The sequence below is a fragment of the Leucobacter iarius genome (genome assembly GCF_039530105.1).
Classification (GTDB): Bacteria; Actinomycetota; Actinomycetes; order Actinomycetales; family Microbacteriaceae; genus Leucobacter; species Leucobacter iarius.
In genome coordinates this window covers 1421550-1477192 of record NZ_BAAAOB010000001.1, presented here as the reverse complement: position 1 = coordinate 1477192, position 55643 = coordinate 1421550, and the positions used below count along the sequence as shown (strand labels likewise).

Annotated in this window: 51 protein-coding genes (2 of these 51 cut by a window edge); 23 read left to right on the top strand and 28 right to left on the bottom strand. The window is 71.4% G+C overall.

Annotated elements, in window-relative coordinates:
* The 3 genes in view from prpB to ABD169_RS06505 are tightly spaced (each overlapping or abutting the next) and all read right to left on the bottom strand, a layout consistent with a single transcriptional unit that may run on beyond the window.
* Positions 1-541, bottom strand: partial view of a methylisocitrate lyase gene (gene prpB / locus ABD169_RS06515; RefSeq protein ID WP_344030768.1) — the 5' portion only. The gene continues 371 nt to the left of window position 1, outside the view; the window shows 541 of its 912 coding nt (coding positions 1-541); the start codon lies at positions 539-541; its stop codon lies off the left edge, out of view.
* Complete coding sequence (locus tag ABD169_RS06510) at positions 541-2079, bottom strand: MmgE/PrpD family protein (protein ID WP_344030766.1); 1539 nt, start codon at positions 2077-2079, stop codon at positions 541-543. Before ABD169_RS06510 ends, prpB begins: the two co-directional genes overlap by 1 nt.
* A complete protein-coding gene (locus ABD169_RS06505) occupies positions 2076-2774 on the bottom strand; it encodes a GntR family transcriptional regulator (RefSeq protein ID WP_344030764.1) in 699 nt (232 codons plus the stop codon). The genes ABD169_RS06510 and ABD169_RS06505 overlap by 4 nt, the downstream gene beginning before the upstream one ends.
* 128 nt (positions 2775-2902) lie before the next feature.
* Between ABD169_RS06505 and ABD169_RS06500 the strand changes: the two genes are divergently transcribed.
* Positions 2903-4597 carry a thiamine pyrophosphate-binding protein gene (locus tag ABD169_RS06500; RefSeq protein WP_344030763.1) on the top strand — a complete coding sequence of 565 codons (1695 nt, stop codon included), beginning with the start codon at positions 2903-2905 and terminating at the stop codon, positions 4595-4597.
* A 57-nt stretch (positions 4598-4654) separates the two neighbouring features.
* Here the strand turns inward: ABD169_RS06500 and ABD169_RS06495 are convergent, their stop codons facing one another.
* Complete coding sequence (locus ABD169_RS06495) at positions 4655-4942, bottom strand: hypothetical protein (RefSeq protein ID WP_344030761.1); 288 nt, start codon at positions 4940-4942, stop codon at positions 4655-4657.
* A 106-nt stretch (positions 4943-5048) separates the two neighbouring features.
* On the bottom strand, positions 5049-6956 hold the full coding sequence (locus tag ABD169_RS06490) for an FAD-dependent monooxygenase (protein ID WP_344030760.1): 1908 nt from the start codon (positions 6954-6956) through the stop codon (positions 5049-5051).
* Positions 6957-7149: 193 nt separating this feature from the next.
* Between ABD169_RS06490 and ABD169_RS06485 the strand changes: the two genes are divergently transcribed.
* A complete protein-coding gene (locus ABD169_RS06485; RefSeq protein ID WP_344030758.1) occupies positions 7150-7869 on the top strand; it encodes an IclR family transcriptional regulator in 720 nt (239 codons plus the stop codon).
* Between the two features lie 47 nt (positions 7870-7916).
* On the opposite strand, the gene ABD169_RS06480 is transcribed toward ABD169_RS06485, so the two are convergent.
* The 3 genes from ABD169_RS06480 to ABD169_RS06470 form a co-directional block, all read right to left on the bottom strand.
* A complete protein-coding gene (locus ABD169_RS06480) occupies positions 7917-9290 on the bottom strand; it encodes an MFS transporter (RefSeq protein ID WP_046455235.1) in 1374 nt (457 codons plus the stop codon).
* A gap of 111 nt (positions 9291-9401) precedes the next feature.
* Entirely contained in the window at positions 9402-9866 is a 465-nt protein-coding gene (locus tag ABD169_RS06475; protein ID WP_344030755.1) for a DUF3237 domain-containing protein, read from the bottom strand.
* 14 nt (positions 9867-9880) lie between these two features.
* Positions 9881-11185 (bottom strand): flavin-dependent oxidoreductase, encoded by a 1305-nt coding sequence (locus ABD169_RS06470; RefSeq protein ID WP_344030753.1) that lies wholly within the window; start codon positions 11183-11185, stop codon positions 9881-9883.
* Positions 11186-11423: 238 nt separating this feature from the next.
* On the opposite strand from ABD169_RS06470, the gene ABD169_RS06465 reads away from it, so the two are divergent.
* The gene (locus ABD169_RS06465; protein WP_344030751.1) at positions 11424-13259 is read left to right on the top strand and encodes a thiamine pyrophosphate-binding protein; all 1836 of its coding nucleotides are present in this window, start codon (positions 11424-11426) and stop codon (positions 13257-13259) included.
* Between the two features lie 346 nt (positions 13260-13605).
* Here the strand turns inward: ABD169_RS06465 and ABD169_RS06460 are convergent, their stop codons facing one another.
* Complete coding sequence (locus ABD169_RS06460; RefSeq protein WP_344030749.1) at positions 13606-15690, bottom strand: DEAD/DEAH box helicase; 2085 nt, start codon at positions 15688-15690, stop codon at positions 13606-13608.
* Positions 15691-15779: 89 nt separating this feature from the next.
* Between ABD169_RS06460 and ABD169_RS06455 the strand changes: the two genes are divergently transcribed.
* Positions 15780-16733: an ABC transporter ATP-binding protein gene (locus tag ABD169_RS06455; RefSeq protein ID WP_344030747.1), complete on the top strand. Its 954-nt coding sequence runs from the start codon at positions 15780-15782 to the stop codon at positions 16731-16733.
* A complete protein-coding gene (locus ABD169_RS06450) occupies positions 16730-17887 on the top strand; it encodes an ABC transporter permease (protein ID WP_344030745.1) in 1158 nt (385 codons plus the stop codon). Before ABD169_RS06455 ends, ABD169_RS06450 begins: the two co-directional genes overlap by 4 nt.
* Here ABD169_RS06450 and ABD169_RS06445 read toward each other — a convergent pair.
* Complete coding sequence (locus tag ABD169_RS06445; RefSeq protein WP_344030743.1) at positions 17884-18807, bottom strand: LysR family transcriptional regulator; 924 nt, start codon at positions 18805-18807, stop codon at positions 17884-17886. The genes ABD169_RS06450 and ABD169_RS06445 overlap by 4 nt on opposite strands.
* Before the next feature lie 84 nt (positions 18808-18891).
* Here ABD169_RS06445 and ABD169_RS06440 point away from each other — a divergent pair, with 84 nt between their 5' ends.
* On the top strand, positions 18892-19932 hold the full coding sequence (locus tag ABD169_RS06440) for a YeiH family protein (protein ID WP_344030741.1): 1041 nt from the start codon (positions 18892-18894) through the stop codon (positions 19930-19932).
* 7 nt (positions 19933-19939) lie between these two features.
* On the opposite strand, the gene ABD169_RS06435 is transcribed toward ABD169_RS06440, so the two are convergent.
* The 3 genes from ABD169_RS06435 to ABD169_RS06425 are packed head-to-tail and all read right to left on the bottom strand — an operon-like array spanning position 19940 to position 23282.
* Complete coding sequence (locus tag ABD169_RS06435; RefSeq protein ID WP_344030739.1) at positions 19940-20902, bottom strand: AraC-like ligand-binding domain-containing protein; 963 nt, start codon at positions 20900-20902, stop codon at positions 19940-19942.
* A gap of 59 nt (positions 20903-20961) precedes the next feature.
* Positions 20962-22239, bottom strand: a complete 1278-nt coding sequence (locus ABD169_RS06430) for an aspartate aminotransferase family protein (protein ID WP_344030737.1) — start codon at positions 22237-22239, stop codon at positions 20962-20964.
* A gap of 44 nt (positions 22240-22283) precedes the next feature.
* Positions 22284-23282, bottom strand: coding sequence for a phosphotransferase enzyme family protein (locus tag ABD169_RS06425; RefSeq protein ID WP_344030734.1), 999 nt, complete (start codon positions 23280-23282; stop codon positions 22284-22286).
* A gap of 112 nt (positions 23283-23394) precedes the next feature.
* Here ABD169_RS06425 and ABD169_RS06420 point away from each other — a divergent pair, with 112 nt between their 5' ends.
* Entirely contained in the window at positions 23395-24012 is a 618-nt protein-coding gene (locus tag ABD169_RS06420) for a TetR/AcrR family transcriptional regulator (protein ID WP_344030731.1), read from the top strand.
* Between the two features lie 43 nt (positions 24013-24055).
* Here the strand turns inward: ABD169_RS06420 and ABD169_RS06415 are convergent, their stop codons facing one another.
* Complete coding sequence (locus ABD169_RS06415; protein WP_344030728.1) at positions 24056-24748, bottom strand: hypothetical protein; 693 nt, start codon at positions 24746-24748, stop codon at positions 24056-24058.
* A gap of 147 nt (positions 24749-24895) precedes the next feature.
* On the opposite strand from ABD169_RS06415, the gene ABD169_RS06410 reads away from it, so the two are divergent.
* The 4 genes from ABD169_RS06410 (at position 24896) to ABD169_RS06395 (ending at position 28455) form a co-directional block, all read left to right on the top strand.
* Positions 24896-26308 carry an aldehyde dehydrogenase family protein gene (locus ABD169_RS06410; RefSeq protein ID WP_344030725.1) on the top strand — a complete coding sequence of 471 codons (1413 nt, stop codon included), beginning with the start codon at positions 24896-24898 and terminating at the stop codon, positions 26306-26308.
* 208 nt (positions 26309-26516) lie between these two features.
* The gene (locus ABD169_RS06405; protein WP_344030722.1) at positions 26517-27428 is read left to right on the top strand and encodes an AraC-like ligand-binding domain-containing protein; all 912 of its coding nucleotides are present in this window, start codon (positions 26517-26519) and stop codon (positions 27426-27428) included.
* 144 nt (positions 27429-27572) lie between these two features.
* Entirely contained in the window at positions 27573-28055 is a 483-nt protein-coding gene (locus ABD169_RS06400; RefSeq protein ID WP_336653203.1) for a cupin domain-containing protein, read from the top strand.
* A 49-nt stretch (positions 28056-28104) separates the two neighbouring features.
* Positions 28105-28455, top strand: coding sequence for a nuclear transport factor 2 family protein (locus tag ABD169_RS06395; RefSeq protein ID WP_344030719.1), 351 nt, complete (start codon positions 28105-28107; stop codon positions 28453-28455).
* A 99-nt stretch (positions 28456-28554) separates the two neighbouring features.
* On the opposite strand, the gene ABD169_RS06390 is transcribed toward ABD169_RS06395, so the two are convergent.
* The 3 genes from ABD169_RS06390 to ABD169_RS06380 all read right to left on the bottom strand — a co-directional run bounded on the left by ABD169_RS06390 (position 28555) and on the right by ABD169_RS06380 (position 30809).
* A complete protein-coding gene (locus ABD169_RS06390) occupies positions 28555-29055 on the bottom strand; it encodes a hypothetical protein (protein WP_344030716.1) in 501 nt (166 codons plus the stop codon).
* 152 nt (positions 29056-29207) lie between these two features.
* Positions 29208-29675 carry a cupin domain-containing protein gene (locus tag ABD169_RS06385; protein WP_046456516.1) on the bottom strand — a complete coding sequence of 156 codons (468 nt, stop codon included), beginning with the start codon at positions 29673-29675 and terminating at the stop codon, positions 29208-29210.
* A gap of 135 nt (positions 29676-29810) precedes the next feature.
* Positions 29811-30809 (bottom strand): GNAT family N-acetyltransferase, encoded by a 999-nt coding sequence (locus ABD169_RS06380; RefSeq protein ID WP_344030713.1) that lies wholly within the window; start codon positions 30807-30809, stop codon positions 29811-29813.
* A gap of 179 nt (positions 30810-30988) precedes the next feature.
* On the opposite strand from ABD169_RS06380, the gene ABD169_RS06375 reads away from it, so the two are divergent.
* A complete protein-coding gene (locus ABD169_RS06375) occupies positions 30989-31387 on the top strand; it encodes a nuclear transport factor 2 family protein (protein ID WP_344030710.1) in 399 nt (132 codons plus the stop codon).
* Entirely contained in the window at positions 31384-32535 is a 1152-nt protein-coding gene (locus ABD169_RS06370; protein ID WP_344030707.1) for a DmpA family aminopeptidase, read from the top strand. Before ABD169_RS06375 ends, ABD169_RS06370 begins: the two co-directional genes overlap by 4 nt.
* Before the next feature lie 63 nt (positions 32536-32598).
* Here ABD169_RS06370 and ABD169_RS06365 read toward each other — a convergent pair whose 3' ends face one another.
* Genes ABD169_RS06365 through ABD169_RS06355 form a run of 3 tightly spaced genes read right to left on the bottom strand, consistent with a single transcriptional unit; the run spans position 32599 to position 36254 of the window.
* A complete protein-coding gene (locus tag ABD169_RS06365; protein WP_344030704.1) occupies positions 32599-34353 on the bottom strand; it encodes an ABC transporter ATP-binding protein in 1755 nt (584 codons plus the stop codon).
* A gap of 2 nt (positions 34354-34355) precedes the next feature.
* Positions 34356-35234, bottom strand: coding sequence for an ABC transporter permease (locus ABD169_RS06360; RefSeq protein WP_344030701.1), 879 nt, complete (start codon positions 35232-35234; stop codon positions 34356-34358).
* Positions 35235-35243: 9 nt separating this feature from the next.
* On the bottom strand, positions 35244-36254 hold the full coding sequence (locus tag ABD169_RS06355; RefSeq protein ID WP_231580897.1) for an ABC transporter permease: 1011 nt from the start codon (positions 36252-36254) through the stop codon (positions 35244-35246).
* 263 nt (positions 36255-36517) lie between these two features.
* Between ABD169_RS06355 and ABD169_RS06350 the strand changes: the two genes are divergently transcribed.
* From ABD169_RS06350 to ABD169_RS06335, 4 genes are all read left to right on the top strand, one after another.
* A complete protein-coding gene (locus ABD169_RS06350) occupies positions 36518-37390 on the top strand; it encodes a helix-turn-helix domain-containing protein (RefSeq protein ID WP_344030697.1) in 873 nt (290 codons plus the stop codon).
* Entirely contained in the window at positions 37380-39032 is a 1653-nt protein-coding gene (locus ABD169_RS06345; protein ID WP_344030694.1) for an amidohydrolase, read from the top strand. Before ABD169_RS06350 ends, ABD169_RS06345 begins: the two co-directional genes overlap by 11 nt.
* Positions 39022-40221: a multidrug effflux MFS transporter gene (locus tag ABD169_RS06340; protein WP_344030691.1), complete on the top strand. Its 1200-nt coding sequence runs from the start codon at positions 39022-39024 to the stop codon at positions 40219-40221. Before ABD169_RS06345 ends, ABD169_RS06340 begins: the two co-directional genes overlap by 11 nt.
* An 85-nt stretch (positions 40222-40306) precedes the next feature.
* Positions 40307-40762 (top strand): hypothetical protein, encoded by a 456-nt coding sequence (locus ABD169_RS06335; protein ID WP_344030688.1) that lies wholly within the window; start codon positions 40307-40309, stop codon positions 40760-40762.
* A 21-nt stretch (positions 40763-40783) separates the two neighbouring features.
* On the opposite strand, the gene ABD169_RS06330 is transcribed toward ABD169_RS06335, so the two are convergent.
* From ABD169_RS06330 to ABD169_RS06320, 3 genes are all read right to left on the bottom strand, one after another.
* The gene (locus ABD169_RS06330; protein ID WP_344030685.1) at positions 40784-41176 is read right to left on the bottom strand and encodes a hypothetical protein; all 393 of its coding nucleotides are present in this window, start codon (positions 41174-41176) and stop codon (positions 40784-40786) included.
* A 239-nt stretch (positions 41177-41415) separates the two neighbouring features.
* Positions 41416-42948, bottom strand: coding sequence for an ABC transporter substrate-binding protein (locus tag ABD169_RS06325; RefSeq protein WP_344030681.1), 1533 nt, complete (start codon positions 42946-42948; stop codon positions 41416-41418).
* A gap of 271 nt (positions 42949-43219) precedes the next feature.
* Positions 43220-43684: a hypothetical protein gene (locus ABD169_RS06320; protein WP_344030678.1), complete on the bottom strand. Its 465-nt coding sequence runs from the start codon at positions 43682-43684 to the stop codon at positions 43220-43222.
* Positions 43685-43894: 210 nt separating this feature from the next.
* Between ABD169_RS06320 and ABD169_RS06315 the strand changes: the two genes are divergently transcribed.
* Positions 43895-44491, top strand: a complete 597-nt coding sequence (locus ABD169_RS06315; protein ID WP_046456522.1) for a TetR/AcrR family transcriptional regulator — start codon at positions 43895-43897, stop codon at positions 44489-44491.
* A gap of 47 nt (positions 44492-44538) precedes the next feature.
* On the opposite strand, the gene ABD169_RS06310 is transcribed toward ABD169_RS06315, so the two are convergent.
* From ABD169_RS06310 to ABD169_RS06300, 3 genes are read right to left on the bottom strand one after another with little or no spacing between them, the layout of a single operon-like run.
* Complete coding sequence (locus ABD169_RS06310; protein WP_344030675.1) at positions 44539-45657, bottom strand: phosphotriesterase family protein; 1119 nt, start codon at positions 45655-45657, stop codon at positions 44539-44541.
* Positions 45654-46874, bottom strand: a complete 1221-nt coding sequence (locus tag ABD169_RS06305) for an amidohydrolase family protein (RefSeq protein WP_344030672.1) — start codon at positions 46872-46874, stop codon at positions 45654-45656. Before ABD169_RS06305 ends, ABD169_RS06310 begins: the two co-directional genes overlap by 4 nt.
* A gap of 2 nt (positions 46875-46876) precedes the next feature.
* Positions 46877-47851 carry a methyltransferase family protein gene (locus ABD169_RS06300; protein WP_344030669.1) on the bottom strand — a complete coding sequence of 325 codons (975 nt, stop codon included), beginning with the start codon at positions 47849-47851 and terminating at the stop codon, positions 46877-46879.
* A gap of 226 nt (positions 47852-48077) precedes the next feature.
* Between ABD169_RS06300 and ABD169_RS06295 the strand changes: the two genes are divergently transcribed.
* On the top strand, positions 48078-48815 hold the full coding sequence (locus ABD169_RS06295; RefSeq protein WP_344030666.1) for an alpha/beta fold hydrolase: 738 nt from the start codon (positions 48078-48080) through the stop codon (positions 48813-48815).
* A 76-nt stretch (positions 48816-48891) separates the two neighbouring features.
* On the opposite strand, the gene ABD169_RS06290 is transcribed toward ABD169_RS06295, so the two are convergent.
* Positions 48892-49884 carry an aldo/keto reductase gene (locus ABD169_RS06290; protein ID WP_344030663.1) on the bottom strand — a complete coding sequence of 331 codons (993 nt, stop codon included), beginning with the start codon at positions 49882-49884 and terminating at the stop codon, positions 48892-48894.
* A 148-nt stretch (positions 49885-50032) separates the two neighbouring features.
* Here ABD169_RS06290 and ABD169_RS06285 point away from each other — a divergent pair, with 148 nt between their 5' ends.
* The gene (locus ABD169_RS06285) at positions 50033-50773 is read left to right on the top strand and encodes an SDR family NAD(P)-dependent oxidoreductase (RefSeq protein WP_344030660.1); all 741 of its coding nucleotides are present in this window, start codon (positions 50033-50035) and stop codon (positions 50771-50773) included.
* A 914-nt stretch (positions 50774-51687) separates the two neighbouring features.
* Here the strand turns inward: ABD169_RS06285 and ABD169_RS06280 are convergent.
* On the bottom strand, positions 51688-53088 hold the full coding sequence (locus ABD169_RS06280; RefSeq protein ID WP_344030658.1) for an amidohydrolase: 1401 nt from the start codon (positions 53086-53088) through the stop codon (positions 51688-51690).
* Positions 53089-53223: 135 nt separating this feature from the next.
* Here ABD169_RS06280 and ABD169_RS06275 point away from each other — a divergent pair, with 135 nt between their 5' ends.
* The 3 genes in view from ABD169_RS06275 to ABD169_RS06265 are tightly spaced (at most 27 nt apart) and all read left to right on the top strand, a layout consistent with a single transcriptional unit that may run on beyond the window.
* Positions 53224-54363, top strand: a complete 1140-nt coding sequence (locus ABD169_RS06275) for a zinc-binding dehydrogenase (RefSeq protein ID WP_344030656.1) — start codon at positions 53224-53226, stop codon at positions 54361-54363.
* Positions 54364-54390: 27 nt separating this feature from the next.
* A complete protein-coding gene (locus ABD169_RS06270) occupies positions 54391-55359 on the top strand; it encodes an aldo/keto reductase (RefSeq protein ID WP_344030654.1) in 969 nt (322 codons plus the stop codon).
* A gap of 2 nt (positions 55360-55361) precedes the next feature.
* Positions 55362-55643, top strand: the 5' end (the start) of a protein-coding gene (locus ABD169_RS06265) for an alpha/beta hydrolase (RefSeq protein ID WP_344030652.1). It continues 762 nt past the right edge of the window; only the first 282 of its 1044 coding nucleotides appear in the window; its start codon is at positions 55362-55364; its stop codon lies beyond the right edge, outside the window.

Here is a 55643-nt window from a genome sequence, read left to right as displayed (position 1 = left end):
CGCGGTCGACGGCGATGTCGAGTCCCATCGGCCCGTCCGCGGTCGCCCGGATGTCGGTGCGCGCCATGATCAGGAAGTTCGGGTCCCGACGCGCATCGACCGCCGCGCGGATCCGCTTCGCCGCGGTGTCGACATCGACGACGGCCTTGCCGTCGAGGTGACCGCACCGCTTGGGGTTGATCTGATCCTCGATGTGGCAACCCGCGATCCCGGCGTTCTCGAGGCTCTGGATCGTGCGGGCGACGTTCATCGGCTCGCCGAAGCCCGTGTCGGCGTCGATGATCGCCGGCAGCTCGGTCATGCGGGCGATCTGCTCCCCGCGACCGGCGACCTCGCTCAGCGTCGTGAGCCCGATGTCGGGCAGCCCCAGGTCGGCGGCGAGCACCGCTCCCGAGATGTAGACGCCGTCGAAGCCCTTGCGTTCGATGAGCCGGGCGGAGAGCGGATTGAACGCACCCGGGAAGCGCAGCAGCTCACCGCTCGCGAGGCGTTCGCGCAGCGCCAGCCGCTTCTGCTCGGCGGTAGTCTTCGAGTACAGCATCAGAAGAGTCCCTTCGGGGCGGCGGAGAGGTCGATGACGCCCGGCGCGGCGACGATGTTGAGCTCGCGCACCTCGTCGACGGTCAGCTCGGGCAGCCGCTGCACGAGCTCGAGGAACCGCTCGATCTCCGCCGGTTCGAGCACGGGCTCGGCGAGGATCCGGAACTTCGCGATGTAGTTCTCGCGGGCGAAGGGGCGCGCACCGAGCGGGTGGGCGTCGGCGACGGCGATCTGGTCGACGATGGTCGTGCCGTCGGCCAGCGCGATCTCGACGCGACCGCCGAAGGCCTTCTCGTTGGGATCCTCGGAGTGGTAGCGACGGGTCCACTCGGGATCCTCCGCAGTGGTGATCCTGTGCCACAGCTCGACCGTGTCGGGGCGCCCCGCCCGCTCGGGCGCGTAGGAGTCGACGTGGTGCCAGCCGCCGTCCTGCAGCGCGACTGCGAAGATATACGGGATCGAGTGGTCGAGCGTCTCGCGCGAGGCCTTCGGATCGTACTTCTGCGGATCGTTCGCCCCCGAGCCGATCACGTAGTGCGTGTGGTGGCTGGTGTGCAGCACGATCGACGCGACGTTCGCGGGGTCGGCCAGCTCGGGGTGCGCGCCGTGCAGCTTGCGCGCGAGGTCGATCCAGGCCTGCGCCTGGTACTCGGCCGAGTGCTCCTTGGTGTAGCTGTCGAGGATCGCGCGCTTCGCCTCTCCCGGGGCCGGCAGCGGCACGTCGTACGACGCGTTCGGACCGTCGAGCATCCAGGCGATGACGCCGTCCTCGCCCTCGTAGATCGGCGCGGGAGCGGTCTGCCCGCGCATGGCGCGGTCGACGGCCTCGACCGCCATCTTGCCGGCGAACGCCGGCGCGTGCGCCTTCCAGGTCGAGATCTCGCCCTTCCGGCTCTGCCGCGTCGCGGTGGTGGTGTGGAGCGCCTGCGCGACCGCCTGCGCGATCACCGGGGTCTCGAGGCCGAGCAGGGTGCCGATGCCCGCGGCGGCGGACGGGCCGAGGTGCGCGACGTGGTCGATCTTGTGCCGGTGCAGGCAGATCGCGCGCACCAGGTCCATCTGGATCTCGTACCCGGTCGCGATCGCGCGCACCACCGCAGCGCCATCGCTGCCGACGTGCTGGGCGACCGCGAGGATCGGCGGGATGTTGTCGCCCGGGTGCGAGTACTCCGCGGCGAGGAAGGTGTCGTGGTAGTCGAGCTCGCGCACCGCGACCCCGTTCGCCCAGGCCGCCCACTCGGGGCTCGACAGCTCGGCGTCGGCGCCCGTGCTCGGCAGGCCGAAGATCGAGGCGCCGGCACCGCCGGTCGATACCGGGTGATCGAGCGCCTGCGCGCGTGCGGCGATGATGGGACCGCGGTTCAGCGATGCTGCGGCGACCGAGGCGTTGTCGATCACGCGATTGATGATCATGTCGACGACGTCGGCATCGACCGGGACGGGGTCCGTCGCGACCTCCGCGATCTTCCAGGCCAGCTGTCCCTCGCGGGGCAGCTCCTCTTCGCTCGTGTGGACGCGGACGTGATGGATGACGGTCATGGCGTGCCTTCCGTGTGGGTCGGGGACGAGCCCCCGATGGAGCTCAGGATCGAGATGAGCGCGTTGTGCAGGTGCACATGGGTGGCGTGCGCGGCGAGCGCGGCGTCGCCCTCGGCGATCGCACCGGCGATCAGCGCGTGCTCGCCGGCCGAGACGACCAGGCGCTCCGGGTTGTCCTTCGCGAGCTGTCGGACCCGGACGAGATGGGTGTGCACGGTGCGCAGCGCGGAGGCGAGATAGTCGTTGCGGATCGCGTCGCCGACCGCCGCGTCGTAGGCGGAGATGAGCGCGTAGTAGCCCGCGTGCTCCGCCGGGTCGGCGAGCCCCGGATTCGCGGTCGCGGCAGCGCTGAAGGACTCGGCGAGCGCGGTGAATACGGCCGCATCGCCCCGTTCCGCAGCGGCCCGGACGGCGAGCTCCTCGAGTCCGCGCCGCAGCTCGAAGAGACTGCGGATGTCGTTCTCGTCGATTCCGGCGACCACGGTGACCCGCGGCGACTGCTGCACAACGAAGCCCTCAGACCCGAGACGGACGAGAGCCTCCCGCAGGGGCGTACGACTGATGCCCAGCCGCGCCGACTGCTCGACCTCGGCGAGCACCGCCCCGGCCGGGAGCGCGCCGGTCTGGATCTCGTCGAGCAGCACGGCGTAGGCGCGCTCGACCGCGGTCGTACGTCCCCCGATGTTCATCGCCATGCTCTATGTATACACTCAGGTCTTACGAAGCGCAATGACCCCCCTGCATTCTGCAGTATGCATGCAGAACGCCGATTCGAACGCGGTGGAACGGACCGGATGTCGGCGCTCCCCGCTAGACTTCGCCCATGTCGCAGTTCGCTTCCGTCGCCCCCGCAGCACCCACCGTCTCCGCGGCGCTCGCGGGTGCGCTCGCCCGCCACACCGCGCAGGGCTTCGCCCGCATCGCCCGGGTCAACACCACACTGGTCACCGATCTCGAGCAGCACGGCATCGGCGTCACCATGGTGGGGCACGAGGTCGCCACGATCGCCTCGGCGGACGCCTTCGCGCGCGCGACCGGCACCCTCGCGGTGGCCGTCACCACCACGGGCCCCGGATTCACGAACGCGCTCACCGCGCTCGCCGAGACCACCCGGGCGCGCGTGCCGCTCATCGTGCTCGCGGCCGACGCGCCGACCACGGGCAACCGCCCGTGGGACGTCGACCAGGAGATGCTGGCGGCTGCGCTCGGGGTCCGCACCCTCACCGTCACCCCCGACAACATCGATGCGATCGTCGACCGCGCGGTCGATTCCGCACTGCGCACCCGGCGCCCGGTCGTACTGTCGGTCGCCATCGACGTCATCGGCGCTCCCGCGTCGCTCACCGATTCCCGCGGCATCGACCTCTCCGACCCGGCGGTCATCCGATCGCTGAGCGCGGCGACGCTGCCCTCGGCCGCCGCGACCCCCGCAGCGATCCCGCACCCGCCGACGGGTGTCAATCCGGTCGAGCGCACCTCGGCGGTGCAGGCGCTGACGGTCGCCATGCGCCCCGTCATCATCGCCGGGCGCGGGGCCTGGCTCTCGGGCGCGGCGACCGAGCTGGGCCTCATGGCCGACGCACTGGGAGCGATCACCGCCACCACCGCACTCGCCCGTGGGATCTTCCCCGCCCAGCACTTCGACGTGGGCGTCGTCGGCGGACTCGGTCAGGACGCGGCGATGCGGCTCATCTCGGAGGCCGACGCGGTGCTCGTGGTGGGCGCGAGCCTCAACTCCTTCACCACGGCGGGCGGCACGCTGTTCGGGCCGCACACCACCGTGGTGCGCATCGACGTGGACGACGTCCCCGCTCCGGAGGCCGATCACGAGATCGTGCAGCACCGGCTCCGCGGCGACGCCTCCGCCGTGCTGCGCGAACTGCGCGAGACCCTCGCCCTCTCCCGTCCCGCTCCGAGCGGCTGGCGCGAGCGGGTGCCCGGGCTCGAGCCCGGCGGCACCCTCAGAGTGCGCGACACCGGTTTCGTCGAGCACCCCACCGGAATCTGCGCCGACGGACTGCTCGATCCGCGTTCCGTCGCGACGAGGCTCGCAGAACTCCTCCCGCTCGACCGATACGTCGCCACCGACGGCGGGTCGGCGATCGCCTGGTCGGGCCGCTACTGGTCGGTGGCCTCCCCGGCCCGCTCCATCATGGTGGGTTCGGCGTTCCGTGCCATCGGGCTCGGCTGCGCATCCATCGCGGGCGTCGCGGCCGCCGCCCCGGGGTCCACCGCCGTCCTCTCCACGGGAAGCGACCCGGGCCTGCAGGCGCTCGACGACGTCGAGACCGCGATCCGCACCGCGCAGCGCTGCGTGATCGTCGTCTGGAACGACGGGTCCTCGGCCGCCGACTTCGCCGCGCTCGCGAACGCGCTCGGTGCGCAGGGGGTCTCGGTCACCGAGCTCGCCCACCTCGATGCACTGGCCGCGTGGAGCGCGGCCGGCGGGACGGGCACGATCCTGCTGGATTGCCGTGTCTCGCCGACCGTGCCGAGCTACGTCCCGCGCGCTCACTGACTCGGACCACCTGCCGTGAGCTTGCCGTGTCCGGCTGCGAGGCCGGACACGGCAAGCTCACCTCGCGTGCAGGAGCATCGGCTTCGGCTCCTCCAGCCTGGCCACTGCGATCTTCACCTCGACGATGTCTGCAGCAACCTGGCGAACCTCACCGCGGAGCTGACCGATTTCGGCGTGCAGCTCGGAGCGCATCTCGATGAACTGCGCGTCGACCCGCTCGAAGCGTCGGTCGATGCGCAGCTCCATTCGCTGCAGCATACGATGCAGCGTCGCGGCGAGACCGCCGAAGAGCGTCGCGGTCGTGCCGAACGCGGCCACGATCGTCGCGATCACGTCCGGAGTCATGCTCGCACCTGCTTTCAGGTCATTCGGTGTTTCGTTCACGGGACACGCTACGCGGGTTCAGCCTGAGGGAAGCAGGAACCGCTCGATCTGTGGATAACTCGCCCGTCTACTGCTCGAGCAGCACTCCTGCGAAGTAGTCGGCGGTCAACTCGGGTGCGTCGAGCGGCAGCACCGCCGCGACGTAGTGATCGGGACGCACGACGACCACGGCCCCGGCGCGATCGATGCCCCGTTGCTCGAAGATGTCGTCCCCGGGCAGCGCGGCGTAGACCTTCTCGTAGTCGGTGAGCCCGAACGGACCGCTCGCCGGCAGGAACAGCTTCGGCACCGACGGCAGCCCGACCCGATCGTGCGGCTGCTGGTAGACGGCCTTCACGTCGAGCAGCACGTCGATGTCGGCTCCCTCCGGCGTGTAGCGCCGGACCGGCGATGCCGGATCCTCGAGCATCCAGGCGGCCCACTCGGCCAACCGCTCCCCCGTCGCATCCGCGAAGGCGTAGACCCTGAACCGCCCGTCGGCCCGGTGATGGTGCCCGAGGTGCACGGGCACGGCATCGGCGACCCGCGTCGTCATCACCGACTTGAAGCGCTTGCCCAGCGGGAAGCCCGTCGCCAGCGACTGGTGCGCGTCGCCGCCGGTGAGCATGGACTCCGTGTACTGGGTCATGAAGCCCGCGGGGAACTCGGCGGTGGCGACGTAGAAGTCCTCGAGCTCGGACGGGGAATCGAACTCCTCGGGCTTCTTCGCCATGAGCGTCGACCACTCCCGATCGAAATCGATGAGGTTCTTCGACGTGACCCAGCGCTCGTCGGAGTAGGTCTTCAGCAGCGACTCGGGGCTGCGGCCCTCGAGCACGTACCCGAGCTTCCAGCCAAGGTTCCAGCCGTCCTGCATCGACACGTTCATGCCCTGCCCGGCCTTCGCGCTGTGCGTATGGCACGCGTCGCCCATCAGGAACACGCGGCCCTTGCCGTCGGGCGAGCTGGCGGCATCGTCGAAGCGGTCGGTCAGGCGATGGGCGACCTCGTACACGCTGTGCCACGGAACATCGCGCACGTCGAGCGTGTAGGGGTGCAGGATCGCGTTCGCCCGCGCAATGACCTCGTCGAGCGGAGTGTGCCGCACCTGCCCGCCGTCGTTCTCGTCGGTCTCGCCGAGATCCACGTAGATGCGCGCCAGGTGATTGCCCTCGCGCGGGATGTGCAGGATCGATCCCGCCTCGGAGTGGATGATGCACTTCTTGCGGAAGTCGGGGAAATCGGTGACCGCGAGCACGTCCATGACGCCCCAGGCGTGCAGGGAGGTGGATCCGGCGAGCGAGCCGCCGATGGAGCGGCGTACGGAGGACCGGGCTCCGTCGGCGCCGATGACGTATTTGGCGCGGACCGTGACCGTCTCCTCGGCCGCACCGCCCTCCGCCTTCTCCGTGTTGATCCCTGCCCCGCTGAAACCCGAGACCTTCCGGAGCGTCACCAGGACCGGGTACTCCCCTTCGCCCGTGACCTCGAGATCGACAAATTCGTAGCCGTAGTCGATGTCTCCGCGGGCCGGCGCGCGCCGCGCGTAGTCGGCGAAGTAGTCGATGACTCGGGCCTGGTTGACGATGAGGTGCGGGAACTCGCTGATCCCCTGCGGATCGTCCGGGGTGGTGGAGCTGTGGACGATGTTCGCGGGCCGGGCGGGGTCCGGGGTCCAGAAGCTCGTCTCGGTGATCTGGTAGGCCTCCTGGATGATCTGCTGCGCGAAGCCGAACGCCTGGAAGGTCTCGACGCTGCGCGCCTGGATGCCGTCGGCCTGGCCCAGCACCAGTCGGCCGTCGCGGCGCTCGACCACCCGGGTCACCACGTTCGGGAACTGCGCGAGCTGCGCTGCGGCGACGATCCCCGCGGGGCCGGATCCGACGATGAGCACGTCGATCTCGCTCGGGAGCTCGGCCGGTCGGTCGAGACCGACGCCCGCGGCGGGTGCGATCCTCGGATCGCCCGACACGTAGCCGTGGTGGTGGAACTGCATGGCTTCTCCTTCACTGCGCTGTGACGCCGGGCCGAGTTGCGGGAGGCCCACCCCCGGAAAGCTGTGTTCAATAGATGAACACCAAGTTTGAATACTGCACACACATCATATGTCGGAGGCGGCCCGGGCACAACGCGCCCGCGAGCCCGCGGTGCGACCCGCAGGACCCGTCCGGATCCGCCACAATGGTCGCATGGTTTCTCCCGCCGAGACGCCGGCGGGAACCGCCGGATCGCAGACGCTCGACCGCGGCCTCCGCGCCCTCGAAGCACTCGCCGACGCCGAGCGTCCGATGTCGATCAGCGAGCTCGCCGACGCCCTCGGCGTGCATCGCTCGAACGCCTACCGGATCCTGCGCACGCTCGAGGAGCACCGCTTCGTCCTGCGCGACGACGCCGGTCTCATCCGGCTCGGCCCGCGTCTCGCCGCGCTCGGCCGCGGTGCGGCGTCCACGCTGCACTCCGCGGCGCTGCCCGAACTCACCGAGCTGGCCAACACGGTCGGCATGACCGCGTTCGTGACCGTGCTCGACGGCACCGAGGTCATCACCCTCGTCAGCGTCGAACCGCGCCGCAGCCACGCTACCGTGGCACAGCGCCCCGGCACCCGGCATCCGGCCACGGCGGGCGCCCCCGGCCATGCGATCGAGGCCTCCCTCTCACCCGCCGAGCGCGTCGCGGTCTTCGGCGAGGTGCCGCTGAGCGAGGGCGCCGAGCAGTGCCAGATCGACGGCTACGCACTGAGCCACGACGAGGTGATCCGGGGACTCACCTCGATCGCGGTCCCGCTGCGCCTCGAGGGCGAACCGCCCGCGGCACTCGCGGTGGTGCACATCGGCGTCCCCGACGACCTCGCGGAGCTCGGGCTCGAGATGCGGCGCGCGGCGGCCCGCATCGTGCGCGCCGCCGGCTGAGCGGCCGACCGCGGGTTCTCACCGCCGTCGGCCGCTCCCGACCGGACTCAGGCGGCCTTCTCCCACACGAAGTGACCGCGCTGCTGCACGTCCTCGTGCTCGGGGCCGAGCGGGATCCCTGTGCGGTCGCGCAGCAGCAGCGTCGCGACGAACGCGATGACCATGACGCCCGCGATGTAGAACGCGACGGACAGCGAGGTTCCGGTCTCGGCGACGAGCCAGGCCGAGATCATCGGAGCGAACGCGCCGCCGAGGATCGCGCCGATCGCGTAGGCGATCGAGACGCCCGAGTACCGGATCGACGCCGGGAACAGCTCCGCGAAGTAGGCGGCCTGAGGCCCGTAGGTGAGTCCGTTGCCGATCGCGAAGAGCGACAGCCCGAGGAACAGCAACCAGACGTTGCCCGTGTTGACGAGCGGGAACAGCACGAAGATGACGGCGAGGAACGCGATCCACCCGGCGATGTAGGTGTTGCGACGGCCGATGCGGTCCGAGATCGCCCCGGCGAAGAAGGTGATCGCGAGCCAGACCAGCGAGGCGGCCGCAACCGCGAGCAGCACCGGCGTGCGCTCCATCCCGACGAGCCCGCCGTCGGCGATCGGCGTCGTCGCGTAGTTCTGGATGTAGCCGCCGGTCGTCATGTATCCCGCCGCGTTGTTGCCCGCGAAGGTGAGGGCGGCGAGGAGCACGAGCAGCCAGTGCTTCCGGAAGAGCTGCACGATCGGGATCCGGGTCCGCTCCTTGCGCTCCGAGATCTCGGCGAAGACCGGGCTCTCCTCGACCGCGCGGCGCACGAAGATGCCGACCACCACGAGGACGAAGCTCAACAGGAACGGGATGCGCCAGCCCCACTCGAGGAACGCGGCTCCGGGCGAGACGACCCCGGTCATGAGCGCGAGCACGCCCGAGGCGAGGAGCAGGCCGATCGGGACCCCGATCTGCGGGTACGCCCCCATGAGGCCGCGCCGGTTGCTCGGGGCATGCTCGACCGCCATCAGCACGGCACCGCCCCACTCGCCGCCGGTCGAGAGGCCCTGCAGGATGCGCAGCAGCATGAGGAGCACGGGCGCGAGCATGCCGACCTGCGAGTAGGTGGGCAGCACGCCGATGAGCGTGGTCGCCGCCCCCATCAGGATGAGCGTGATGACGAGCATCGCCTTGCGGCCCACCCGATCGCCGAAGTGGCCGGCGAGGAACGCGCCGAGCGGCCGGAACAGGAAGCTCACGCCGACGGTCGCGAACGAGATGATCGTCGCGGCCTGCGAACCGGCGGGCTTGAAGAAGAGCTCGCCGAAGACCAGGCCCGCCGCGCTCGCGTACAGGAAGAAGTCGTACCACTCGATGGTGGTTCCGATGACGGTCGCGGCGGCGACTCGGCGCAGCTCTCGCGGAGAGGACGCGGTGGCGGGTGCGGAAGACATGGCTATGGGGACTCCTTTGTCGGCGGCCAACTAGTGAACGCAATGTGCGTTATCTGAACACCAATTCGAGGTGTTCACCCTAACAGGAGTTCGCCTGCGCTGTCGCGCCCCTCACCGGATCAGATGCACGACGTGCCGCACCTCCGAGGCGTCCCGCCGCCCGTCCGCCACGAAGAACCCGCGCTGCAGCTCCGCGAGTTCCGGCTCAGCGGTCTCGAACCGCAACTGCACCCGGAAGTACGGTGCTTCGCCCTCCGCAGCGGCCGCCCGGATCCCGATGGCCCGGATCCCGATGAGCCCGCCACCGCTGCTTCTCGCGGAGTAGCCCGCGTCGATCTCGACAGCGTCATCGGAGCGCAGCAGCTGCCGGTCCCCGCCGCCGGGAAGGATCTCCGCCCGCAGACGTCCGATCCCCAGGCGCTCGGCGTCCTCGCCCGGCAGCCCGCGCAGCTCACCGCCCAGCACGGGCGTGAATCTGCGGCGACCGTCCCGCGTCTCACCGAAATCGAGCGGCTCGCCGAGTCGAACCCGGATCTCGGCGACCGGGACCGCCTCGAGCCGGGGTCCGCTCCGCACCGATCCTCCGGGCTTCATGCCGCGCCGGAATCGCGCAGCGATGCGGCCGACGCATCGGCCGACCGGCGCACGCCGAGGGACGGCCGCGCGGCGAGCTCGGACGGATGGAACCCGGCCGCCCGCTTGTACTCAGCCGCGATCCCCTCGAGCTCCGCCGCCGAGATCGCATCGTGCACGTCGGCGAAGCCCTCCGGCGCGCGCTCGAACGCCAGTTGCATGACGCGCTCGGGTCCCGTCTGACGCGTCAGCTCGAGCAGCCGAGCGGTCGCGGGCCGACGGTCCGCCTCGTACGCGGCGAGCGCCGCCGGAACACCCGCCGCGGTTCCGGCGAGCGCCACGTGGTACGCGAGCGTCCGCGCATCGAGCGTGGCCTGCGAGCCACCGTTCGAACCGTTCGGGTACATGGCGTGCGCCGCGTCGCCGAGCAGGGTCGTACGCCCGAAGGTCCATTGCGGGATCGCATCGCGGTCCACCATCGGGTACTCCAGCAGCTCCTCGGCACCGGCGATCGTCGCGGGGACGTCGAGCCAGTCGAAGCGCCAGTCCGCGAACAGCTCGGCGATCGGCGCCCGCTCGACCTGACGATTCCAGTCCGCGCCGGAGACGCCGCCTCCCCGACGCTCCGCGATGAAATTGACCCGGATCCTGCCGTCCTCGAGCGGCGCTCCCAGCGGGTAGGCGACGAACTTCTGCTCGGCATCGCCCGCCATGATCATGGTGCGCCCGTCCAGGAACGGCTCGATCAGCGCGGTGCCACGCCAGAGGGTGAGCCCGCCCCACCGCGGTCCCCCCTCTTCGGGGTATCGCAGCGAGCGTGCCACGGAGTGGATCCCGTCCGCGGCGACGACGAGGTCTCCGGCCAGTTCGACGCGTTCGCCGCCGGCGACCTCGAAGGTCGCGACGGCACGCCGTTCGGCGTCGCCGGGTTCGAGCGCGACGAGCGAGTGGCCCAGGCGGATGACGTCACCGAGACGCTCCTCGACGAGGTCGCGGAGGAGGATCTGCAGGCGGCCGCGATGCACCGAGAGCTGCGGCCAGGCATAGCCCGCGTCCCGTCCGCGCGGCTCGCTCCAGATCGCCTGCCCGTGCCGGTTGAAGTACGCGAGCGTGCCCGGTTCGACGCCGAGCTCCGCGATCCGATCGGCCACCCCGAGCTCGGTGAGCTCTCGGACGGCATGCGGCAGCAGGTTGAGCCCGACACCGAGACCGCGGATCTCGCGACTGCGTTCAGCGACCACGATGTCGCGGAAGCCCGCGGCCTCCAGGCTGAGGGCGGTGATGAAGCCTCCGATACCGGCCCCGACGATGACGATCTGCATGCGTGTTCTCCTTCGGTCGCGTGCGCAGAGAGCGTAACCGCCAGGAAACTCAGATGTCAACGTCATTGACATGACCATTGACGAATGCACTGCTCGTCGGTGGTACGATTTCGTCGTCCATCAGCGACCGGTCGGCGGATCCGACCGGGGCATCGCAGAAGGCGTTCGAAAAAGGGGCGCTGAACCGGCAACGGCGAGACATACAGCTTCCTCGTACATCGACGTCTCGGAGCTCAGCATGTCTCAGCACGCGCCCGCCTACCCTGTTTCCCCCTCCGCCGGAACCGACCACGGCCGGTCGGACTCTCCGCGATCCGAAGGATCGCAGCACCCCGCCACCGTCTCGACGGTGCTCGCGACCGCGCTCGCCCAGCGTGCCACCCACGCGTTCGCCCTGATGGGCAACGGCAACGCGCACCTGATGGAGGGCCTGCGCGACGCCGGGCTGCCCATCACCACGGTCCGCCACGAAGCGGCGACCGTCGCCTCGTCCGACGCCTACCATCGGGTCGGCGGCGGTCTCGCGATCGCGAGCACCACCTACGGCGCCGGGTTCACGAACACCCTCACCGCGCTCGCCGAGTCCGCGCAGGCCCGGATCCCGATGCTCGTCGTGGTCGGCGACGCTCCCACCGGCGGCCCCCGCCCCTGGGACGTCGACCAGGAGCTGCTCGCCGCGGCCATCGGCGTGCGCACGCTGACCGTCGGCACGACCGGGATCGACGCGCTGGTCGAGCGAGCCGCCGATTCGGCCACGCGCACACGACGTCCCGTCGTGCTCGCGATCCCATACGACCTGCCCACCGCTCCGGTCACGGCCGGATCGACCGCCGGCTCGGCGGCCGTCGACTCCGCCGCGCTGCCGTCGGCCGCCGCGCTCGCTCCGACGGCGCCCTCCGAGCAGCCGGCCCCCGCCGTCGACACGCCCCCGCTCGACGCCCGGGCGCTCGATGTCGCCGTCGCAGCGCTCGCGCGGGCGGAGCGCCCCCTGATCCTCGCCGGTCGCGGCGCGTGGATCTCGGGAGCCGCCGCCGAGCTCGGCGCCCTCGCCGACGCTCTCGGCGCCGTCACGTCCTCCACCGCGCTCGGCCGCGGCATCTTCCCCGAGCAGCGCTTCGACCTCGGCGTCACCGGCGGCTTCGGCCAGGAGGCCGCGATGGATCTCGTCGCGACCGCAGACGTCGTCCTCGCCGTGGGCGCGAGCCTCAACCAGTTCACGATGCGGTTCGGCGATCTGCTCGGCGCGGGCACGATGCTGATCCGTGTCGACGTCGACCGCGTCGCTCCCCCGAAGTCCGCGCACCCGATCGAGCAGACCCTGCTGCAGGGCGACGCCCGCACCGTGCTCGGCGCGCTCCGGGGCGCACTCGGGGACGCGCGCCCCGAGCCCAGCGGATGGCGCGAGCGGGTCGCCGGCCTCGAGCCGGGTGGCGCCCTGCGAGTGCGCGACACCGGCCTCGCCGAGCACCCCGACGGAATCTGCCCCGACGGACGTCTCGATCCCCGAGCGGTGGGCTCCCGTCTCGCGGAGCTGCTGCCCGAGGACCGCCACGTCACCACCGACGGCGGGCACTTCATCGGCTGGACCAACATGTTCTGGCCGGTGGCCTCGCCCGAGCGCATGGCGATGGTCGGCACCGCCTACCAGACCATCGGCCTCGGATTCTCGACCGTCGCGGGCGTCGCCGCGGCCGCGCCCGATTCCACCGTCGTGCTCTCGACGGGCGACGGCGGCGGCCTCATGGCGCTCGCCGACCTCGAGACCGCGATCCGCACCGCGCCGCGCTGCGTGATCGTCGTCTGGAACGACGCCGCGTACGGGGCCGAGGTGCACCTCTACGGACGCATGGGTCTGGATCAGACCCCCATGCGGATCCCCGACGCCAACTTCGCGGGCCTCGCCTCGGCGCTCGGCGCCACCGGCGTCCGCGTCGAGCGGCTCTCGGATCTCGATGCCCTCGCCGAGTGGAACGCCGCCGGCGGTACCGGCACGATCCTGCTCGACTGCCGGATCTCGTCGAGCGTGGTCGCTCCGTACCAGGTCGAGATCCAGCGGGTCAACGGCGTGGCCTGAGCGGCCGGTTCTGCCGCATCGAAGGCTGGACGCCGCACCGACGGGTGGACGCCCAGCCGACGAGTGGACGCCCAGCCGACGAGTGGACGCCGCACCGACGAGCGGATGCCCCACCGACGGGTGGACGCCGCACCGACGGGTGGACGCCCAGCCGACGAGTGGACGCCGCACCGACGAGCGGATGCCGCATCGGCGACCGACTCGCCGTCCATTCGTCGTCGAGGCATCCAACGGTGCCGCACGCGCTGCGCATTCCGCATAGACACCGCCCGCAGAACGACGATGCGCCGCTCCCCTCCTCGGGGAACGGCGCATCGTTCAGTACGGCTCGATCAGGAGCCGCGGACTACCAGCGGGGCTTGCGCTTGCCGTCGGAGCGGTTCTCGCCCGAATCGCGACGGTCGCCGCGATCCCACGAGCGTCCCCCGCGGTCGCCACCGCGATCGTTGCCCCGGTCACGGTCGCCGTACGAACGGCCACCGCGGTCGCCACCGCGGTCACGGTCGCCGTACGAACGCCCGCCGCGGTCACCGCCGCGATCGTTGCCGCGGTCACGGTCGCCGTAGGAGCGTCCGCCGCGGTCGCCGCCACGGTCGTTGCCCCGGTCACGGTCGCCGTAGGAACGGCCGCCCCGGTCGCCGCCGCGGTCCCGGTCGCCGTAGGAGCGACCACCGCGATCGCCACCGCGCTGCGGTCCGTTGTCGACCGCGATGTTGATCGGAGTCCCGCCGATGCGGGTCTGGCTCAGCGCCTCGAGGGTCTCACGCGAGAGATCCTTCGGCAGCTCGACCAGGGAGAAATCGTCGAACACCTTGATGCGGCCGAAGTCGTCGCGGGTCAGGTTGCCCTCGTTCGCGAGCGCGCCCACGATCTGGCCGGGCTGCACGCGCTGGCGGCGTCCCACCTCGATGCGGTACTGCTGCAGGTCGTCGCGCGTCTGGCGCGGGCCGCGATCCTCGCGGTCGCGACCGGGGCGCTCGCGCTCCGGGCGATCTTCGAGGAAGGTCTTGGCGGTGCGGCGGTCGCGCTCGAACTGACGATCATCGGCTTCGGTGAGCAGCAGGGGCGTGTCGCCCTGCGCCACGACCGCGAGCGCGGCGGCGACGTCGGTCTCGGGCACGTCGTGGTGACGCACGTAGTGGGCGATGATGTCGCGGAACGCGTCGACGCGCGTGGTCTCGCCGAGCGCCGAGGTGATCGCGTCGTCGAAGCGCGAGAGACGGGTCGCGTTGACCTCGTCGACCTGCGGCAGCTGCATCTGCGTGAGCGGCTGCTTGGTGGTCTTCTCGATCGCCTTGAGCAGGCGGCGCTCGCGCGGGGTGACGAAGCTGATCGCGTCGCCCGAGCGGCCGGCACGGCCGGTGCGGCCGATGCGGTGCACGTACGACTCGGTGTCGATCGGCAGGTCGTAGTTGATGACGTGGCTGATGCGCTCGACGTCGAGGCCGCGCGCCGCGACGTCGGTGGCGACGAGGATGTCGAGCTTGCCGTCCTTCAGCGCCTGCACGGTGCGCTCGCGCTGCGCCTGCTGGATGTCGCCGTTGATCGCGGCGGCCGAGTAGCCGCGCGCGCGGAGCTTCTCGGCGACCTGCTCGGAATCGCCGCGGGTGCGGGTGAAGACGATCAGGCCGTCGAATTCTTCGACCTCGAGGATGCGCGTGAGGGCGTCGAGCTTCTGCTGGTACGAGCAGACCACGTAGCGCTGGGTGATGTTCGAGCTCGTCTGGGTCTTGCCCGCGATCTTGATCTCTTCGGGATCGTTCAGGTACTGCTGCGAGATGCGGCGGATCTGCGCCGGCATGGTCGCCGAGAACAGGGCGACCTGCTTCTCGTCGGGGGTGTCGGCGAGGATCGTCTCGACGTCCTCGGCGAAGCCCATCTTGAGCATCTCGTCGGCCTCGTCGAGCACGAGGTACTTGATCTGCGAGAGATCGAGCGAGCCGCGCTTCATGTGGTCCATGATGCGGCCGGGGGTGCCCACGACGATGTCGACGCCGCGGCGCAGCGCCGAGAGCTGCTGGGTGTACGACTGCCCGCCGTAGACCGGGAGCAGGTGCACCTCGGGCAGGTGGGCCGCGTAGCTCTCGAACGCCTCGCAGACCTGCAGCGCGAGCTCGCGCGTCGGTGCGAGCACGAGCGCCTGCGGGACGCCCTGGCCCGGATCGATGCGGGACAGGACCGGAAGCGCGAACGCCGCGGTCTTGCCGGTGCCGGTCTGCGCCAGACCGACGACGTCGCGGCCCTCGAGCAGGACGGGGATGGTGGCGGCCTGGATCGCCGACGGGGTCTCGTAGCCGACGTCGGTGATCGCGCGGAGGACGTCGTCGGCGAGACCGAGGTCGGCGAACGTCACCCGCTGTTCCGGTTCTTCGGCGGGGGTGGTGGGTTCGTTCTCGGCCTCGCTCGTGACGGGGCTCTCGTTTTCGCGCATCATGCTATTCTACGCGATCCTGGTGACGCGCGGGGAACGTCGATCCGCACCCCGGTTTTCCACCGGCTCGCTCGGCTAGACTCCGGCGCATGGAACCCGCGATCGAAGCCGTCGGGCTCTCGCGCAGCTTCGGCGAGATCCCGGTCGTGCACAACGCCACGCTCTCGGTCGCGCCCGGCGAGATCACCGCGCTGGTCGGCCCGAACGGCAGCGGCAAGACGACGCTCATGCTGATGCTCGCGACGCTGCTGCGCCCCGACCGCGGCACCGTGCGGATCGCCGGCCGCGACGCGATCGAGGATCCGCTGGCGGCCCGGACCGCGCTCGGCTGGATGCCGGACGCGCTCGGCGTCTGGCCGACGCTGACCGTGCGCGAGACGCTGCTGGCCGTGTGCGGCATGTACGGGCTCCGCGGCGCTCCGGCGGCCGGCCGCACCGATGAGCTGCTCGCCCAGACCGAGCTCGTCGAACTCGCGGGGCAGCGCAGCAACACCCTGTCCCGGGGGCAGAAGCAGCGGCTCAGCCTGGCGCGGGCCCTCGTGCACCGACCGCGCGTGCTCCTGCTCGACGAGCCGGCGTCCGGCCTCGACCCGGAGGCCCGGCTGACGCAGCGACGCATGCTCACCGAGCTCGCCGCCGAGGGGGTCGCGATCCTCGTCACCAGCCACGTGCTCGACGAACTCGACGAGATCTCGACCGGGGTGGTGTTCCTCCGCAAGGGCCTGACGACCGCGCCGGAGGCCGTCGACGCCGCGCTCCAGCGCGGCAGCCGCTGGCGCGTCCGCTCGCTCGACGAGCGCGCGCTCGAGACCGAGCTCGCCCGGCTGGGGATCCCGGCTACGAGCCGGGCGTCGCTCAGCGGCACCGTGCACCTGATCGACGCCGCGGACGAGAAGGCCGCCACGGCCGCGCTCTCGGCGCTCGTCTCGGCCGGCGTCCCGGTGGTCGAGTTCGCCCCCGCGTCGAGCACGCTCGAGCAGGCCTTCGTGCGGCTCTCGCACCCGGGCACCGAGATCGCCGCCGACCCGGAGGCCACCCGATGACCGGCACGGCGCCCGCGATCCCGCCCGCGTTCGAGATCCGCCCGCCGGGCTTCTGGCGGGGCATGCGGCACATCGCCGCGCTCGAGCTCCGGCAGCGCCTGCGTTCGCGCACGCTGCTCGTCCTCGCGATCGTGTGGTTCTGCCTGATCGGCGTGGTCACGGGCGCGATGTGGCTCTGGCTCTCGGCCATGAGCGGCGCGTACGGGCAGGGTTTCGACTCCTACCCGCTGTTCTCGGTCATCGTCTACTTCGTGCTGCTGTTCGGCACGCTGGTGGCGCCGGCGATCTCCGCCGGTTCGATCAGCGCCGAACGCTCGGGCGGCACCCTCGCGACCACCCAGGTCACACTCATCGGCACCTGGTCGCTGCTGCTCGGCAAGGCCCTCGCGGCCTGGGTCACGGGCTTCGCGTTCCTGGTGGTCGCGGCCCCCTTCGTGGTGATCAGCCTGCTGCTCTCGCGCACCGACCCCCTGCAGCTCCTCGTGGCGGTGCTCGCGCTTGCCCTGCAGATCGGGGTCTTCACGGTGTTCGGCGTCGCGCTCTCGGCGATGATCTCCTCGCAGGTCTTCGCGATCGTCACCGCCTATCTGCTGGTCGCGCTGCTGTCGATCGGCACCCTGATCGCGTTCGCGCTGTCGGTCGGGGTCAGCACGCGCTACGTCGACATCAGCTACCAGACGTTCTCGCCGGGCTACTGGAACGCCGTCAACGCGTGCTCGGCCGATACGAACGACGAGGACGCCATCGCCAAGTGCACGGAGGCCGTGCCGGTCGAGTGCGTGACCGAGGCGACCACCGTCCCCGTCTCCCCGACGTCCGGCATCTGGTGGGTCCTCACCCCGAATCCCTACGTCGTCGTCGCCGACATGGTCGCGCCGCGCGCCGGCAGCGCCCACGCCTCCGACGACCTGTTCTCGGGGATCTCGACGCTGGTTCGGGGCATGCAGGACGACCGCGCCAAGCCGCAGGACTGGAACGACTGCCCGGCGCCCCGCAGCGAGTCGTCGGCGTCGGCGCCGTCCGAGACCGGTGCTCCGGTGTGGTGGATCGGCGCGACGGTGCAGCTGGCGCTCGCGGCCGGCCTCCTGTGGGCCGGGCACCGGCGCCTGCGCACCCCGGCGGCCAAGCTGCCGCGCGGCGCCCGCGTGGCCTAGGCCCGTGGCTGCGCGGCCGCCGCGCCCACGAGGTCGCGCGCCGCGCCGAACAGGTCGCGCTCGTTCCCCCGCCAGACCGCGGCCAGGGGCCGGGTGATCGGTTCGCCGAGCATCTCGACCGCGCGCATCCGGCCGAGCCGCAGATCGTCGGCGACCGTCAGATCGCTGAGCACGGCGGGCCCGAGTCCGCCCGCCACGGCGGAACGCACCGCCGCCTCGGTCGAGAGCACGACCGCCGGCGCCGCGGGCGCGCGTCCGAGGCGGCGCCGCACCTCGGTCTCGAACGCCTCGCGCGTTCCGCTGCCGACCTCGCGCGCGACGAGCGGGGTGTCCGCGAGCTCCGCGAGGGCGACTCCGCGCTCGCGCCGCGCCCACGGGTGATCGGGCGCGACGACGAGCACCATGCGGTCGGTGCGCACCGCACGAACGGCGAGCCCGCTCGGGGCGAGCGGCGATTCGATGAAGCCGAGATCGGCGCGCCCCTCGCGCACCAGGCGGATCACCTCGGTGCTGTTGCCGGTGCGGAGCTCGGTCTCGGCGGGTGCCCGACCGCGGTCGGCCTGGGCCCGGCGCATGTCGAGCACCCAGCCGGGGAGCAGGTGCGCCGCGATGGTCTGGCTCGCGGCGACGGCGAGCGCGCGGCCCGCGGTCCCGCGCAGTCCGTCGACGGTCTCGGCGAGGCGGCGTGCGGCGGCGAGCACCTCGCGGGCGCCGGCGAGCACCGCGCTCCCGGTCTCGGTCGGCACGGCGCCGGCGGCGGATCGGGAGACGAGCGGGAGCCCGAGCCGGCGTTCCATGCCGCGCAGCCGGGAGGACACGGCCTGCTGGCTGACGCCGAGCTCGCGCGCGGCGGCCGAGAGGCTGCCCGTGCGCGCGACGGCGTCGAGCAGTTCGAGTTCGGCGAGCTCGGGAACGTCCATGACCCCATACTACAAGCCTCGCTTGTGTCCCGACAACGCGCGCCTCGTTCCCCGGAGCCGCACCGCACCGCCATGCTGGAGAGCATGCAACTGTCCCCCGTGCGCACGCTCCCCTCGCGACTCGTCCTCCGCGGACGCGATGTCCTGCCCGGAGCGCTGGTCTGCGCCGCGATCGCCGTCGTCGCGACCGTCATCGGATCCTTCGTCCCCGTGCTCGGTTCCGCGCTGCCGGCGATCATCATCGGCGTGATTGTCTCGGCCGTCCGCCGCCCGGGCCCCCGGATCGCACCGGGCATCGGCTACTCCGGCAAGTTCCTGCTGCAGTGCGCCGTCGTCCTGCTCGGCGCGCAGCTGTCCATCGCAGCGGTGCTCCGGGTGGGGGCGGAGTCCTTCCCCGTCATGATCTCCTCGCTCGCCGTCTGCCTCCTCGCGGCCTGGCTGATCGGGCGCGCGATGGGGATCGAGCGCCGGATCCGCACGCTCATCGGCGTCGGCACCGGTATCTGCGGAGCCTCGGCGATCGCCGCGGTCTCCCCCGTGATCAAGGCGAAGAGCGCCGAGATCTCCTACGCCATCTCGACCGTGTTCCTCTTCAACATCGTCGCCGTAGCGGTGTTCCCCGTGATCGGCCACCTGCTGAACCTCGATCCGCACGCCTTCGGCCTGCTCGCGGGGACCGCGGTCAACGACACCAGCTCGGTGGTCGCCGCCGCCAGCGTCTTCAGCGCCGAAGCGCTCGGCTTCGCCGTCGTCGTGAAGCTCGTGCGCACGCTCATGATCATCCCGATCAGCATCGGGCTCGCCGGCATGGAGGCCCGCCGCTCGGGCGACGGCGAACGCCTCGGACTCCGCCGCATCGTCGGCCTGGTGCCCTGGTTCCTCGTCGGCTTCCTGGTCGTCACCCTGGCGGTGTCGGTCGGTCTGATCCCGCCCGCCGCGACGCAGGCGCTGACGAGCACGAGCGTGTTCCTCGTCGCGACCGCCCTCGCCGGGATCGGCCTCTCGACCGATCTCGGCGCGATCCGCCGCGCGGGCCTCAAGCCGCTCGGGCTCGGGGCGATCCTCTCGCTGCTCGTCACCGCGACGACGCTCACCGCGATGGCGCTGACCGGGGCGATCGGCTGAGCAGGGGTCAGGCCCGCCGGGCCTCCGTCGGCGAGACGCCGTAGGCGGCCTTGAACACGCGGCTGAAGTGCGCGGCGTCGACGAAGCCCCAGCGCGAGGCGAGCGCGGACACCGGCCGCTCGGCGAGCAGCGGATCGAGCAGGTCCATGCGGCAGCGCTCGAGGCGGCGCTCGCGGATCCAGGTCGACACGGTGACGCCCATCGGCCGGAACAGCGTGTGCAGGTGCCGGGTCGAGATGTAGTGCGCCGCCGCGATGCTGCCGGGCGACAGCTCGGAGGATCCGAGGTTCGCGTCGATGTAGTCGGTGATCTTCTGCATCAGCACCTGATGCGGGTCGCGCTGCACGGGATCCGCATCGAGGATCGTCGACAGCAGGGTGCTGATCAGATCGAGGCTCGTGTGCGCGAGCTTCGCCTGCACCCGCGGGCCGAGCTCGGTGAGCTGCGCCGGGAACTGCGTGAGGAACGCGACGAGCACCGAGGAGAGCGCGGGATGCTGCGCCCCGAGGGACTCGGCGGTGAGCTGCTGCGCGAAGGATCCGGGGAGCTCGAGCCGGTTCTTGGGGAACATGACGATGAGGTTGCGGAACGTCTCGGTGAACATCAGCGAGTAGGGCCGCGAGGTGTCGTAGATCGACAGGTCGCCCGGGTGCATCACGAGTTCCTTGCCGTCCTGGATCAGGATGCTCGATCCCGAGAGCAGCAGGCTCATCTTGTAGTGCCCGCTGCCCCCGTTGTCGATCGTCGCCTGGGTCCGCTCGACGAGGTGCGGCGCGGCCGCGACCTCGGTGAACGCGACCCCGTCGGCATCGGCCGAGCTGATGCGAGCCGAGAAGCCCTCGGAGCGCTCGGCGCTGACCTCGAGCGGCACGAAGGACGTCGAGATCATGGAACGGAATGCGGGGAGGTCGTCGGCCCGGTCGACGTGGGGAGTCGAGCCGGTCTGAGCCGACACCGTTGTGAGCTGCATGCGAATCACCTCTCCGGCGAGGATAACACTTCGGATTTCTCGGGATGCCTGGGCTCGGGTCAGACCCGGACCTCGGCGAGCGACGCTTCGAGGGCGTCGAGCAGGATCGGCAGTTCCGCCGCGCCGAAGGCGAGCGGCGGGCGCACCTTGAGCACGCTCTCGTCCCGGCCGATGCGCGAGATGAGCACCCGACGCGCCTTCATGGCCTCGACGACCTGCTTCGCCAGGTGCGGGGCCGGGACGCCGTCGACCGCGAAGTCGAGTCCGAGGAACAGGCCCGTCCCCTTCGCGGTGCGCACGAAGTCGCCGTGCTGCGACGCCAGCTCGCGGAACCGCGCGAGCGCCTGCCCGCCGAGCTCCTGTGCGCGCGGCATGAGCGCCTCGGCCTCCATCTCGAGCAGCACGGCCTCGCCGACCGCCGCGGAGACGGGGTTGCCGGCGAAGGTGTTGAAGAACTCGTTGCGCGAGCCGAAGCGGTCGAGCACGTCCTCGCTCGTCACCACGGCGGACATCGGATGCCCGTTGCCCATGGGCTTGCCCATCGTCACGAGATCGGGCTCCATGCCCGCGTAGTCGTGGCCCCACATGTGCGAACCCGTGCGCCCGAAGCCGCTCTGCACCTCGTCGGCGATCACCATACCGCCGGCCGCGCGTACCCGATCGACGATGCCGGCGACGAGCCCGGCGGGCACGCGGGGCATGCCCTCGGTCGAGAACAGCGGATCGAACAGCGATGCGGACACCCCGAACCCGCCCTCCTGCAGCGACGCGATCGAGGCGTCGAGCGACGCGAGGGCCTCGGCGAGCACCTCGGCCTCGGGCCGCGGATCGGAGTCGAGATCCGGAATCCGGAGCGTGCGCACGTGCGCGCCGAGCGGTTCGCGGGTCTTGAGTCCCGTGGTCATCTGGGCGAGCGTGATCGTGGTGCCGTGGTAGCTGTAGTCCGACACGATGACACCGGTGCTGCCGGTCAGCTGCCGGGCGATCCGCAGGGCGAGCTCGTTGGCCTCCGAACCGGAGTTGCCGAAGAACACCCGGTCGAGCCCCGGCCGGAACGTCGAGAGCAGGCGCTCCGAGTAGTCGACGACGCGCTCGTTCAGGTAGCGCGTGTGCACGTTCAGCAGGGCGGCCTGCTCGCTCAGTGCGCGCACCACGCGATCGTTCGCGTGGCCCACGTGCGGCACGTTGTTGTAGCCGTCGAGGTAGCGATCGCCGTTCGCCTCGGTGAACCACACGCCCTTGGCCGAGACGAACTGCAGCGGTTCGGCGTAGAACAGGGGCGAGTAGGGGCCGATGGTGCGATTGCGGCGTGCGATGAGGTCGGCGTTGCTGGTCATTTCGCTGGTCTCCAGGTGTCGGGATGCGTGGCGGAGTCGGGCGGTCAGGCGACGAGTTCGCGCGAGAGGCGGACCACGTACGGCAGCACGGTGGTCGCGTGCCACTCGGCCGTGGACTCGCCCCGGCGGTCCGCGGCCCAGCCGAGGTAGGTGAGGCCGCGGGCGAGCAGGATCGCGGGGAACGCCTCGTGGTCGGCCGGGGTGAGCGGGCGCACCGACTCGTAGCCGGCGAACAGGGCGGCCCGGTACTCGGCGGCGCGCGGGTGGGGCGTGAAGAAGTAGATGGCGGTCGCCAGGTCGAACAGGTGCCAGCCGGCGGCGAAGTCGTCGAAGTCGATCAGCACGAGACCCGCCGGCGTGCGCAGCACGTTCTCGGGGGTGAGATCCGCGTGGATCGGGCCGAAGCGGCCGACCGGGCGCCCGTAGCGCTCGAGGTCCTCCCGGATCCGGGCGATCGCCGCCTCGACGGCGGCCCGGTCGTCGCCGACGAGCTCCGCCATGCGCAGCGGATCGCCCCAGGCGGGCTCCGCGCCGACGAGTCCTTCGAGGTCCCAGTCGCCGCGCGGGACCGACGGGAGGTAGCCGGAACGCTCGGTCGCGGCGTGCAGCTCGGCCGCCAGGCGCCCGAGCTCGAAGAAGTCCTCGGCGGGCAGGTCGGCCGTGCCGTCGACGGCGGTCCGTTCGTCGCCGAAGTTGCCGGTGTTGACGAGCAGGTCCTGCACGTCGACCTGGTGGATCCCCGCGGGGTGCTCGGCCCCGACCCGGCAGAACGCCCGCCCGTCGTCGGTGCGGAGGAAGGTCGGCACCGCAACGCCCTCGCCGCGGAGCGCCTGGACGAAGTCGAGCTCGCAGTCGAGCTCCGCATCGCTGCGGTATCCGCTGCGGTGCACGCGGACCACGTATTCGCGGTCGCCGTGCGTCGTGGCGAACACGACGTTCTCTCGATGCTTCAGGAGCCGGAGCTCGGCATCCGCTGCGAAGCCGTAGCTCGGCAGCGCTTCGCGGGCGAGCTCGGCGGCGGCTGCGGGGTCGACGACGACCATGTGGTTCCCCTCCTCTGATCCGGCGACGACGCCGGATACGAAAACTATACGGCGAGTATAGAAACTAGACGCCGAGTACACAATACCTCGCGATCGCCGTAGACTGCGGGGCATGACGACCGAGGCTCCGACGCGCACCGAACCCCTCACCCTGCGCGAACGACGCCAGCTGCGCACGCGGACGGACCTCGTCTCCGCGGTCCTCGCCGTGATCGCCGCCGACGGCGCGGACGCGCTCACCATCGATCGGGTCGGCATCGAGTCCGGGGTCTCGCGCGGCACCATCTACGCCCATTTCTCGGGCGGGCGCGACGAACTGCTCCGCGCCGCCTACGCCCGGCTCGGCACCGACCTCGTCGCCCGCACCCAGGCCGCCGTCGCGCAGGCCTCCGGGTGGAAGAAGCGCCTCACCGCGCACGCCGGGACCATGTTCGAGCTGGCGGGCGATCCGCACCTCGGCCGCTTCTACAACGTGTCGGGCCCCGCGCTCATCACGGACGGCGCCGAGCGCGGCATCGGGTCCGGGGCGAGCACCGCGATGATCCGGCAGACGCTCGAGGAGGCGCAGCGTTCGGGCGAGGTCGACGCCGAGGCCGATGCCGGTGCGGTCGCGATCCTCCTCGTCGGCGCGATGCGGGAGGCGGCGATCGGTGTCGCGGGGGGCACCGCGGACCCCGAACGCGCGTTCGCCGCGTTCTCGCGCCTCCTCGACGGCCTCGCCGCGCGCTGAGCGCGAGCGCGGAACGCGCCGGCGGGACCCGGCCGAACCCGGCTCAGGCCAGCGGGTCGGCGATCCGGGTCGAGCGGTAGCCCGCGCCCGACCGCAGCGGCACCCACCGCCGCCACTGCTTGGCGGAGAGGCGGAACGGCAGGTGCTCCTGCAGGTGCCGGGCCGCCGGGACCAGGCGCTCGTCGGCGGGGAGCGTGAGCCAGAGCGAGAGCTTCGACCCGGCCGTCCCGAACGATGCGCGCACGCCCGAGACGCCGAGCCGTCGACCGTACCCGTCGATCGGGTCTTCGCCGAACCGGGCCGGATCCAGCTCGGGATCGGGGCGACCCGTCGCCGGGTCCGTGAGCCTGCCGGACAGGGTCCGCACGAGCGAGGCCCGCTGCCCGGTCGGTGCGCGGAGAGCGCCCGGGAGCTTCGGGTCGAGCAGCGCCGCCGCCTCGGCGGCGCGTTCCGCGGGTACCCGCCACACGCGCCGCGCGGCTTCGGTACGCGCCGGGCCGCCGAGCGCCTCCCGCAGCGCCTGCTCGTACGCCCCGCCGGAGGCCGCGGGACGACCGAGCACCTGGAACGTCCACCGCGAATCCCCCGACGGTTCGAGGCAGGCGTCGACGAACGCGTCGACCGCGGCCATCGCCCGGTCGACCCGTGCGATGCGCATGCCGTGCGCGCCGCCCGACGCCGCCGGCAGGCCGTCGTAGCTCACGGCCTCCGGCCCGGACCCAGCGACTCCGCTCATGAGGCCCGAGGGTAGCAGCGCCAGGATCTCCGCGAACCCGCAGCCGTTCCCGTACAGACAATCTCATCGCGGTCTCGGACAACATCTCCGGCTCGCCCGGCACGTACGCTGATCGAGACTGGACAATCATCCCGAAGCGGAGGATCAATGGAGACCTACAGCAGCCTGCTCGCAGCGGTCACGGCTCAGGGCGGCGAGACCCGCGAGGTGCTCGACCCGGCGACCGGCGAGCGCATCGGCGATGCGCCCATGCAGGGCGTCGACGCGCTCGAAGCGGCCATCGACACGGCGGAGGCCGCGCAGCCCGCGTGGGCCGCGCTCGGCGACGCCGAGCGCAGCGCCTACCTGAACCGCGCCGCGGACGCGATCGAGGCCTCCGCCGAGGCGCTCGCCGAGCTGCTCTCGCGCGAGCAGGGCAAGCCGCTCAACGGCCCCAACGCGCGCTTCGAGGTCGGCGCCTGCGCCGTCTGGACCCGTTCCGCCGCCGATACCCCGCTGCCCGTCGAGGTCATCGTCGACGACGGCGAGAACTACGCCGAGCTGCACTACCGCCCGATCGGCGTCGTCGGTGCGATCTCGCCGTGGAACTGGCCCATGATGATCTCGATCTGGCAGATCGCGCCGTCGCTGCGCATGGGCAACACCGTGGTCATCAAGCCCGCCGAGACGACCACCCTCTCGGTGCTCGCACTCGTGGCCGTGATGAACCAGGTGCTGCCGGCCGGCGTGCTCAACATCGTGCCCGGCCCCGGCAGCACGGTCGGCGACGCGCTGACCCGCAGCCCGAAGATCGGCAAGATCATGTTCACCGGCTCGACACCGGTGGGCAAGCGCATCATCGAGGCCTCCGCCGGCAACGTGACCCGCCTCACCCTCGAGCTCGGCGGCAACGACGCCGGCATCGTGCTCCCCGACGTGGACCCGAAGGCCATCGCCGAGGACCTGTTCTGGGGCGCGTTCATCAACACCGGCCAGACCTGCGCGGCGCTCAAGCGCCTCTACGTCCACGACGCGGTCTACGACGCCGTCGTCGAGGAGCTGGCGAAGGTCGCCGCCGCGGTGCCCATGGGCGTCGGCGTCGACGAGCAGAACGTGCTCGGCCCGCTGCAGAACCGCGCCCAGTTCGACGTCGTCGACCGCCTGGTCGAGGCGGCCAAGGCCTCGGGCGCCCGCGTGGTGCTGGGCGGCGAGCCCGACCGGGACGCCGTCGGGTACTTCTACCCGACCACCCTGGTCGCCGACATCGACCCGCACAACGACCTCGTGCTCGAGGAGCAGTTCGGTCCGGCGCTGCCCATCATCCGTTATTCCGAGCTCGATGAGGCCGTCCGCCTCGCGAACGAGCTCGAGGTCGGCCTCGGCGCCTCGGTGTGGTCGAGCGACCGCGATGAGGCGAAGCGGATCGCGGCCCGGCTGCAGGCCGGCACCGTGTGGATCAACTCGCACGGCGGACTGCATCCGCAGATCCCGTTCGGCGGGGCGAAGCAGTCCGGCTACGGCCGCGAGTTCGGTGTCGAGGGCCTCAAGGCCGTCGCCGAGCCGCAGGTCGTCAGCGGCTGAACCTCGCGAGGGGCTCCGGCCGGCGGTTCTCCGCCGGGCGGAGCCCCTCGCGTTACCCGAACGCAATACGGCGGGCGCCGAAGCCCGCGGCGTTGCACCTACGATTGGGGGCAGGGCGCCGCCTCCACAGCATCTGGCGCCCCCGCACGAAGAGAAACCGATGACGATGACTCCTCTTGTTCCGACCTCCCTGGACGCCTCCCAGAGCATGCCCCTGCTCGATTTCAGCTCGTTCAGCGAAGCGTCCTCCTCCGCGTTCGTGCCCCTCGCGATCCGCAGCCGCAAACGCGGATCCTTCCGCGGCCGCATGCGCACCTCGGAGGTCGACCGCCTCGCGTTCACCGAACTGTTCGCCACCGCGCACGAGGTGGAGCGCACGCCGAAGCTCATCTCGCAGGGCGGCGACCGCTACATGGTCGGCATCATGCTCGCGGGCAGCGGGATCCTGGTGCAGGACGGCCGCGAGCTCGTGCTCCGCGAGGGCGACATCACCATCTACGACACGGCCCGGCCGTTCTCGCTGAGCTTCGACGACGAGTCCAAGAACTTCGTGATCTGCGTCCCGAAGGACATGCTGAACCTGCCGCAGGAACTCGTGGGCGAGCTCACCGCCACCCGCCTGCCCGACGGATCGCGCACCGGCGCCCTCGCATCGCAGTTCCTGCTGCACGTGCCCCAGGCGCTGCAGACCTCGTTCCGGGAGGCGAACATCAGCATCGCCCGCACCTCGGTCGGCCTGCTGGAGACGCTGCTCACCATGGCGCTCGGCGCCGAACGCCTCGAGCAGGATCCGCACCACGTGCTGCTCCGCAAGATCCGCGAGTACATCGACGACCACCTGGGCTCCCCCGAGCTGAACCCGGGCCAGATCGCGCTCGCCCACCACATCTCGACGCGGCACCTGCACGGGCTGTTCCGCAGCCAGGGCACCACGGTTTCGGCGTACATCCGCTCCCAGCGGCTCGAGCGCTGCCGCCGCGACCTGACGAATCCGGCGCTGACCGACCGCCCCGTCTCGGTGATCGCCGCCCGCTGGGGATTCATCGATGCGGCCCACTTCAGTCGGGTGTTCCGCGCGCACTTCGGCTCGACGCCGCGCGAAGTACGCGCCCAGCGCTGACTCGCGGGGAAAAGTCCCAGGCTGACCGTCGCGGGTCCATCGCCCGCGGGATCCGAGCCCCGTAGCGTGGAACGCACGGGGCGTCGGAGCACCCGGGACAGGTCCGCCGACGCACCGGCATACGAGACCCATTCCGGAGGAACCATGTCGAACATCCACGACGACCTGTTCGTCACGAACATGCCGAACATCGCGGCCGATTTCAAGAACGAGGGCGACGCCGCAGGGCTGCCCACCCCCACGAACGTGGGCGAGGCGCTCGGCCTGATGCGGTCGAACGAGGTGCCGCAGAGCAAGATCCACATGAGCCACTGCTGGATCTTCGAGACCGACGAGCCGCAGCACTGGGTCAACGAGCACGAGCACGACTACGACGAGATCCTGATCTGGACCGGCACCGATCCCGAGAACCCGACCGAGCTCGGCGCCGAGCTCTACTTCGACATCGAGGGCGAGCGCCACACCGTCACTACCTCGGGCTCCGTCTACATCCCGGCGGGCACGCGCCACTGCCCGCTCGGCTTCACCAAGGTCACGCGCCCGTTCACCTTCAGCGCGCTCTCGCTGAGCCCGCTGTACGACTCCGACGAGAACGCCGGCCTGCTCGAGCAGATCGGCAAGGCGTAGGCCGCACACCGAGCGGCCGCGCGCCGCTCCGAACCCCGAGGGGACCGCAATGGAAGATCAGGTCAGGGCCGCCGTCGAGCGCTACGTCGCGGGCGTAAGCGCGAACGATGCCGAGCTCGTGAAGCAGGCGTTCACCGAGGACGGCCGCATGTGGGGCTACCTCGGCGACGCCTTCACGGTGATGACGGCGGTCGATTTCGCCGAGCAGGTCGTCGCGACCGCTCCCCCGGCGGATCCCGCGTACCGCGCCGAGATCCACAGCATCGAGGTGACGGGCGGGATCGCCTCGGCGATCCTCGACGAGCGCGCCTATCTGGGCTCCGACTTCCGCAACCAGTTCGGCCTGGTGCTGGTCGACGGGGACTGGCGCATCGCGAGCAAGGTGTTCACCACGCGCTGAGCACCGCGCGATCCGCACGAGCAGGGCCCGCACTCCGATCGGAGTGCGGGCCCTGCTCGTGCTCCGAGGTGCTCGAAAGCATCCCTGACCGCCGATGCATCACTCGACCGGTTTCGCGGCCAGCCGTTCCGCCCGCAGGCTTCGGTGCTTCGACGCCTCGCGACGTTCCCACCACAGCATGTGCCCGGTGAACACGAGCGCCAGGTAGACGCCGGAGATGAGAATGCTCCAGGACTCGTCGAAGTTCATCCCCCTCGCCAGCGTGGTCGAGGCCCCGAGCTGGCCGACCGGATAGGCGCCCAGCACTCCGACGACGACGCCGATCGCGCAGGCTCTCAGATATGCGCTTGCGGTGCCCGGAGGCGAAGCTCTGATCCGCCACAGACAGAGGCAGAGGACGCTGAGGCCCAGCCCCAGGACCAGGGAGGGGATGCAGAGGAAGGCGAAGCCCGCTTTCAGGGAATAGGGCTGGAAACCCGGGATCGTGAACGCCATGACCCCGAGCTGCACGACTACGGGCACCGTCACCGCGAACGGACCGGACAGGAGCACGAAGCCGGGATCCTTATAGAACTCGCTCGGCCGCACCTCGTCCTCCATGCGTCCACCTCGCTTCTTCCGAGCCCCCGTCCCGCCGGTCCACCCGCTCCCTTCGCAAACCATATAGCAGGACGGGAAGCGGAGACCGTGTCCCGCGCGAGAACGCGAGAAGGGCCCGGGATCGAAGATCCCGGGCCCTTCTCATACGGGCACTACGCGGCCTGCGCGGCGTCCTTGTTGCTCGTGTACTTCGGCGCGAGCGAGAGCGCGCTGAAGCGGAACGGGCGGTCGACACGCACGAAGTCGAGCGGGCAGTGCACCGTGCCGGCCGGGATGTAGACCGAGCCGGAGGTCGTGATGGTGTGCTTCTCGCCGTCGATCTCCATCGTGATCTCGGCGCCGAGATCACGAGGATCGTCCGGGTTCGAGCCCGTCCAGATCAGGATCTCGTCGTAGTCGTGGGTGTGCGGGTTCACCCAGTGCACCGGCTCCGAGATCTCGTGCACCCAGATGTGGGTCATGTTGATCTGGCTCTCGGGCACCAGCTTGCTGTGCATCAGCCAGAAGCCGTCGCCCAGGTTCTTCGGCTGCTCGAGACCGGCGGCCTCGCCCTCGTTGTCCATCTCGCCGACGATCACCGGCATGTCGCGCACGAAGAGGCGCTCGTACTGATTCCCCATGGTTGCTTCCTTCCCGGGCATCCACGCCGATGCCCGTCTTCGACGCTACGGACCCGGCACGGTGCCGGGCAACGCTCTCCGCGAGCCTCTGCTCGCCGGGTCAAGTCTCCTGCGCGAACTGGAGAAGCGCCGCGGTCAGCGGCGCGCGAGCAGCGCCGGACGGCGCTGCCACGTGTTCCAGAGCGGCCGGTACCCCATGCGGCACCAGAACGGACCCGAGCGCGGGTTGAGCGCCGCATAGTCGAGCAGGATCCGGTCGAAGCCCGCCCCCTCCAACTGCCCGTGCCCGAACTCGACGACGGCCTCGCCGAGCCCGCCGCCGCGCACTCCGGGCCGCAGATACATTGCCTGGATGAATGCGATGCTCCCGCCGGGGGCGAGCCGCTCGCGGTGCCGGTCCTTGCCGGTCTCGATGCTCAGGTACCCCGCGGGTGCGCCGTCCTGCTCGAGGATCCAGGTCCACTCGGGATCCGCGGCGAGGCGCTGGGCGATCCCGTCGCGCAGAATCCCGGTCGCGCCCGGGCGCGGGGTCACCCCGCCGTGCTGCGCGTCGTGCGCCAGGAGCTCGGTGTCGAGCTCGGCCAGCAGATCCAGGTCGGCCGGCCCCGCCGGGCGTACCGAGATCCCCGCGGCCCGCAGACGTTCCGCGGCGCCAGCCGCGTCCGCGCCCCGCGTCCCGATCCGGATCCCCTCGACCCCCGTGACCGCGAAACCCCGGGACAGCATCGGCCGCACCAGCGCCGAATCCCGGCTGGGCAGCCGCAGCGACAGCGACGAGTCCCAGTCGCCGGCGCCGGAATCAGCACCAGCACCGGCACCGGCGAGCTCCGGGCCGACCTCCGCGATCCAGTCGTCGAGCAGCTCCCCGGCACCCGCTTCATCGCCGTCCCAGCGCAGCTCGAGGGAGGCGCGGCGTGCCGCACCCCAGATCGCGCCGGGATCACCCGGCCGCAGGATCTCGACCGTCGACGCGCCCGCCGCCCGGACCGCGCCGCCGTGCTCGGAGACGAGCAGCCGCACGGACGCATCGAACGAACGATCGGGCAGTTGCGGATCGAGCGCCCGATCCCGCCGATTCATCGCGTCGAGCGCCGCGGTGATGCCCGAGGTGCCGGTGATTCTGCTGCTGGTCATTCGTCCGCCCCATCGTCCGATTCGCGTTCCGCCTCGAGGCTAGCCCGAGCCCGGAGCCCGCCGATTGACTCTGCCGGTAGAACTGTTGCGCGCATCGGCACGGAACCGGAGGACCCTTGAGCCCGGCCCCCCGGCTGCCCGAGACTCGGAGCACACCCACCGTTCGAAAGGATGCGGCAGTGACCCATCGAGACATCGTCGCCGCGCACTACGCGGCCGGAGCACGCGGCGACCTCGCCGGCATGCTCGCCGACTTCGCCCCCGACATCAGCTGGACCGAGTCCGCCGGCTTCCCGCTGGCCGGCACCTACGTCGGCCCCGACGAGATCCGCGACCGCGTGCTCGGCCCCATCGCCGCCGAATGGGACGGCTTCGGCATGCGCGTCGACGAACTCGTCGGCGACGCCGGCACCGTCATCGCCGTCGGGCGCTACGTCGGCACCCACCGCCGCACCGGCCACCCCCTCGACGCGCGCACCGTGCACATCTGGCGCCTCGACGGCGACCGGATCACCGGCTTCGAGCAGATCACCGACACGCGCCTCGTCGCGCTCGCCGCAGAGGGGGACGACGCGTGACCGGGCAGCAGGGCGATGCATTCGCCGGAACGCCGTCGGGGCGCAAGGCCCGTGATCTCGGTCTGCGGATGGGCGCGCTGCCGAGCGGCCCGCGCAACGCGATCACCGACGTCGCGGGCGTCCGGGTCGGCCACACCACCCTCATTTCGGGCGAGGGCGAGCTCGTGCCCGGTGAGGGCCCCGTGCGCACGGGCGTCACCGTGATCGTCCCGAACGACGCCCCCTGGAAGCAGCCGCTCTACGCCGCACCGCACCGGCTCAACGGCAACGGCGAGATGACGGGCCTCGAGTGGGTGCGCGAATCGGGCACCCTCACGAGCTACATCGGCCTCACCAACACGCACAGCGTCGGCGTCGTGCGCGACGCGCTCGTCGCGCACGAGGGATCGACCCGGCCCCCGGGCGAGGACTACTGGTCGCTTCCCGTGGTCGGCGAGACCTGGGACGGCGCGCTCAACGATCTGAACGGGTTCCACGTGCGCCCGGAGCACGTGCGCGAGGCGATCGCTTCGGCGCACGACGGCCACGTGCCCGAGGGCAGCGTCGGCGGCGGCACCGGCATGATCGCCCACGGGTTCAAGGGCGGCATCGGAACCGCATCGCGCGTGGTCGCCGAGGCCGATGGCGGCTACACGGTCGGCGTGCTGGTGCAGGCGAACCACGGCCGCCGCGAGCGCCTGAGCATCGACGGGAAGCTGGTCGGCCCGTCGATCGAGCTGCCCGGCGACGCCGACGGCAGCGCGACGGCGGGCAGCGCGCTGCCCGAGGGGAGCGGATCCATCATCGTGATCGTCGCCACCGACGCGCCCCTGCTCCCCCACCAGTGCGCCCGCCTCGCGCAGCGCTCCTCGCTCGGCATCGCCCGCGTCGGCGGCGCCGGCGAAAACGGCAGCGGCGACCTCGCCTTCTGCTTCTCGACCGGCAACTCGGGGATCCCGGCGGGCTTCGATCCCGGCGCACCCGTCGAGTACACCGTCTCGGCGGTCGCGAACGATCGCATCGACCCGCTCTTCTACGCCACCATCGAGGCCACCGAGGAGGCGATCGTCAACGCGATGCTCGCGTCCGACACAATGGTCGGCAAGGGCGGGACCGTGCGCTACGGGCTGCCCCACGACCAGCTGCTGGGGCTGCTCGGGATCGCGTAGCTCGGCGCAGGCGAACGCGGAAGGGCGGGCCCGAATGAGATCCGGGCCCGCCCTTCCGCGTGCTCAGGCCGCCGACAGGTCGAGCGTGTCGGCGAGCAGCCCCTGCGTGTAGAGATCGCGCGGGTGATCGAGCACGCGATCGACGCGCCCCTGCTCGACGATCTCGCCCCGGTTGAGCACGGCGACCGAGTCGGCGATGCTGCGCACCACGGCCAGGTTGTGCGTCACGAAGATCATGCTGAGCCCGTCCCGCAGGAGCCCGCGCAGCAGCTCGACGACCGAGGCCTGCACCGAGACGTCGAGCGCCGAGGTCACCTCGTCGCAGATGAGCACGCTCGGGTCGGCGAGCAGCGCCCGGGCGATCGCGACGCGCTGCCGCTGCCCGCCCGACAGCTCCGACGGGTACAGCTCGGCCATGCGCGCCGGGATCTCGACCCGCTCCAGCGCCTCGCCGACGCGGCGGCGCACCTCGGCGCCGCTCGGGCGCTCGAAGTGGCGCAGGGGTGCGGCGAGGCTCGTGCCGACGTCGAGGCGGGGGTTCAGCGAGCCGTAGGGGTTCTGGAAGATGTACTGCATCCGTCGGCGCGCGGCGGAGCTGCGCTTCGCCGCCGACCGCGCCAGCGATTCGCCGTCGAGCAGCAGTTCGCCCTCCCACTCGGTGTGCAGGCCGATGAGGCAGCGCGACAGGGTGCTCTTGCCCGAGCCCGATTCGCCGACGATCGCGAGGCATTCCCCGGCCCGCACGTCGAGGTCGATGCCGTGCAGCACCTCGACGTGGCCGTAGGAGGCGCGGAGATCCGCGACGCGGAGCACTGAGTCGGGGCGATCCTCGAAGTCGCCGACGGGCGCGACTGAGACGGTGGCCGGCGGGCGCTGCCCGATCTCGACGTGCCGGATGCAGCGCACGAGGCCGTCGCCCGAGGGCTCGAGCGGCGGCACCGCCGAGCGGCAGGCGTCGGTCGCGAACGCGCAGCGCGCCGCGAACACGCAGCCCGTCGGCCGGTCGCCGATGCTGGGCGCGCGCCCGGGGATCGGCACGAGCATGTGCCGGTCCTGCGTCGACGGCAGCGCCTGCAGCAGCGCGCGGGTGTAGGGGTGCGCCGGGGCCTGCAGCACCGATGCGGTCGAGCCGGTCTCGACGACCTGACCGCCGTACATCACGGTCACACGGTCGGCGACCTCGGCGACGACCGCGAGGTCGTGCGTCACGTAGATCGCGGCGATGCGGTACTCGGCGCAGAGCCGCTTGACGAGCTCGAGCACCTTCATCTGCGTCGAGACGTCGAGGCCCGTGGTCGGCTCGTCGAGCACGATCAACCGCGGCTGCGCGACGACCGCCATGGCGATCGCGATGCGCTGCTGCTGCCCGCCCGACAGCTCGCTCGCGCGCCGCTTCAGGAACGCGTCGTCCGCTGGCAGACCGACGGCCTCGAGCACCTCGCGGATCCGGGCCATCGACTGCTCCCGCGGCCCGTCGATGGCTTCGAGCAGCTGCGTGCGCAGCCGCATCGAGGGGTTCAGCGCCGTCGCGGGATCCTGCGCGACATAGCTCACCAGCCCGCGCCGTGCGGCGCGGAGACCGGCGGCGTCGAGCCGCAGCAGGTCGGTCCCCTCGATGTCGACGGATCCGGCGCGGATCTCGCCGCCCGAGCGCGCGTACCCGAGCAGCGCGAGCGCGAGCGTGCTCTTGCCCGATCCGGACTCGCCGACGATGCCCATCACCTCGCTCGAACCGAGCTCGAGCGAGACGTCCTCGATGATCGTGGTGTCCTTGCCCGTCAGGCCGACCGTGAGACCGGTCACCGTGATTGCGGCCATGGTTACTTCCCTTCCGTGCGGGCGATGACGCGTGCGCCGCCCTCGGCGATGAGGTTGCCGCCGACCGTGAACAGCACGATCATGACGATCGGCGCGAGCACGGCCCACGGCTGCGTGGCGAGACCGGTGCGGTTCTCGCTCACCATGAGGCCCCAGTCGGGGGTCGGCGGCTGGATCCCGTATCCGATGAAGCTGATCGAGGCGAGGATGCCGACCGCCCACATGAGACGGACGCCCAGCTCGACGAGCAGCGGCGAGGTGATGTTCGGCAGCACCTCGCGCACGATCATGCGCCGGCCGGGGATCCCCACCGACCGGGCCCAGAGCACGAACTCGCGGTCGCAGATGGGGCGAGCGGCACCGCGGATCACGCGGGCGACACCGGGGATCAGCGCGAGCACGACGAGCGTGACGAGCAGCCACGGCGACGGACCGAACACGGACACGAACATGAGCGCCATGAGGATGCCGGGGAACGCGAGCAGCACGTCCATCGCGCGCATCAGGATCGTCTCCGTCCAGCCGCCGGTGAAGGCGGCCGCGAGGCCGACGGCTGCGCCGACCGCAACGCTGAGCACGGCGCTCAGCGGCGCCATCCACGCCAGCGAGACGCCGCCGGCGAGCACGCGCGACAGCACGTCGCGGCCGAGCTGGTCGGAACCGAGCAGCAGGCCCCCGCCCGGCGGGGCGTACGGCGTCGTGATGGGGTCGGTCGGCGAGTACGGGGCGAGCAGGCCGCCGAAGCAGGCGAGCAGCGTGGTGAGCACCACGAGGCCGATCCCCCAGCGCACCTGGTTCGAGGCGAGGAACCGCGCGAGCACGCGGGACCGCGGTCGGGAGTCGGGCGCCGATGCGGGCAGCACGTCGTTCTGCTGAGTCATGGATCCCACCTATTCCTTGCGGCGGCCGGCGCCCGCGTCCGAGAGCAGGTCGGCGATGAAGTTGAAGACGAAGTACGCGGAGGCGATGATCAGCACGACCGCCTGGATCAGCGGCAGATCCCGGTTGCCCACGGATTCCACGAGCGTGAGCCCGATGCCCGGGTACGAGAACAGGTACTCGACCACGACGGTGCCGCCGATGAGGAACGCCGCGACGAGCGACGCCGCCGGGATGATCGGCGCGAGCGCGTTCGGCAGCGCGTGCCGGTACAGGATCCGGCGGGTGCTCAGCCCCTTGAGCTGGGCCGTCTGGATGAACTCGCTGTTCATCACGTCGATGAACGAGACGCGCACGAGCCGCGACAGGTAGGCGACGCCGCCGATGACGAGCGTCGTCACGGGCAGCACGAGCGCGAGCGGGTGCCACCACGGCATATCGGCGGGCGGGATCAGCGAGACCGGCGGGAAGATCCGGAACACGGTCGTGCCGAACAGCGCGATGAGCACCGTGCCGAGCACGAACTCGGGAACCGCGTTGACCACCATCGACCCGCCCATGAACAGCTTGTCGAAGACGCGGTCCTTGCGCTGCGCCGCGATGACGCCGATCACGAGCGAGATCGGCAGCATGATGATGAGGGCGAGCGCGCCGAGCGTCAGCGAGTTGCGCAGCCGGAGCGACAGCGTGTCCGCCACGGGCGCGCCGTTGGTGAGCGAGACGCCCCAGTCGCCGCGCAGGATCCCGCCGAGCCACGTGAGGTACTGCTGCAGCAGCGGCGCATCGAGCCCCAGCTCCTTACGGAGGGTGGCGAGCCGCTCGGGGGTCGCGTTCACGCCGAGAATCACCTTGGCGACATCGCCCGGCATCGCCTGCGTGGCGAAGAAGATGAGCAGCGAGACCAGCAGCAGCGTGATGACGCCCTGCAGGAGCTTGCCGCCCCAGCGCATCATCGTGCGCCGCCGTCGGCGTCGCACCGCTCCGCTGCCCCGCTCCCGCGAGAGCGCGATCATCTCGGTCATGGTGGTGGTTCCTTCCGCATCGCGTGCAGCGATGACGACGGGAACCCCGTTCCTGCGTCATCACAGGGCATCTCGACCGAACGAGACATCTCTTGAATGTCTCCATCGTGGGCACCCGTGGCGGGCGGCACAATCGCGCCGCGCCCATTCCTGCTCCCGCCGTCAATCTGCATGCTCCGGATGACAAACCGACCCGCCGTACGGGCGGCAAGACTGAAACGGACAGCCGGTGGACACCGGGCCGATGGAGCGATGGAGGACGCATGCAGACCGCGACGGCGCCGATCTTCCCGGTGCACGACATCGTCCCGCGCGAGGGATCCGCGTGCGGATCGTTCCTCGTCGTCGAGGACATCGACGACCGCGCAGCGTTCCGCTCGCCGCATCGCCACGCCTTCACCCAGCTGGTGCTCGTCGAGGCCGGGAGCGGGATCCACCGCATCGATTTCTCGCCCGTGCCGATCCGCGCCGGCGAGGTGCACCTGCTGGCACCCGGGCAGGTGCACGAGTGGTGCGCCGACCCGGGGCTGCGCTGCACCGCGGTGATGTTCTCGGAGGACGTGCTCGACTCCGTCGGCGCCCTGCCCGATCGGATGCACGAGCTGCTCCTGCTGGGCGCCGCGCCGCTCGCCCCGTCCGAGGCGGCCGCGGACCGCCTGCGCCGGCTCGTCGATGCGCTGCGCGAGGCCGGATCGCCGGGAGGCGCCCGGCACCTGCTCGCGGCGCTGCTGCACGAGTGCGCCGAGGCGATCCCCCAGGTGGACGCCCCGAGCGCCCGCTCGCCCCTCACCCGCGCGTTCCTGCGGGAGGTGCTGCGCGCACCCGACGCGAGCCAGACCGTGTCGAGCTGCGCCCGCGCGCTCGGCGTGACCACCGGCTACCTGGCCGAGCAGGTCGCCGCCGATACGGGGACGACGCCGGGGCGGATCCTGCGCACGGCCGTCGCCCGGGAGGCGCAGCGACTGCTCGGCGGCACCGCGCTCAGCGCGGCGCAGATCTCCTTCCGCCTCGGGTTCACCGAGGCCTCCTACTTCTCGCGCTTCTTCCGCCGCGAGGTCGGCTGCACGCCGACCGAGTACCGGGACCTCGGACTCCGCGGCGAGAATCCCCCACGAAAGGACCGACATGCAAGCTGACCTCCTGTTCGAGCAGGCCACCCTCTTCGACGGCGAGGAGCTGCTGGACGCACCGGTATCGATCGCGGTGGCCGACGGGACCGTCATCGGCATCGGCGCCGACCTCTCCCACCTCGTCGGCCCGGCGACCGTGCGCCGCGATCTGGCCGGGGCGTTCGTGATGCCCGGGCTCGTCGACGTGCACAACCACCACGCAGTGGCGGGGCGCGCGGAGCTGTTCGAGCTCGTCGTGCCCATCGGCGCGAGCCTCGACGAGGTGTTGGCCGCCGTGGCCGAGCAGGCCGAGGCCACCCCCGCGGACGGGTGGATCGTGGGCGGCCCGTGGGGCACCAATCTCCTGGGGGAGCTGAACTCGTCCGCCGCGCTCGCGCGCCTGGACGAGGCCGCGGGCGGGCGCCCGGTGGTGCTCATCGAGGACAGTCGGCACAACCGCTGGGCCTCGAGCGAGGCGCTTCGCCTCGCGGGGATCCTCGACGGCTCGCACGCGGACGGCGCGGGCAGCGCGGGCGTGCTGCGGGATCCCGCGACCGGATCCCCCACCGGTGTGCTGCTCGAGGGCGCGGGCCTCCGTGTCGAGTACGCGATGGCGGAGGCCGGCGGCTTCACCGAGGCGCAGCACCGGGCCGCGTCCGCCCGCGGCGTCGAGATCCTCAACAGCTTCGGCATCACCGCGTTCCAGGACGCGGCCGCCTCGCTCGACATGCTCCGCGCGCTGCACGGGCTCGACACCGCCGGCGATCTGAACGCCTGGGTCGTGACCTCGATCACCATCAACGACGAGATCTTCGGATTCACCCCGATCGGACAGGAGCTCGTCGACCTGGCCGAGCCGTTCCGCAGCGCGCACCACCGCCCCGACTTCGTGAAGGTGTTCCTCGACGGCGTGCCGCCGGCCCGCACGGCCGCGTTCCTCGAGCCCTACCTCCCCGACGAGGAGCACGGGCACGAGTTCACCGGCGCCATGCTGATCCCGCAGGCCGAGTTCGCCGAACTGATGACGAGCATCGCCGGGCAGGGCCTCGGGCTCAAGGTGCACTGCGCGGGTGACGCGGCGGCCCGCGCCGTGCTCGACGCGACGCAGGCACTGCGCGAACGCGGCGACACGAGCACCCGCGTACACATCGCCCACGGCCAGTTCCTCTCGGACGCCGATCTGCCGCGCCTCGCCGAGCTCGACGTCACCGCCGACATGTCGCCGTTCGTGTGGTTCCCCGGGGTCATCCCCCAGGCGCTCTCCGAGGTGCTGCCCCAGCCCCTCGCCGGGAAGATCCAGCCGAACCGCGCCCTCACCGATCTCGGTGCCCGCCTCGCGATGGGTTCCGACTGGCCCGTCAGCCCCACCCCGAACCCCTGGTTCGGGATCCACGGGCTCGTGACCCGCGCCGACCCGTTCCGCCAGACTCCGGGAACCCTGTGGCCCGAGCAGGCGCTGACCCTGCTCGAGGCGCTCCGCGTCTGCACCTCGCGCGGCGCCGAGGCGATCGGGCTCGGCGACGTCACCGGGCGCGTGGCACCGGGATTCTCGGCCGACCTCGTGGTGCTCGACGCCGACCCGTTCGAGCGCGACCCGCTCGAACTGGCCGACACACAGGTCGTCGAGACCTGGTTCGAGGGCCGGCTCGTGCACTCGCGTGCGGACTGACGCGATCCGGCCGAGCGCCGGACTGATCCTGCTGCTCGGGCTGCTGGAGGCCTTCGGCCCGCTGTCGATGGACCTCTACATGCCCGCGCTGCCCGAGCTCGCGCGCTCGCTCGGCATCGGCGACGCGCTCGCCCAGACCACCATGTCGGTGTGCATGCTCGGGCTCGGACTCGGCCAGCTGATCGCCGGCCCCATGAGCGATCGTTTCGGGCGCCGGCTCCCGCTCCTCATCGGCGTCGCCGCGTTCGCGGTGTTCTCGGCCGCCTGCGCCGTCGCGCCCTCGGTCGGCTGGCTGCTGCTGTTCCGCGCGCTCCAGGGCGTGAGCGGCGCGGCCGGCATGGTGGTCACGCTCGCGATCGCGCGCGACATCTTCTCGGGCGCGCGACTCGCGCGCATGCTCTCCTGGCTCGCCCTCGTCGGCGCCGTAGCGCCCGTCGTGGCCCCGATCCTCGGCGGGCAGCTCAGCCGGTTCCTCGACTGGCGCGGGATCTTCTGGGTGCTCGCCGGCATCGGCGTCCTACTGCTCGCGTCGGCGCTCCGCTGGCTCCCCGAATCGCATCCGCGGGAGCTGCGCAGCACGAGCAGCGGGCCCCTCTCGCTGCTGTCCGACGCCCGCGTGCTGCTCGCCCACCCGACCTACCGGGCCGTGCTCATCATCTCCGCCGTCAGCGGCGCCGCGTTCTTCGCGTACCTCTCGATGTCGAGCTTCGTGCTGCAGAACGGCTTCGGCGTCACCCCCGCGGTATTCGGGATCCTGTTCGCCGCCGGATCGCTCTGCAACGTCGTCGGGTCCCAGACCAACCGCGTGCTGCTCGCCTCGACCAGCCCGGAGCGGCTCTACCTCGTCGGCATGGTGCTCGCGTTCCTCGGCAGCGCCGCCGCTGCGGCGAGCGCGCTGCTCGGCCTCGGCTTCGGCCCGTTCGTCGCCGGCCTGGCCCTCTACCTCGCGTCGACCGGGTTCACGATGCCGAACGCGAGCGCGATCGGCCTGACCGCGCACGGGGACCGCGCGGGATCGGCGGCGGCGCTGCTCGGCACGTCCTCGCTGTTCCTGGGCCCGATCGTCGCCCCGCTGGTCTCGCTCTCCGGCGTCACGGCCGCGGTGCTCGGCCTGACGATGCTCGTCGGATCCGCGCTCATGCTCGCCGTCGGTCTCGCGGCGTTCGGCCGGGCGCCGCGACGGCCCTGATCCGCCGGACTGCTGTCGTTCGGCCGCTCTTCCGTTTCCCAGTTCACCGCGCACCGCACACTCACCGCACCGAAGGAGCCGCATCATGGCGAAGTACGATCACCTGTTCGTCAAGGACATGCCGAACTGCATGGACGAGATGGTCATGGACGACGAGGAGCAGCTGGAGTACCCGCTGCCGAACCTGGGCGAGGGGCTGTGGCTCGTGAACAGCGACCTCGTGCCCGGCGCTCAGGCCAACATGACGCACATCTGGATCCACCCGTCCGACGAACCGCAGCTGTGGGTCAACCCGCACCAGCACGACTACGACGAGATCCTCATCTGGACGGGCGGCAACCCCGACGATCCGCGCGATCTCGGCGCCGAACTGTACATGGAGATCGAGGGCGAGCGGCACGTCATCACGACGTCGGGATCCGTCTACATCCCCGCAGGCACGGTGCACTGCCCGCTCGGCTTCACCCGCATCGACCGCCCGTTCCGCTTCAGCGCGCTCTCGCTCGCGCCGAAATACCGCGCGCAGGACCGCTCGGAGTAGCCGCCGGGCGCGGTCGGTCTCCTATGCTCCGGTCTGGAACACGACCGTGGCGGGATCGCCGCCGACGATGACCCGGCCGAGTCCCGGCACCGTCACCGTATGCGGGACGACGTACTCGGTCCCCCGAACGGTCGTCTCCCCGGTGGCACTGTCGAGACCGACCGCCGAGATCCCGGACAGCCCGAATCGCTCGAGCCAGGGCTGGCTTCCGCTGCTGATCTCCGCTCTGAGCGTCTCCGCACGTTCGGCGCTGCGCTCCGACGAAGGCGTGCGCTCGGCGTTCGCGCTCACGATCGCTCCGCTGCGCTCGGCCGGCACGGCCGACGCTCCCGCGACCGGAAGCGCCGCGAGGCCGAGCGCAACGACCGCCGCAGCTCCGAACGCATTCAACCGCGACTTCTTCTCGCTTCGCACGTGGTCGCCCTTCGTCGTCCGTCGGCTCCGGCCGACCGTTCCGCCCCAGTCGGATGCGTAACCCCAGCACACACGATCGCGGGCCGACTCGCAAGCCCGCTCGCTGGCTCGCTGCCGGTCGAGAGTGCAGTTGTCCATGGAATAGCGCCGCATTCCATGGACAACTGCACTCTCGGCAGACCGCCGAAGGGGCGGGAGCGATCCTTCGCTCCCGCCCCTTCGGCGGTGGACGAGCCCCGCTAGCCGACCGTCACGTTGGTCAGCAGGAACGAGGTGCGCCCGTAGAGGTCCTTCTCGAGTCCCTTCACGTTGGCGCGGTGCACCGTGATGTTCTGGCCGTAGACCGGCACCAGGTATCCGCCCCGCTCGTACTCGATCGTCTGCAGCTGCTGGATGATCTTGCACTGGGCCGCGGTGTCGGTGGTCTGGTACAGCTCCGCCGCGAGCGAGTTGTACTCGGGGTCGTTCATGTGGGTGCCGTTCTCGGATCCACCGGGCAGGAAGTGCCCCTTCGCGGTGATCTCGTACGGGCTGGACGTGTAACTGATGAACAGCGGCCAGTCGAGCCACCGGTCGAGGAACGTGGCCACGTCGAGCTTGCGCACCGAGATCTTGATCCCGGCCTTGCCCGCATCATCGGCGACGAGCTGGGCCATCTCCATCATGCCGGGGAACGCGCCGTCGGTGACGAGCTCCACCTGGGCGCCCTCGGCGCCGGCCTCCGAGACGAGCTGCTTCGCCTTCGCGAGGTCCTGCGTGCGCTGCGGCAGCTTCGGCGGCTCGCACGAGGAGTTCTTGCCGATGAAGTCGTTCGCCACCGTCGCGTAGCCGCCGAAGGCGTTCTTCACGATCCGCTCGCGGTCGACCGAGAGCCGGATCGCTTCGCGCACCTTCGGGTCGGAGAACGGCTTGTCCTGCATGTTCATTGCGATGAGCGGGTAGCTCGCCGTGTCGCTCACCACGAGCCCGAGGTTCGGATCCCCCTTGAGCGCGGGGACCTCGGGGAACGGGATGCCCTGCGCGACGTCGATCTGACCGCCGCGGATCGCGTTGGTGACCGCGTTCTGCTCGGTGAAGAACGACAGCGTGAGGCTGTCGAGCTTCGGCTTCTCGCCCCAGTAGTCCTTGAACTTCGAGAGCTTCGCCTCCTGACCAGGGGTGAACGAGTCGATGGTCCAGGGGCCCGTGCCCGCCGGCTTGTCGACCGTGGCGCCGCCGCGGATGCTGCGCATGTTGATGCGCGCCATCGAGAACATCTCGGGGACCAGGCCGAACGGCTTCTTGAGGTTCAGCTTGAGCGTCGTGCCGTCGACGACCTCGATGCCGGCTGCGTCGACGAAGTCGAGGTTGGTCGCGTACGCCCAGGCCTTCTTCGGGTCGATCATCGCCTTGATGCTCTCGGCCGCGTCCTCGGCGTTGAAGGCCTCGCCGTTGTGCAGCTTCACGCCCTTCCGGAGCTTGATGGTCCAGACGTCCTTCGCCGCGTTCGGCTCCATGGACTCGGCGAGGACGTAGACGACCTTGCCCGTGCGGTCGCGGGCGGTGAGCCCCTCGTAGACCTGCTTGAACAGCGCATCGCTCGAGACCGAGCCCTGCTGCTGGTAGGGGTTGACCTCGTCGCTGGTGCTGCCGACCATGCCGACCCGGATCGAGGTCTGGCCGGAGGCCCCGCCCGATGAGGGGGGCGCGCAACCGACGAGCGAGAGCGAGAGCGCGACCGCCGCGACTGCGGCGACCCGGGCTCCAGCGCGTGAGCGGAATCGGAAAGTCATGAGTCCAGTCCTCCTGATGCGTATGCGTGGGGTGGTCGGTCCCGCTGCAGTCGCCCTCCCCGATTTCGGGGACCTGCGGCGGTGCGACCGGCTTGCGCGGCGGCCCTCGCCTTCGAGTTCCGCGCTCCCGGCCTCCGCTCGGTGCGGCGGGTACGGGTGCGCACCCTCATGGTCGAGGGGCGCCGGGCGCGCTGGCAAGGCGGGCCCGGCAGTCTGTACGGCTCGGGACAACTCCTCTGCCGGGAACGACAACTGCGGGGCCGAAGCCGGATCAGCGCTCGGATTCGGGCCGGTAGTGACCGTCGCCGCTCACGGCGACCGCGAGGAATCGGAAGGGACGGTCGACCCGGTTGAATCCCAGCGGGCAGTGCTTGGTGCCCGCGGGGATGTAGACCGACCCCGAGGTCGTGATGAGGTGCCGCTCCCCCTCGATGTCGAGGTACACCTCGGCGCCGAGGTCGTGCGGATCCTCCGGATTCGATCCGGTGAACGCCAGCACCTCGTCGTACTCGTGCTCGTGCTCGTGCACCCAGAAGGTCTCCTCCTGCGTCGGGTGCACCCAGCTCATGGTGATGTACGCCTTCGCCTCGGGGACGTCATCCGCGCGCATGATCGCCCACGGCCGGCTGAGGTTGGCGGGGAGGGGCCGGCCGGCCGGCTCCGCCTCGTTGGTCATGTCGTCTCGGCAGTCCACGAGATCGCGGACGAAGAGGTGCTCGTACTGGCTCGGTGCCACGGTGTCGATCCTTCGTTCGGGGCGGCCTGCGCCGCTCGTCGGGTTCCGGTCGGCCGTCGGCCGCCGTGCAGCGAGGCTATTGCGCGGAGCGCGGGACCGGCGAGGCACTGGGACGGGGCAGGATGGGACTTTCCGCGGGCGTCGAATCCCCCGATCCGCGCGTTTTTCCGTCTACACTGGGTGACGCAACCGAGCCCCGGAAAGGCCCCCATGCCGAAGATCATCGACCACGACCAGCGCCGCGACGAGATCGTCGACGTCACCTGGCAGCTCATCGTCGAGGGCGGGATCGAGGCGGCGACCATGCGCGAGATCGCGTCGCGCGCCGGCTTCGCGAACGGCGCGCTGAAGCACTACTTCACGGGCAAGGATCAGATCATCACCGGCGCGTACGAGCGCTCGCTGAACAGCCTGGGCGATCGCCTCACGGCCTACGTCGCCGGCAAGCGCGGCATCGAGGCGCTCGAGATGTTCATGCGGTACACCCTGCCCGTCGAACAGGAGGATGCGACCGCCGCCCGGGTGCTGCTGTCGTTCTGGGAGCGCTGCGCGTTCAGCGTCGAGGTGCGCGGCGGATACGACGCCCACCTCGACACCTGGAAGGCGGGATACCTGCGCTACCTCGCCGAGGGCCGCGAGGACGGGGATATCCGATCCTCGACCCCCGACGATCAGCTCGCCGACGAGATCATCATGATGAACATCGGCGCCACGGTCATCAGGGTCGTGAGCCCCGATCACCTGCACGTGGACGTGCTCGAGCGGCAGGTCACCGACTTCGTCGCCCGGCTGCGCCGGGCGGACTGAGCGGCGCCGGATCGGCCGGCGCTCCGCTGCGCCGCTGGCCGGCGCGCCTACCCCGCGGAGCGCGGCGCGGCGAAGGCGAGCAGCCTCGCCGGGTTGTCGATCATGATCCGGTCGAGCGCCTCGGGCGCGACACCGAACTCGGCGAGCGTTGGCAGGAAGTGCTCGACGACGTAACCGTAGCCGTGCCCGCCGTAGCGGCGCAGCTGCACGCGCTGGCAGACGTCGCCGCCGAGCACGAGCCGGTCGCCCCAGCCGTCGGCGACGAGCTCGGCGAAGCCGCGGGCGACGCCACGATCGGTGAAGGGGAACAGCGTCCCCCACGGGCTTCCGGTGGTCCCGAGGAAGTCGGCCTCGACCGAGACGCCGCGCGCCAGCAGGCGGCGGGCGAAGTCCAGGTCGTCGCCGATGGTACCGGCGTGCCCGAACACCACGCCTCTCGGATCGGCGCCCTCCTCCTCGAGCGCATCGAGCACGCGCAGCCGCTCCTCGCCGAAGCCGCCCATGTGCAGGGTGATCGGCGCACCGGTGAGCGCCGAGGCGCGGCCGGCGGCGCGCACGCTGCGCATCTCCTGCGGATCGACGGGCGCGCCCTCGGCGCCGACCTCCCCGATGATCCCGGAGCGGATCCCGGTGCCGTCCGCGCCGACGACGATGTCGCGCACGATCGCTGCGACCAGCGCCTCCTGCGGAAGCTCCGAGAACCCCGCGGGGTGCAGATCCTTCTGGTACCAACCGGCGCCCATCACGAGGTGCAGTCCGGACACGCTACTGAGCCGCGCGAGCGCTCGCGCATCCCGCCCGATCCCGGGCGTCGTGACCTCCACCATCGTGCCGCCGCCCTGCGCGACGAAGTCGCCGACCTCGTCGAGCACGGTCGCGAAGTCGCCGATCAGGTCGTTGTCGGTGTTCGGACGACCGCGGCGCACCGCGGCGAGGTTCCCGAGCCCGAGCGGCTCCTGCGCGTCGTCGTCCCACTCGCCCGGACGCGGGTTCGGGCTGTGCGCGGGCCTGCGGATGTCGAGGAAGAGGTGCTCGTGCATGAGCGTCGTCCCGAGCGCCTCGGGCCGCACGGGTCCGAGCACGGTCTGCACGAGGCCCTCGAGGTTCGGGATCTCGAGGCCGTCGAGGTCCGGGATCGGGGCTGCGGCGTTCGCCTTCGCGGTCATCGGGTCTCCTCCGGAGCGGTTCGGGCGAGGATCCTCGCAGCGTTCGCGCCGCCGACCGCGCGCTGCAGGGCCGGATCTGCGCCGAGCATGCCGAGGTAGGGCAGGAACTGCTCGACGGTGAACTCGAGCCCGTTCCCGCCGAACGCGGTGAGGCGGTGCCGATTGCGGATCCCGCAGCTGAGCAGGATCCGCTCCTGGGCACCGTGCTCGGCGGCGCGCAGGATCACGAGCGCGATGTCGTGATCCGACACGACGGTGCGCACGTTCGGGATCCGTCCCAGGTCATCGAAGCAGAGCGCGGTCCCGCGATCCAGCAGGGCGTCGAAGCGGGTCCCGTCGATGCCGATCCGACCGGCGACGGCGGTCGCGACGCCGGTCAGCAGCACGCGGTGCCGGGGCAGCCCGACGGAGTCGACCGCGGCGAGCGCCCGGTCGAGGGCCGGCACGGCGTCGGAGTCGGAATCCGCTGCCGCTGAGCCGGAGGGCGTCCCCGGGCCCGACAGGTCGAGCACGAGCGCTGCCCCGGCCAACCGGGCGGCATCGGCGGCCGCCCGGATCAGGGCGGAGCGCCGATCCGCCGCACGACGGCCGGTGCCGTCGATGCCGCCGTCCGCGTCCGCGTCGCGGACCGGGATCGCCCCGACGATTCCGGCGGGGTGGGCGCGCGCGCTCAGCTCCGCGAGGATCCGGAGCCCCACGCTCTCGGGATCCTCGGGTGCGGTGCGCGCTCCGCCCGCGCAGCCGTCGGCGGATCGTCCCGCGGTGCCCCGTACGATCTCGATGCCCGACGCGGCGCTCACCCGGGCGAGGGCGTCGCCCGTGCTGGCCGCTTCCCGCTCGTCGAGCGAGACGAGCAGGCGGATCCCGCCGCCGTCCGGCGACCGCGGTTCCGATGCCGCGGGGGCCCCGGGAAGCGCGGGTGCCGCCGGAGCGGCGGCCGCGCGGAACCGGAGCAGCGCGGCGGTCGCCTCGGGCTCCCCGATGGTGCGGTCCTCGAGGTTCTCGGCTCCCATGAGGAGGCGTCCGAGCACGTCGATGGTGACGGGGGCTCGCAGGAACTCCGCGTCGCTCGCGGGGATCCCCGCGTTGCCGCGCGCAGGCACCGGCGCGCGAAGGAGAGACTCGGCGGCGAGCACGACGCCGACGTCACCCGCGGGAACCGGTCCCCGGACCGCGGTGATCGCGGAGGCGGGCCCGGGCCCGGGAACCGATGCCATGCTCAGACCGCCGTCGCGACCAGCACGCGGGGGCTGCCGGGCAGCGCGACGAGGCGCTCCAGCTTCCAGCCGGTCTCGGCGAGCCAGGCCTCGACCTGCTCGACGGGATAGACGACCGTGCCGTCGATGTTGAAGTACTCGCCGGCGTGCAGCGCATCGATCGGGCGCTGGGTCTCGTCGGCATCGAGGAAGAAGTCGAGCAGCATGAGGGTGGCGCCGGGAGCCGCCGCACCGCGGGAAGCGGCCAGGATCGCGCGGTTCTGCGCCTCGTCGAAGCGGTGCAGCACATGGGTGAGCAGCACGAGGTCGTGGTCGCCGCCGGGCTGCGCGGTCTCGGTCGGCGCCTCCTCGATCGAGATGCGGCCGAGGAATCCGGCCTCGGTCGCGGCGTCGGTGATCGAGTCGGCGAAGCCGGGCGCGTACACGTAGCGGGTGGTGAGCTCGGGGTTCTGCTGCATCGCGGCGAACGAGAATCCGGCCGCGAGGCCTCCGAAGTCGAGGGCGCTGCGGAAGCCCGAGAAGTCGAACGCCTCGCCGAACTGCTCGGCGTGCAGCGCGTTGTAGGTCATGACGCCCGCGAGGAAGTCGGTCCAGCCGGCCTCGTCGAGGTCGAGCGTTCCCGCCTCGTCGGTGTCGACCGTGCGGTCGTAGCCCAGCCACTGCTGGTAGCTGATGTCGTTCAGGAAGGCGAGGAAGGGGCCGAGGTCGATCTCGCCGGTGCCGGCGAGGTACTTCGCGGAGTCCTCGGCGAGCGAGTACTCCCCCGAGGCGCGGTTCAGCAGGCCGAGTCCGTTCATGGCGTCGGCGAGCGTGCGGACCTGGCGCTCGGAGTGCCCGGTCGCGGTCGCGAGGGCGGCGAGATCCTTGGGGCCGTCGGCGAGCGCCGAGAACAGACCGATCCGGCTGGCGGCGGTCAGCTGCTTCGCGCCCATGAAGCCGATCGCGATGTCGATGATGCGTGCTGGTGAGGCAGTCATTGGGTGTCATCCTTCACAGTTCGTGCCGCCCCGAATCGTTGGGGACGACGGTGTCCGGCCGGTGGCCTGCGCGAAACTCTACAAGCGTAGACAAAAGATGTCCAGCGCTTGTATCCTGTTTTTCCACCCTTGGTGAAAAACATGTTCGCCGGGGCCGCCCTCCTCCGGGCGCCGCACGATCCACCCGCACGATCCATCCGCACCCTTCACCGCCGAAAGGTCCCCCATGGTCCTCGCCACCCGTTCCTTCCCCGCCGAGCCCGGCACCGGATCCGCGCACCCGCTCCCCCCGGTCGCCCTGCTGCACGGCTTCGCCGCGAGCGGCGACTCCGACTTCGTCGCGACCGGGTGGCCCGAAGCCCTCGCCGCAGCCGGACGCTCGTCGATCGTGATCGACCTGCCCGGACACGGATCGAGCCCCGCGATCGCGGGCCCCGAGGACGCCCGCACCTCGGCCGTGATCGCCGCGATCCTGGAGGCCATCGCCCTGACCGACCCCGAGGGCCCGGTCGACGTCATCGGCTACTCCCTCGGCGGGCGCCTCGCCTGGGAGCTGCCCGCGGCGTCGCCCCGCATCCGCCGGCTCGCGCTCGGCGGCGTGAGCCCGATGGAGCCGTTCGCAGCAGTGGATCCGGCCGAGCTCGGTCGGGCGCTCGCGGGCGTCTCACCCGAGAACCCGCTGGTCGGCATGATGGCCGCCATGATCTCGGCGCCCGGAGCAGATACCGCGTCGCTCGCGACACTCATCCCGGGCCTCGCCTCCGAGCCGTTCGCCCCGCAGGCGAGCGCGCCCCGGGTGCCGACCCTGCTCGTCGCGGGCGAGCAGGACCCGATGAGCCAGGGCGTCGAAACGCTGCTGGACGCGCTGCCCGACGGTCGACTCGTCCGCGTGCCGGGCGACCACCGCGGCGCGCTCGACAGCCCCGAGTTCCGCGCGTCCGCGATCGAGTTCCTGGCGGACTGAGACCCGGCCCGGCCGGGCCGGGTTCGGCCGGGGAGCGGAATCAGATTCCGCGTCGCGGCCGAACGGACGCGTCGCGTCAAGCAGGCGCCCACACCCCGTCGGCGCGCACCTCCCGGTCGAGCCAGAGCTCGGCGACCGACTCGCGGATCGCGTCCGCACCGACCGCGTCGAGCAGCGAGATCGCCCCGAGGTTGTCGTCGAACTGCCGCACGCTCGATGCCCCGAAGAGCACGTTGGCGGTCGCCGGATTCGCGAGGCAGAACGCGAGTCCGAGCTGCGCGGGCGTCGCCCCGAACGATCGCGCGATCTCGGCGACCCGCGGGTAGGCCGCCACGATGCGAGCGCGGATCCCGCCGACGTCGGCGCCGATCTTACGATTCGGCGATAGCTTCCCGACCAGGATTCCACCCTCGAAGGCGTCGGACGCCTGCAGCGCGAGCGCCCCCTCGCGGAACCATCGGCCGTAGAACTCGCCCTCGGCCATGCTGCGGCGGGCGATGCCGTACTTCAGCTGCGCGAACGAGGGCGGGGTGAGCCCCTCCCCGGCCGCGGTATCGAGCGCGAGCTGCAGCGACTCGGCCGGCCAGTTGTTCACACCCCAGCTCGCGAAGCTGCCCCGGTCGATCTCGGCCTGCACGTCGCGCACCACCTGAGCGATGTCGATGTCGCTCATGAAGTCGCCGACGACGACGGTGTCGAAGGATCCGACCTCGGCGCCGCCGCGCGCGATGCGCTCGAGCGACTCGTCCATCTGCCCCGCGAACCCGGTCGCCGGGTACTCCCAGAGCCAGAGCTTGCCGCACAGCCGGTAGTCGGAGCGCGCGAGACCGAGCTCGTGCAGCGCCTCGCCGAACAGCAGATCGGTGCGCGAGGCCTCGGCGTGCGGACCCATGTTGTAGTACGCGACGTCGAAGAAGGCCGAGCCGACCTCGACGGCGCGGGTGATCAGCGCACGTCGCTCCGCGGCCTCCATCCGGTCCCAGATGTTCCATGAGCCGAGCGCGAACACGGGCACCTCGGGGCCGCCGGGACCCAACCGTCGGATCGGAACCTCACCGCTGAACTTCACAACCGCCTCCTCGCAGCCTCGGGTCCGGCGTTTCGCGTGCGCGAGCCTTCCCCTTTATTTTCTACAATCGTATAATAAAGACTGCGCGGATTCCAGATCGGAGTCCCGAAGGGCCGGACCCGCGGCCCGCACCGACGAAGGAGTCACCGTGACCACACCCCGAACCGTGCTCATCACCGGCGGCGCCGGCGGAATCGGCCAGGGCATCGCCCGCGCCTTCCTCGCCGAGGGCGAGCGCGTGATCCTCGCCGACCGCGACCCCGACGCCGTCGCATCGGCCGCGGACGCGCTCGGCGCCGACGCGTTGACATTCGACATCACCGACCCCGCCGCGGTCGCCGCCGCGTTCGCATCGCTCGCCGCCGCCGGCACCGCGGTCGATGTGCTCGTGAACAACGCCGGGATCCTCTCGGTGCACGGCGCCGTCACCGAACTCGCGCCCGAGGCGTACCGCTCGATCCTCGAGGTCAACGTGATCGGCACCTTCGCCGTCACCCAGGCGTTCGCGCACCACCGCATCGCGGCGGGCGGCGGCGGGTCCGTCGTCAACATCTCGTCCATCGGCGGACGCCAGCCCACCCCCGGCATGGGCGCCTACGAATCCAGCAAGGCCGCCGTCGACTCGGTGACCCGCTGGGCCGCGATCGAGCTCGCCCCGCACGGGATCCGCGTCAACGCCGTCGCCCCCGGGCCCGTACTCACCCCCATGCTCGAGATGGGCATGCCCGAGGGATCCCCCGCGCGGCAGGCGTGGGCGAGCCGGATCCCGCTCGGCGACCTCGCGAAGGTCACCGATATCGCCCCGGCCGTCGTGTTCCTCGCCGGATCCGGCGCCGCGCACATCACGGGCGTCAGCCTCGCGGTCGACGGCGGGCAACTGCTCACCTGAGCCGCGCGCTCCCGCGCGCTTGCGCGTCTACGCTCTGGCCCTCTTGTGCTCTTGTGCTCTTGCGAAGGAGATTCGGCGCCGGAAGGACGATTCCGTTCAATTCGTCCTTCCTGCGCCGAATCTCCTTCCGACGGCCGACAGCGTCCGCCCTTGGCGCGGAGGGCATCCGCCCTCGGCGCGGGGCCACGGGCCTGCGGGATTGCGGGACTGCTGGACTGCGGGACCACGGCCACAGCACCACCGGCCCCGCGATTCCCACCGCTGGACCCCTACTCGACGACTGGACGGCGAGTCGCACACCAATTCAGCGTCCACCCGTCGACAGGCCATCCACCCGTCGACACGGCGCCCGGTCGTCGACTCGATACCACTCGTCGGCTCAGTGTCCGATCGTCAGCTCAGCGTCCACTCGTCAGCAAGGCACCCAATCGCCTGTTCAGCGTCCGGTCGCCAGCTCAGCGTCTCCTCCTCGAACAGCGGGCATCCACCGAGACGAACCGAGGCGTCCCGATCCCGTCGAAACAGCCCAGCCCGATCCCTGCCCTGGACCAGTGGACCCCATCACGACGACTGGACGGCGAGTCGCGCACCAATTCAGCGTCCACTCGTCGACAAGGCGTCCACTCGTCAGCAAGAGGTCCGGTCGTCGATTCAACGTCCGACCGAGAGCACGGCGTCCATTCGTCAGCACGGCGTCCGACCGTCGTCCCAACGCACGAACGTCACCCCAACGCACGCCCGTCGCCCCAACGCACGAACGGCGGCCCAACGGACGCCCGTCGCCCCAACGCACGAACGGCGGCCCAACGCACGAACCGCGCCCCAACGCACGACCGTCGCCCCAACGCACGAACAGAGCCCCGGCATCCCCGGCGCCCGGACACCCGGCGCGCCGGGAACGCCGTCCGCACCCCTCAGCTCTCGCGTTCGAAGACCACGTTCCCGTCGAGCACCGTCAGATCGATCTCGACGCCGGGCAGGCCCGCCGCGCCGACCGCGAACGGGTCCTGCGCGAGCACGACGAGGTCGGCGACCTTGCCCGCCTCGACGGTCCCCTTCCAGTCGGCCGCGCGATCCTGCTGCGCCGGCACCGCGGTGTGCGCCCGCAACAGGCCGTGCAGCCGGGCCGCCGCCGCGGCGGGATCGGCCGGGGCGCCGCCGCGCCGGATCCAGGCTTCGGCGGCCGCGACGGTCTCGCGCCAGTCGGGGGCGAGGATCGGCGCATCGGAGGAGAGCACGAGCACACCCGCGTCGAGCGCCACGGCATAGGGCCAGGGGGCGACGTCCGCGCCCAGCACGCCGGCCATCCAGTCGGCGGTGGTGACGGCGATGCCCGGCTGCGAGTTGAACCACATGCCGAGCTCCGCGATCCGCGCGACCTGCTCGGGCGTCGCGAGGTCGCCGTGGATCACGTAGTGGCCCAGGTCGCGCGGGTGCGGCGCGCCCGGCTCGTCGGCAGCCGAGGCGACCGCGTCGAGCACGACCTCGATCGTGCGGTCGCCGGTGGCGTGCACGCCGACCTGGAGGCACGCCCGATGCCCGGCGCGCACCATCTCGCGCAGCGCCTCTGCCTGCGCCTCGAGGGTCTCGCCCTCGACGAGCAGGCCGCCGTGGGTGCCGTCGTCGTAGGGGCGCGAACTCCACGCCTGCTTCGAGAGCGGGATCAAGTCGCCGAAGATCTTGATGCCGGCGATGCGCAGCCACTCGGGATCGCTGCCGCCCTGCGCGTCGACGAGCTCGGTGATACCGGCCGTGACGACGTCGAGCCGGCTGGGCCCGTCGAGGATCCCGTACAGCCCGAGCAGGGTCACCCGCTGCCGCAGCTCCCCCGCCTCGGCGAGTTCGCGGTAGACGTCGAGCACCTCTCCGGCGAAGCAGCCGGTCTCGCCGTCGTCCTCGCCGGGGCCGATGCCCGGCTCGGTGAGGCTCGTGATCCCGAAGCTCGACAGCAGTTCGCCGGCGCGCAGGATCGCGGCGCGGCGGGCCGCCCGGTCGCCGGTGAGCACTCCTTCGATCTGCGCCCCGTCGGCGTGCCCGCCGAAGAAGGTGTGCGGCCAGCGCGCCCCGAGCCAGGTGGCGTGCAGGTGGGAGTCGTTGATGCCGGGGAGCACGGCGCGTCCGTCGAGTTCGATCACCCGGGTGGCCGCACCGATCAGGGGCGCGACGTCGTCGCGGGTGCCGACGGCGAGGATCCGGCCGCCGGCGACCGCGACCGCGTCCGCGCGACTGCCCGCCGCGTCCATGACCAGCACGGGTCCGCCCTGCAGCACCAGCTCGGCGTGCTCCGCCGATGCGCTCGCACCGATTCCTGTCATTGCTCTCCCTCGAGAACGGGCGGGGCCCGGTTCGGATCGAGGGGCTTCCCGTTTTGGTCAACGTATGTAGAATAAAACCACATTCTCGGCAGCAGAGCAACGACGCCGGCCGAGCCCACCGGAACGGAGCCTTCGATGACGATCCCCACCTCCACCCGCGCCGCCGTGCTCGTCGAGCACGGCGGCCCCCTTGAGCTGCAGGACCTCCCGCTGCCCGAGACGGTCGAGCCCGGCGCCGCCCTCGTGCGCATCACCTGCACCACGCTCTGCGGCACCGACATCGAGATCTGGGAGGGCCGCATGACCTTCCCCGGCATGCTGCCGATGGTGCTCGGCCACGAGATGGTCGGCGAGGTGATCGCCGTGGGCGACGGCACCGTCGACGCGCTCGGCACGCCCATCGAGGTCGGCGACCGCATCGGCTGGTCGGAGTCCGTCTGCGGCGAGTGCTTCGGCTGCACCGTGCTGCGCCAGCCCGTCGCCTGCTCGAAGCGCGGCTACGGATTCCTGCAGCGCTCCGACGTGCCGCCCTACGCGACCGCCGGCCTCTCCGAGTACGCCTACGTCACGCCGGGCGCGCAGAAGCTGCGCCTGCCCGAGGAGGTCAAGGACACGTGGGCCTCGGCCGCCGGCTGCGCGGCGAAGACCGTGCTGCGGGCGTTCGACCGCGCGGGCGGCGTGCGGCCGGGATCCCGGGTCGTGGTGCAGGGCTCCGGCGCGCTCGGCCTCTTCGCGACCGCGGTCGCGAGCATCTCGGGCGCGGCCCAGGTCATCACCGTCGGGGCTCCCGCCTCCCGCCTCGCGCTCGCCGAGCGATTCGGCGCCACGCACACCGTCGACATCGCCGGAGGGTCGGAGGCGACCATCGCCCGCGTGCAGGAGCTGACGGGCGGCCGGGGCGCCGACCTGATCCTCGACTTCGCCGGCGCTCCCTCGATCGGCCCCGAGGCCATCGCGATGGCCGCGCAGCGCGGCGTGTTCGCCGTCGTCGGTTCCACGGGCCCCACCGGAGACCCCTTCCCCATCTCGGCGATCATGGGCAAGGAGATCACGGTCGTCGGATCGCTCAACGGCGACGTCTCCGATTATTTCCGCTCGATCGAGTTCTTCCGCGCCTTCGCCGACCGCTTCCCCTGGGACGAACTGTTCTCGGAGCCGTGCGGTCTCGCCGAGGCGTCCGAGCGGATCGCGAACATGCACGTGCTCGGCGAGGTCAAGGCCGTGATCGATCCGCGCATCACCGAACGCACCGCCGAGCAGTCGGCCGCGCGCTAGACCGAGCCCCCCGTCAGAGAGGACACCATGACTTCCGTATCCCCCGTCCCCCGCCGCCGCATCGGCACGAGCGAACTCGAGACCTCGGTCTTCGCGCTCGGCTCGTGGCACGTCTACGACCGCATGCACTTCGAGGACACCGTCGCCCTGCTGCGCACCGCGATCGACCGGGGCATCACCCTGTTCGACGTCGGCGTCTATGCGGCCCCCGGGTTCCCGCCGGCGTTCACCGACGTGCTCTTCTCCGCCGCGATCCGCGCCGCGGGCGTCGCCCGCGACGAGTACCTGCTCTCCGAGAAGCTCTGGCTCGAGGGGTGGGACGCGGCGACCGGGTTCCGGGCGCAGCTCGAGGCCGCGCTGTTCCGCGTCGACAGCCCGAACGCCGACCTCGTGATCCTCGGCGATCTGCGCCGCGACGATCTCGAACTGCGCGACATCGTGCTCAACCTGGCCTCGCTGCGCGACGCCGGCCTGATCCGCGCCTGGGGCGTGAACAACTGGTCGGCGGGCAACGTGCAGCGCCTCATCGACATCGCCTCCGAGGAGGGCGTCGAGGGTCCCGCCATCGCGCAGCTCAAGTACAGCGTCTCGCGCCGCTCGATCCCCGACGGGGCGCCGTTCGCGAAGCTCTGGGAGCAGGGGCTCTCGATGCAGGCGTCCGACGTGATGGAGGGCGGCTATCTCGCGGGCAAGATCACGACCGACCGCGAGGTCGGGCGCGATCCGGGCGGGATCCGGCAACGGATCATCGACGACGTCCCCGGGTTCGTCGCCCTCGCCGAGGAGCTCGGAGCGACCCCGGCGCAGCTCGCCATCGCGTTCACCCTGACCCACCCCGCGACCGCCACGACCCTGTTCGGGGCGTCGAGCGTCGCCCAGCTCGAGGCGAACCTCGGCAGCCTCGAACTGCTCGGCCGCATCGGCGCCGAGACGATCCGCGAGCGTGTCACCCCGTTCTGGGCCGACCGCGACGTCGTCGATCCGGAAGGACCGTGAGCATGACCGTGCCCGCAGCACCAGCAGCACCGGTGGCGCACGGTGCCCCCGGCGTCGCTCCCGTCCCCTTCGCAGCCGAACTGCAGCCGCTCGTCGATGCGATGGCCGCGAACCCGATGCCGCCGCTGACCGAGGAGAACCTGCGCGACGGAGGAACCGCCTTCGGGCCGGGCTTCCCCGACGGTGCGGGCGCGGTCGCCGGCCGCACCGTCTCGGCCGAGGAGCTCGTGATCCCCGGCCCCGAGGGCTCCCCGGATCTCGAGATCACCGTGTTCCACCCGACC

Bases quoted from the DNA above. Each gene is read 5' to 3' on its own strand.
- ABD169_RS06400 (WP_336653203.1), top strand. From the start codon at position 27,573: ATGTCGAACATCCACGACGACCTGTTCGTCACGAACATGCCGAACATC.
- ABD169_RS06450 (WP_344030745.1), top strand. From the start codon at position 16,730: ATGACCGGCACGGCGCCCGCGATCCCGCCCGCGTTCGAGATCCGCCCG.
- ABD169_RS06505 (WP_344030764.1), bottom strand. From the start codon at position 2,774: ATGGCGATGAACATCGGGGGACGTACGACCGCGGTCGAGCGCGCCTAC.
- ABD169_RS06360 (WP_344030701.1), bottom strand. From the start codon at position 35,234: ATGACTCAGCAGAACGACGTGCTGCCCGCATCGGCGCCCGACTCCCGA.
- ABD169_RS06300 (WP_344030669.1), bottom strand. From the start codon at position 47,851: ATGACTGCCTCACCAGCACGCATCATCGACATCGCGATCGGCTTCATG.
- ABD169_RS06500 (WP_344030763.1), top strand. From the start codon at position 2,903: ATGTCGCAGTTCGCTTCCGTCGCCCCCGCAGCACCCACCGTCTCCGCG.
- ABD169_RS06310 (WP_344030675.1), bottom strand. From the start codon at position 45,657: ATGACCGCGAAGGCGAACGCCGCAGCCCCGATCCCGGACCTCGACGGC.
- ABD169_RS06270 (WP_344030654.1), top strand. From the start codon at position 54,391: ATGACTTCCGTATCCCCCGTCCCCCGCCGCCGCATCGGCACGAGCGAA.
- ABD169_RS06420 (WP_344030731.1), top strand. From the start codon at position 23,395: ATGACGACCGAGGCTCCGACGCGCACCGAACCCCTCACCCTGCGCGAA.
- ABD169_RS06480 (WP_046455235.1), bottom strand. From the start codon at position 9,290: ATGTCTTCCGCACCCGCCACCGCGTCCTCTCCGCGAGAGCTGCGCCGA.
- ABD169_RS06430 (WP_344030737.1), bottom strand. From the start codon at position 22,239: ATGACCAGCAACGCCGACCTCATCGCACGCCGCAATCGCACCATCGGC.
- ABD169_RS06365 (WP_344030704.1), bottom strand. From the start codon at position 34,353: ATGGCCGCAATCACGGTGACCGGTCTCACGGTCGGCCTGACGGGCAAG.
- ABD169_RS06350 (WP_344030697.1), top strand. From the start codon at position 36,518: ATGCAGACCGCGACGGCGCCGATCTTCCCGGTGCACGACATCGTCCCG.
- ABD169_RS06295 (WP_344030666.1), top strand. From the start codon at position 48,078: ATGGTCCTCGCCACCCGTTCCTTCCCCGCCGAGCCCGGCACCGGATCC.
- ABD169_RS06485 (WP_344030758.1), top strand. From the start codon at position 7,150: ATGGTTTCTCCCGCCGAGACGCCGGCGGGAACCGCCGGATCGCAGACG.
- ABD169_RS06305 (WP_344030672.1), bottom strand. From the start codon at position 46,874: ATGGCATCGGTTCCCGGGCCCGGGCCCGCCTCCGCGATCACCGCGGTC.
- ABD169_RS06455 (WP_344030747.1), top strand. From the start codon at position 15,780: ATGGAACCCGCGATCGAAGCCGTCGGGCTCTCGCGCAGCTTCGGCGAG.
- ABD169_RS06445 (WP_344030743.1), bottom strand. From the start codon at position 18,807: ATGGACGTTCCCGAGCTCGCCGAACTCGAACTGCTCGACGCCGTCGCG.
- ABD169_RS06510 (WP_344030766.1), bottom strand. From the start codon at position 2,079: ATGACCGTCATCCATCACGTCCGCGTCCACACGAGCGAAGAGGAGCTG.
- ABD169_RS06435 (WP_344030739.1), bottom strand. From the start codon at position 20,902: ATGCAGCTCACAACGGTGTCGGCTCAGACCGGCTCGACTCCCCACGTC.
- ABD169_RS06415 (WP_344030728.1), bottom strand. From the start codon at position 24,748: ATGAGCGGAGTCGCTGGGTCCGGGCCGGAGGCCGTGAGCTACGACGGC.
- ABD169_RS06440 (WP_344030741.1), top strand. From the start codon at position 18,892: ATGCAACTGTCCCCCGTGCGCACGCTCCCCTCGCGACTCGTCCTCCGC.
- ABD169_RS06275 (WP_344030656.1), top strand. From the start codon at position 53,224: ATGACGATCCCCACCTCCACCCGCGCCGCCGTGCTCGTCGAGCACGGC.
- ABD169_RS06315 (WP_046456522.1), top strand. From the start codon at position 43,895: ATGCCGAAGATCATCGACCACGACCAGCGCCGCGACGAGATCGTCGAC.
- ABD169_RS06460 (WP_344030749.1), bottom strand. From the start codon at position 15,690: ATGCGCGAAAACGAGAGCCCCGTCACGAGCGAGGCCGAGAACGAACCC.
- ABD169_RS06495 (WP_344030761.1), bottom strand. From the start codon at position 4,942: ATGACTCCGGACGTGATCGCGACGATCGTGGCCGCGTTCGGCACGACC.
- ABD169_RS06325 (WP_344030681.1), bottom strand. From the start codon at position 42,948: ATGACTTTCCGATTCCGCTCACGCGCTGGAGCCCGGGTCGCCGCAGTC.
- ABD169_RS06380 (WP_344030713.1), bottom strand. From the start codon at position 30,809: ATGACCAGCAGCAGAATCACCGGCACCTCGGGCATCACCGCGGCGCTC.
- ABD169_RS06335 (WP_344030688.1), top strand. From the start codon at position 40,307: ATGGCGAAGTACGATCACCTGTTCGTCAAGGACATGCCGAACTGCATG.
- ABD169_RS06470 (WP_344030753.1), bottom strand. From the start codon at position 11,185: ATGCAGATCGTCATCGTCGGGGCCGGTATCGGAGGCTTCATCACCGCC.
- ABD169_RS06490 (WP_344030760.1), bottom strand. From the start codon at position 6,956: ATGCAGTTCCACCACCACGGCTACGTGTCGGGCGATCCGAGGATCGCA.
- ABD169_RS06345 (WP_344030694.1), top strand. From the start codon at position 37,380: ATGCAAGCTGACCTCCTGTTCGAGCAGGCCACCCTCTTCGACGGCGAG.
- ABD169_RS06405 (WP_344030722.1), top strand. From the start codon at position 26,517: ATGCCCCTGCTCGATTTCAGCTCGTTCAGCGAAGCGTCCTCCTCCGCG.
- ABD169_RS06390 (WP_344030716.1), bottom strand. From the start codon at position 29,055: ATGGAGGACGAGGTGCGGCCGAGCGAGTTCTATAAGGATCCCGGCTTC.
- ABD169_RS06385 (WP_046456516.1), bottom strand. From the start codon at position 29,675: ATGGGGAATCAGTACGAGCGCCTCTTCGTGCGCGACATGCCGGTGATC.
- ABD169_RS06465 (WP_344030751.1), top strand. From the start codon at position 11,424: ATGTCTCAGCACGCGCCCGCCTACCCTGTTTCCCCCTCCGCCGGAACC.
- ABD169_RS06395 (WP_344030719.1), top strand. From the start codon at position 28,105: ATGGAAGATCAGGTCAGGGCCGCCGTCGAGCGCTACGTCGCGGGCGTA.
- ABD169_RS06410 (WP_344030725.1), top strand. From the start codon at position 24,896: ATGGAGACCTACAGCAGCCTGCTCGCAGCGGTCACGGCTCAGGGCGGC.
- ABD169_RS06355 (WP_231580897.1), bottom strand. From the start codon at position 36,254: ATGACCGAGATGATCGCGCTCTCGCGGGAGCGGGGCAGCGGAGCGGTG.
- ABD169_RS06280 (WP_344030658.1), bottom strand. From the start codon at position 53,088: ATGACAGGAATCGGTGCGAGCGCATCGGCGGAGCACGCCGAGCTGGTG.
- ABD169_RS06425 (WP_344030734.1), bottom strand. From the start codon at position 23,282: ATGGTCGTCGTCGACCCCGCAGCCGCCGCCGAGCTCGCCCGCGAAGCG.